The organism is Arthrobacter sp. Soil_C_49 (assembly GCF_057656635.1).
In genome coordinates this window covers 669,811-716,937 of sequence record NZ_JBDGJZ010000001.1, presented here as the reverse complement: position 1 = coordinate 716,937, position 47,127 = coordinate 669,811, and the positions used below count along the sequence as shown (strand labels likewise).

The 47,127-nt window shown below is 65.4% G+C and carries 48 protein-coding genes and 1 riboswitch (1 of these 49 only partly in view); of the genes, 33 read left to right on the top strand and 15 right to left on the bottom strand.

Annotated features, from left to right (window positions below; genetic code table 11):
• Nucleotides 1-330: 330 nt before the first annotated feature.
• Complete coding sequence (locus AC3A4Z_RS03325) at nucleotides 331-1,611, top strand: hypothetical protein (protein ID WP_498710028.1); 1,281 nt, start codon at nucleotides 331-333, stop codon at nucleotides 1,609-1,611.
• Here the strand turns inward: AC3A4Z_RS03325 and AC3A4Z_RS03320 are convergent.
• From AC3A4Z_RS03320 to AC3A4Z_RS03305, 4 genes are all read right to left on the bottom strand, one after another.
• Nucleotides 1,608-3,476 carry a vWA domain-containing protein gene (locus tag AC3A4Z_RS03320; RefSeq protein WP_498710027.1) on the bottom strand — a complete coding sequence of 623 codons (1,869 nt, stop codon included), beginning with the start codon at nucleotides 3,474-3,476 and terminating at the stop codon, nucleotides 1,608-1,610. The two genes, AC3A4Z_RS03325 and AC3A4Z_RS03320, sit on opposite strands and share 4 nt — an antisense overlap.
• Before the next feature lie 466 nt (nucleotides 3,477-3,942).
• Nucleotides 3,943-4,461, bottom strand: coding sequence for a DUF2087 domain-containing protein (locus tag AC3A4Z_RS03315; protein WP_498710024.1), 519 nt, complete (start codon nucleotides 4,459-4,461; stop codon nucleotides 3,943-3,945).
• Between the two features lie 10 nt (nucleotides 4,462-4,471).
• Nucleotides 4,472-5,359, bottom strand: coding sequence for an HNH endonuclease (locus AC3A4Z_RS03310; protein WP_498710023.1), 888 nt, complete (start codon nucleotides 5,357-5,359; stop codon nucleotides 4,472-4,474).
• 172 nt (nucleotides 5,360-5,531) lie between these two features.
• The gene (locus tag AC3A4Z_RS03305; RefSeq protein ID WP_498710022.1) at nucleotides 5,532-7,145 is read right to left on the bottom strand and encodes a DUF4389 domain-containing protein; all 1,614 of its coding nucleotides are present in this window, start codon (nucleotides 7,143-7,145) and stop codon (nucleotides 5,532-5,534) included.
• Nucleotides 7,146-7,411: 266 nt separating this feature from the next.
• Between AC3A4Z_RS03305 and AC3A4Z_RS03300 the strand changes: the two genes are divergently transcribed.
• From AC3A4Z_RS03300 to AC3A4Z_RS03275, 6 genes are all read left to right on the top strand, one after another.
• Nucleotides 7,412-7,630 carry a hypothetical protein gene (locus AC3A4Z_RS03300; protein ID WP_498710020.1) on the top strand — a complete coding sequence of 73 codons (219 nt, stop codon included), beginning with the start codon at nucleotides 7,412-7,414 and terminating at the stop codon, nucleotides 7,628-7,630.
• A gap of 88 nt (nucleotides 7,631-7,718) precedes the next feature.
• Nucleotides 7,719-8,150: a hypothetical protein gene (locus AC3A4Z_RS03295; RefSeq protein ID WP_498710018.1), complete on the top strand. Its 432-nt coding sequence runs from the start codon at nucleotides 7,719-7,721 to the stop codon at nucleotides 8,148-8,150.
• 145 nt (nucleotides 8,151-8,295) lie between these two features.
• Nucleotides 8,296-8,478 (top strand): hypothetical protein, encoded by a 183-nt coding sequence (locus tag AC3A4Z_RS03290; RefSeq protein ID WP_493968920.1) that lies wholly within the window; start codon nucleotides 8,296-8,298, stop codon nucleotides 8,476-8,478.
• A 68-nt stretch (nucleotides 8,479-8,546) separates the two neighbouring features.
• Nucleotides 8,547-9,497 carry a ribonuclease Z gene (locus AC3A4Z_RS03285; protein ID WP_498710016.1) on the top strand — a complete coding sequence of 317 codons (951 nt, stop codon included), beginning with the start codon at nucleotides 8,547-8,549 and terminating at the stop codon, nucleotides 9,495-9,497.
• A 62-nt stretch (nucleotides 9,498-9,559) separates the two neighbouring features.
• The gene (locus AC3A4Z_RS03280) at nucleotides 9,560-11,002 is read left to right on the top strand and encodes an APC family permease (protein ID WP_498710014.1); all 1,443 of its coding nucleotides are present in this window, start codon (nucleotides 9,560-9,562) and stop codon (nucleotides 11,000-11,002) included.
• Complete coding sequence (locus tag AC3A4Z_RS03275) at nucleotides 10,999-12,474, top strand: protein adenylyltransferase SelO (RefSeq protein ID WP_498710011.1); 1,476 nt, start codon at nucleotides 10,999-11,001, stop codon at nucleotides 12,472-12,474. The genes AC3A4Z_RS03280 and AC3A4Z_RS03275 overlap by 4 nt, the downstream gene beginning before the upstream one ends.
• A gap of 71 nt (nucleotides 12,475-12,545) precedes the next feature.
• On the opposite strand, the gene AC3A4Z_RS03270 is transcribed toward AC3A4Z_RS03275, so the two are convergent.
• Both AC3A4Z_RS03270 and AC3A4Z_RS03265 read right to left on the bottom strand, forming a co-directional pair.
• Nucleotides 12,546-13,373 carry a LysM peptidoglycan-binding domain-containing protein gene (locus AC3A4Z_RS03270; RefSeq protein WP_498710009.1) on the bottom strand — a complete coding sequence of 276 codons (828 nt, stop codon included), beginning with the start codon at nucleotides 13,371-13,373 and terminating at the stop codon, nucleotides 12,546-12,548.
• Nucleotides 13,374-13,376: 3 nt separating this feature from the next.
• Nucleotides 13,377-13,549, bottom strand: a riboswitch (cyclic di-AMP (ydaO/yuaA leader).
• Nucleotides 13,550-13,731: 182 nt separating this feature from the next.
• Nucleotides 13,732-14,661 carry a hypothetical protein gene (locus AC3A4Z_RS03265; protein WP_498710008.1) on the bottom strand — a complete coding sequence of 310 codons (930 nt, stop codon included), beginning with the start codon at nucleotides 14,659-14,661 and terminating at the stop codon, nucleotides 13,732-13,734.
• 140 nt (nucleotides 14,662-14,801) lie between these two features.
• On the opposite strand from AC3A4Z_RS03265, the gene AC3A4Z_RS03260 reads away from it, so the two are divergent.
• The 4 genes from AC3A4Z_RS03260 to AC3A4Z_RS03245 are packed head-to-tail and all read left to right on the top strand — an operon-like array spanning nucleotide 14,802 to nucleotide 17,521.
• Entirely contained in the window at nucleotides 14,802-16,148 is a 1,347-nt protein-coding gene (locus AC3A4Z_RS03260) for a coiled-coil domain-containing protein (protein WP_498710006.1), read from the top strand.
• Nucleotides 16,149-16,168: 20 nt separating this feature from the next.
• Nucleotides 16,169-16,528 carry a TraR/DksA family transcriptional regulator gene (locus AC3A4Z_RS03255; RefSeq protein WP_498710004.1) on the top strand — a complete coding sequence of 120 codons (360 nt, stop codon included), beginning with the start codon at nucleotides 16,169-16,171 and terminating at the stop codon, nucleotides 16,526-16,528.
• On the top strand, nucleotides 16,525-17,094 hold the full coding sequence (locus tag AC3A4Z_RS03250; protein ID WP_498710003.1) for a DNA alkylation repair protein: 570 nt from the start codon (nucleotides 16,525-16,527) through the stop codon (nucleotides 17,092-17,094). The genes AC3A4Z_RS03255 and AC3A4Z_RS03250 overlap by 4 nt, the downstream gene beginning before the upstream one ends.
• Nucleotides 17,078-17,521, top strand: a complete 444-nt coding sequence (locus AC3A4Z_RS03245) for a DUF1810 domain-containing protein (RefSeq protein ID WP_498710001.1) — start codon at nucleotides 17,078-17,080, stop codon at nucleotides 17,519-17,521. The genes AC3A4Z_RS03250 and AC3A4Z_RS03245 overlap by 17 nt, the downstream gene beginning before the upstream one ends.
• Before the next feature lie 65 nt (nucleotides 17,522-17,586).
• On the opposite strand, the gene AC3A4Z_RS03240 is transcribed toward AC3A4Z_RS03245, so the two are convergent.
• Both AC3A4Z_RS03240 and AC3A4Z_RS03235 read right to left on the bottom strand, forming a co-directional pair.
• Complete coding sequence (locus AC3A4Z_RS03240) at nucleotides 17,587-18,480, bottom strand: glucose 1-dehydrogenase (protein WP_493968930.1); 894 nt, start codon at nucleotides 18,478-18,480, stop codon at nucleotides 17,587-17,589.
• 150 nt (nucleotides 18,481-18,630) lie between these two features.
• Nucleotides 18,631-19,140 carry a metallophosphoesterase family protein gene (locus AC3A4Z_RS03235; protein ID WP_498709999.1) on the bottom strand — a complete coding sequence of 170 codons (510 nt, stop codon included), beginning with the start codon at nucleotides 19,138-19,140 and terminating at the stop codon, nucleotides 18,631-18,633.
• 82 nt (nucleotides 19,141-19,222) lie between these two features.
• Here AC3A4Z_RS03235 and AC3A4Z_RS03230 point away from each other — a divergent pair, with 82 nt between their 5' ends.
• Both AC3A4Z_RS03230 and AC3A4Z_RS03225 read left to right on the top strand, forming a co-directional pair.
• Entirely contained in the window at nucleotides 19,223-19,414 is a 192-nt protein-coding gene (locus tag AC3A4Z_RS03230) for a DUF1918 domain-containing protein (protein ID WP_498709997.1), read from the top strand.
• A gap of 50 nt (nucleotides 19,415-19,464) precedes the next feature.
• Nucleotides 19,465-19,974, top strand: coding sequence for an NUDIX domain-containing protein (locus tag AC3A4Z_RS03225; RefSeq protein ID WP_498709996.1), 510 nt, complete (start codon nucleotides 19,465-19,467; stop codon nucleotides 19,972-19,974).
• Between the two features lie 25 nt (nucleotides 19,975-19,999).
• On the opposite strand, the gene AC3A4Z_RS03220 is transcribed toward AC3A4Z_RS03225, so the two are convergent.
• Nucleotides 20,000-20,677 (bottom strand): endonuclease/exonuclease/phosphatase family protein, encoded by a 678-nt coding sequence (locus AC3A4Z_RS03220; protein WP_498709995.1) that lies wholly within the window; start codon nucleotides 20,675-20,677, stop codon nucleotides 20,000-20,002.
• Between the two features lie 167 nt (nucleotides 20,678-20,844).
• Between AC3A4Z_RS03220 and AC3A4Z_RS03215 the strand changes: the two genes are divergently transcribed.
• From AC3A4Z_RS03215 to AC3A4Z_RS03200, 4 genes are all read left to right on the top strand, one after another.
• Nucleotides 20,845-21,648, top strand: coding sequence for a thioesterase family protein (locus tag AC3A4Z_RS03215; RefSeq protein ID WP_498709994.1), 804 nt, complete (start codon nucleotides 20,845-20,847; stop codon nucleotides 21,646-21,648).
• A gap of 71 nt (nucleotides 21,649-21,719) precedes the next feature.
• Nucleotides 21,720-22,262 carry a PadR family transcriptional regulator gene (locus tag AC3A4Z_RS03210; RefSeq protein ID WP_498709993.1) on the top strand — a complete coding sequence of 181 codons (543 nt, stop codon included), beginning with the start codon at nucleotides 21,720-21,722 and terminating at the stop codon, nucleotides 22,260-22,262.
• 5 nt (nucleotides 22,263-22,267) lie between these two features.
• Nucleotides 22,268-23,992 (top strand): ABC1 kinase family protein, encoded by a 1,725-nt coding sequence (locus AC3A4Z_RS03205; protein ID WP_498709991.1) that lies wholly within the window; start codon nucleotides 22,268-22,270, stop codon nucleotides 23,990-23,992.
• A gap of 176 nt (nucleotides 23,993-24,168) precedes the next feature.
• Complete coding sequence (locus AC3A4Z_RS03200) at nucleotides 24,169-24,915, top strand: lipoate--protein ligase family protein (RefSeq protein WP_498710075.1); 747 nt, start codon at nucleotides 24,169-24,171, stop codon at nucleotides 24,913-24,915.
• Nucleotides 24,916-25,004: 89 nt separating this feature from the next.
• On the opposite strand, the gene AC3A4Z_RS03195 is transcribed toward AC3A4Z_RS03200, so the two are convergent.
• A complete protein-coding gene (locus tag AC3A4Z_RS03195) occupies nucleotides 25,005-25,262 on the bottom strand; it encodes a mycoredoxin (protein ID WP_050054887.1) in 258 nt (85 codons plus the stop codon).
• 137 nt (nucleotides 25,263-25,399) lie between these two features.
• Here AC3A4Z_RS03195 and AC3A4Z_RS03190 point away from each other — a divergent pair, with 137 nt between their 5' ends.
• Nucleotides 25,400-26,143 (top strand): SOS response-associated peptidase, encoded by a 744-nt coding sequence (locus AC3A4Z_RS03190; RefSeq protein ID WP_498710072.1) that lies wholly within the window; start codon nucleotides 25,400-25,402, stop codon nucleotides 26,141-26,143.
• Nucleotides 26,144-26,164: 21 nt separating this feature from the next.
• Here AC3A4Z_RS03190 and AC3A4Z_RS03185 read toward each other — a convergent pair whose 3' ends face one another.
• Nucleotides 26,165-26,587: a VOC family protein gene (locus tag AC3A4Z_RS03185; protein ID WP_498709989.1), complete on the bottom strand. Its 423-nt coding sequence runs from the start codon at nucleotides 26,585-26,587 to the stop codon at nucleotides 26,165-26,167.
• 19 nt (nucleotides 26,588-26,606) lie between these two features.
• On the opposite strand from AC3A4Z_RS03185, the gene AC3A4Z_RS03180 reads away from it, so the two are divergent.
• Nucleotides 26,607-26,927: a chorismate mutase gene (locus AC3A4Z_RS03180; protein ID WP_050054890.1), complete on the top strand. Its 321-nt coding sequence runs from the start codon at nucleotides 26,607-26,609 to the stop codon at nucleotides 26,925-26,927.
• 18 nt (nucleotides 26,928-26,945) lie between these two features.
• On the opposite strand, the gene AC3A4Z_RS03175 is transcribed toward AC3A4Z_RS03180, so the two are convergent.
• On the bottom strand, nucleotides 26,946-27,335 hold the full coding sequence (locus AC3A4Z_RS03175; protein WP_455834575.1) for a hypothetical protein: 390 nt from the start codon (nucleotides 27,333-27,335) through the stop codon (nucleotides 26,946-26,948).
• A gap of 207 nt (nucleotides 27,336-27,542) precedes the next feature.
• Here AC3A4Z_RS03175 and AC3A4Z_RS03170 point away from each other — a divergent pair, with 207 nt between their 5' ends.
• From AC3A4Z_RS03170 to pdxS, 6 genes are all read left to right on the top strand, one after another.
• Nucleotides 27,543-27,890 carry a hypothetical protein gene (locus tag AC3A4Z_RS03170; protein ID WP_498709988.1) on the top strand — a complete coding sequence of 116 codons (348 nt, stop codon included), beginning with the start codon at nucleotides 27,543-27,545 and terminating at the stop codon, nucleotides 27,888-27,890.
• Nucleotides 27,887-31,375, top strand: coding sequence for a DNA polymerase III subunit alpha (locus AC3A4Z_RS03165; protein ID WP_498709986.1), 3,489 nt, complete (start codon nucleotides 27,887-27,889; stop codon nucleotides 31,373-31,375). The genes AC3A4Z_RS03170 and AC3A4Z_RS03165 overlap by 4 nt, the downstream gene beginning before the upstream one ends.
• Nucleotides 31,376-31,491: 116 nt before the next feature.
• On the top strand, nucleotides 31,492-33,501 hold the full coding sequence (thrS, locus tag AC3A4Z_RS03160) for a threonine--tRNA ligase (RefSeq protein ID WP_493968941.1): 2,010 nt from the start codon (nucleotides 31,492-31,494) through the stop codon (nucleotides 33,499-33,501).
• 17 nt (nucleotides 33,502-33,518) lie between these two features.
• Nucleotides 33,519-34,106, top strand: a complete 588-nt coding sequence (locus AC3A4Z_RS03155; protein WP_091419818.1) for an HIT family protein — start codon at nucleotides 33,519-33,521, stop codon at nucleotides 34,104-34,106.
• Entirely contained in the window at nucleotides 34,096-34,719 is a 624-nt protein-coding gene (gene pgsA / locus AC3A4Z_RS03150) for a phosphatidylinositol phosphate synthase (protein ID WP_498709984.1), read from the top strand. The genes AC3A4Z_RS03155 and pgsA overlap by 11 nt, the downstream gene beginning before the upstream one ends.
• A gap of 145 nt (nucleotides 34,720-34,864) precedes the next feature.
• Nucleotides 34,865-35,791: a pyridoxal 5'-phosphate synthase lyase subunit PdxS gene (gene pdxS / locus AC3A4Z_RS03145; protein WP_498709982.1), complete on the top strand. Its 927-nt coding sequence runs from the start codon at nucleotides 34,865-34,867 to the stop codon at nucleotides 35,789-35,791.
• A 223-nt stretch (nucleotides 35,792-36,014) separates the two neighbouring features.
• Here the strand turns inward: pdxS and AC3A4Z_RS03140 are convergent, their stop codons facing one another.
• On the bottom strand, nucleotides 36,015-38,027 hold the full coding sequence (locus AC3A4Z_RS03140) for a M3 family metallopeptidase (RefSeq protein ID WP_498709981.1): 2,013 nt from the start codon (nucleotides 38,025-38,027) through the stop codon (nucleotides 36,015-36,017).
• A 75-nt stretch (nucleotides 38,028-38,102) separates the two neighbouring features.
• Between AC3A4Z_RS03140 and AC3A4Z_RS03135 the strand changes: the two genes are divergently transcribed.
• Nucleotides 38,103-39,380: a CapA family protein gene (locus AC3A4Z_RS03135; RefSeq protein WP_498709979.1), complete on the top strand. Its 1,278-nt coding sequence runs from the start codon at nucleotides 38,103-38,105 to the stop codon at nucleotides 39,378-39,380.
• Nucleotides 39,381-39,449: 69 nt separating this feature from the next.
• Here AC3A4Z_RS03135 and AC3A4Z_RS03130 read toward each other — a convergent pair whose 3' ends face one another.
• Nucleotides 39,450-40,202 carry a type 1 glutamine amidotransferase gene (locus tag AC3A4Z_RS03130; protein WP_498709977.1) on the bottom strand — a complete coding sequence of 251 codons (753 nt, stop codon included), beginning with the start codon at nucleotides 40,200-40,202 and terminating at the stop codon, nucleotides 39,450-39,452.
• The gene (locus AC3A4Z_RS03125) at nucleotides 40,199-41,491 is read right to left on the bottom strand and encodes a MurT ligase domain-containing protein (RefSeq protein ID WP_498709976.1); all 1,293 of its coding nucleotides are present in this window, start codon (nucleotides 41,489-41,491) and stop codon (nucleotides 40,199-40,201) included. The genes AC3A4Z_RS03130 and AC3A4Z_RS03125 overlap by 4 nt, the downstream gene beginning before the upstream one ends.
• A gap of 90 nt (nucleotides 41,492-41,581) precedes the next feature.
• On the opposite strand from AC3A4Z_RS03125, the gene pdxT reads away from it, so the two are divergent.
• The 7 genes from pdxT to secD form a co-directional block, all read left to right on the top strand.
• Complete coding sequence (gene pdxT, locus AC3A4Z_RS03120; RefSeq protein WP_498709974.1) at nucleotides 41,582-42,292, top strand: pyridoxal 5'-phosphate synthase glutaminase subunit PdxT; 711 nt, start codon at nucleotides 41,582-41,584, stop codon at nucleotides 42,290-42,292.
• 3 nt (nucleotides 42,293-42,295) lie between these two features.
• On the top strand, nucleotides 42,296-43,051 hold the full coding sequence (locus AC3A4Z_RS03115; protein ID WP_498709972.1) for a YebC/PmpR family DNA-binding transcriptional regulator: 756 nt from the start codon (nucleotides 42,296-42,298) through the stop codon (nucleotides 43,049-43,051).
• A 32-nt stretch (nucleotides 43,052-43,083) separates the two neighbouring features.
• On the top strand, nucleotides 43,084-43,662 hold the full coding sequence (gene ruvC / locus AC3A4Z_RS03110; protein ID WP_498709970.1) for a crossover junction endodeoxyribonuclease RuvC: 579 nt from the start codon (nucleotides 43,084-43,086) through the stop codon (nucleotides 43,660-43,662).
• Between the two features lie 98 nt (nucleotides 43,663-43,760).
• Nucleotides 43,761-44,405 carry a Holliday junction branch migration protein RuvA gene (gene ruvA / locus AC3A4Z_RS03105; RefSeq protein ID WP_498709969.1) on the top strand — a complete coding sequence of 215 codons (645 nt, stop codon included), beginning with the start codon at nucleotides 43,761-43,763 and terminating at the stop codon, nucleotides 44,403-44,405.
• A complete protein-coding gene (ruvB, locus tag AC3A4Z_RS03100) occupies nucleotides 44,398-45,486 on the top strand; it encodes a Holliday junction branch migration DNA helicase RuvB (RefSeq protein WP_498709967.1) in 1,089 nt (362 codons plus the stop codon). Before ruvA ends, ruvB begins: the two co-directional genes overlap by 8 nt.
• A gap of 209 nt (nucleotides 45,487-45,695) precedes the next feature.
• Nucleotides 45,696-46,106 (top strand): preprotein translocase subunit YajC, encoded by a 411-nt coding sequence (yajC, locus tag AC3A4Z_RS03095; protein ID WP_493968953.1) that lies wholly within the window; start codon nucleotides 45,696-45,698, stop codon nucleotides 46,104-46,106.
• Nucleotides 46,107-46,208: 102 nt separating this feature from the next.
• A protein-coding gene (gene secD, locus AC3A4Z_RS03090) for a protein translocase subunit SecD (RefSeq protein WP_498709965.1) crosses the window boundary here: on the top strand, nucleotides 46,209-47,127 show its 5' portion. The gene runs 842 nt beyond the window's last position; only the first 919 of its 1,761 coding nucleotides appear in the window; it begins with the start codon at nucleotides 46,209-46,211; its stop codon lies off the right edge, out of view.

Here is a 47,127-nt window from a genome sequence, read left to right as displayed (position 1 = left end):
ATTTCCAGGCACCCATCTCCCAGCCCGGCCAGTGGATCCGCATCCGAGAACGGCTCCGCACCACACCCCTCCGCCTCGGCATTGAGCACGGCAAGGGCGGCATTGATGTCCTCAAATGCCTTCACTACCGCCGCTTTCCCCATAGACCCATCATGACAAGGGGGTACGACATTTTGCCTCGACGTTCGCGACGCTTGTGGTCGTCCCAAAAGACCGGCAGGGATCTGCATGGATCTCGAACAGCCGAGCAAAAAGCCCCCGAAAGTGGCATGCCGCCGTCGAAATCAGTAGCGTCGTTCGAGCAACATTTCTCCAGCAGTTAGGTACCCCTTGGGCAAGAACAGTAAGAACCGGCGCGCGGGCAAGACTTCGGCGGACAAGCGACGCCAGGCTCCGGTCTCGCTCAGTTCTTTCCGTGCCGGCCGGGCCCTGGACGCCCTGGCGCCGGCCTACGTCCAGTGGTTCGACGACGGGACGCCCGGGGCAGGGGCTGCGGCCCTGCAGTACCTGAAGCTGATGGAGCCCACGATGAGCCGCTACTTGGAGATGACGGCCGCGCCGGACATGACGAGCCTCGACCCGGCTGCCCTGGCCAACGCCGTAGCGGAGGAAGTCTCGGCCGCCGCACGCGCACAAGCGCCCGACGTCGTGGACCCAGAACAGGTCGCTCTGATCGTTGACTCGGTCCACAGCTACGTCGAGTTCCTTTCGGAAACCGGCCGCTGGACCGGGACCGCGGACCTCCTGGCCGAGGTGCTGGAGTTTTTCGACGGCCTGGCCGGCGGTGAAGACGGACAGGAGACCATCCAGGTTCCGGACATTCCCGAGGACCAGGCCCTGGCAGTTTTCAGCGGCCTGCCACTGATCCAGAAAGCCACAGCCTTGCTGGAGTGGATCGGTGACGGGAAGCCTGTTACCGGAACGGGCGCCCTCCGCCTGCGGGACATTGAAGAAGCGGCCGCCTGCGTCGGTGTATCAGCCAAGGGCGGTACCAAGAAAGAGGATCCGGCCGGCGATGTCCTCACGGTACGAAGCATGTACGAGGTGCCCCTGCTTGCCGACATTTGGGCGACACTCCAGGCGGCCGAGCTGATAAGGGTCAAGCCCACGAAAGTGGTGCCGTTCGAGGATCCCGCGCACTTCCTGGACGGCAGTGTGGCCGAGCAGTTGGACGAGTTCATCGTGTTCACCTCGTGCTTCCTGGAGCAGGCCGTGCTCCGGCTCGATCCTGAAGAGCCTTGGGAGCGCACCATCGCAGCCGTACAGGTATCCGTCCTGCTGGCGGCGGCCACCGCGGAACCGCTGCTGGTGGAACGCGTCCTGGCGGCACCCGATTACGCTCCCGACGAAGAAAAGAAGGCGGCCGAACTGCTGACCCAGGTAGCCATGGAACGGTTGGAGGAGCTCGCGGAACTGGGGCTGCTGACCATCGACACCCATTTCCGGGTGCCGCCGGCGCTGATCCGCTGTGTTGCGGATGCCTTCGACGATCCCTCGCTGCTGGCAGAGCTGGGCCTGGCAGAAACGTCGCTGGCAGAAACGCCCGACGACAGGGAAACGCCCAACGAAGCGGACGCGCCGAAGGCAGCAGGAAGCCTCGTGCTTACCTAGAAGCTGGTCACCAGTTCGCCGAGCACCTCTTCGAGCCTGGTCGGATCGGTGGCGTCGTAGTAGTGCGCACCGCTGGCCCTGGCGATTTGCAGCAGAGTGGGGACGTCGGCGTCGGGTCCGTAGGCGAGCGTAAAGACAAGCACCGGCGTCGAGTGGTTCTGATGGCTCAGCTGTTCTGATAGCCCGCCCAGGTCCCCCGGGTGGCGGGTGTCGTTTTTGCCGTCACTCAGAAGCACGATGGTGTTGATGAAGGTGTCCTTGTAGTCCTTGGCCTGATCTCCCGCAAAGCGGCTCACGGCTTCGAACAGAGGCGTAGCTTCCACTGCCTGGAGCTCGCCAAGTTTGGCGACGATATCTGCTTTGTTGGTCTTGAAGGGGGCCACGGGGCTGACGATGCCCGGTTGCAGGGGGCCGTCACCTTCATGGGAGAAAGCGGCGAGACCAATCTCGTCATCACCCGTGAAATGGTCCAGTGCCTTCAGCACGGCGTCCTTGGCCCGCTGCAGCTTGGTCACTCCGGGTTCCTGCACCATGGAGTCCGAGACATCCAGCAGGAACAAGGCCCTGGCCCGTTTACGCACCTCGGGGAAGCTGTCCTGCATGGCAACCAAAGCATCCGCCTTGGGCAGTGGCAGCGGCTGGAGCGTCTGGGCGTACCGTCCGGTTTCTGCCACCCCGGCATCCAGGTTGCCCTGGATGCTCCGGTACCCAGAGGCCTGGACAACGTGTTGGCCCTGCTCTGTCACCGCGAAGGCAAGGAAGTCCCGGGCTGCCAGGCGCTGCTGGTTCCCCACCCAGTCTCCCTCAAGGATTGCCGCCGGGTTGTCCGCTACGTACACGCCGTCCTGCGGGTAGATTGCCCTGAGGGGCTCCTTGGGAGCGGCGCCGGATTTTTTCGTTTTTCCGTCCTCGCTGACTACGCCCCGGTTGTAGTCCCAAACAGATTTTTCGTCCACGATGACGGCAGAGAGGAACTCGGAAACGTTCCCCGCGTTGTCTGCCTCCCTGGCGTGCCACAGGAAATGCTCCGGGGTGGCCATGTAGTGGCTGGTTCCCAGTTCCACCGCGCGCACCTTGTCCACCAGGGACGGCGCGTCCAGGTCCGTACCGTCCAGGCCGCCCACGCTGCCGCCGGCTGCGCCGTAGGACGCAGCAAGGGCCATGAGGCCCGAGGTCGAGACGAGCGGGCTGGCTTTGCCAAACTTGAATTTCCCCCAGTCGCCATGTCCGAGGCGCTCCCAGACGTCCTGCTCTCCAGCCATCTTGAAGACGTCAGACCATGACGGCGGGCTGGTATCCCAGCCGAGGGCACGTGTCATGGTCTCCGGCATCGCGAGGACGATCGCACTGCGGGCGATGCTGGTTCCTTCCTCCGGGACAGGGCTGCCGCCGGCATCTTTCCTTGCGATATGTAACCAGGCGGAGGAGTCGGGCAGCCAGATGGAGGGTTTGTCAGCGGACGCAGTGCCCGGGAAGCCAGCGGCCACTTTGCGGGCGGCGGCTCCCGATGTTTCCTGCGTCACCGCCGGCGTCACACATTTGCCGTCCACGCTGCGGGGCTTCGCCGCGTACTCGGATGCAAGCGCCCGGACCATGTCGGCGTTCTCCAGCGACGTAAGGATGTTCAAGGGAATGCAGGGTGAGGCTCCGGCGACGGCGGCAGGAGAGTCCTGTTCCAAGGGTTCGCCTGCCGGGGGTGTGTTGCCATTTCCGGCCGATTTGCCGCCCTCACCTGAGCCGCCGGGAAAGATCACCGCCCGCAGCAGGAATCCGCCGCCCACAATGAGGAGCGCCACGGCGGTCGCCGCGGCCACCCAGATCCAGCGCGGATAACTCACGTCAGATGCTGCGTGCCGGCGGCCCATGCTCGTTTCCTTTGAAATCCGCCCGGTTTCCCGGGATGAACGCAAATGATGAAACTCGCCCGCGGCTCTCACACCGCGGGTGCGCCTAGCCCCCCCGCCCGGATGCCCCCGCAACTGGATACGCATTTTGAGGATAACCCCGGCGGGGTCGATGTGAGTGTTGAGTTACAGATATTTGATGGAATTTTGTGGGTCCCGGAAGACTTCACCCGCGGACCTTCCTGACGCTGAGTCTGCGCCGGCCTGCCGGCGTGCTGCCCGTTTTCCTGGGTGCGGACTAAGCAGTCAGTACCGTACTGAGTCGTGGGTACCCGCGTCGGGCCCCATGTTTCCCAAGCAGCCGACGACGGCGCGCGCCGTCAGGTGCGCGCCCCCACCTTCGGGGAATACGGCAAGAGCCGTGCTCGCCTTAGGGGGAACACAAGGCCGGTGATGGTGGCGAGCGTCGGGGGCAGCGCCCGCTCGTTCACTCCGGCCTGGAATAGGAGGATCCCGAGGCTGTACGTTCCAGCAGGCCAAAGTCCACCAGGTAGCGGCGCAGCAGGACAACGTCGCCGGTATAGCTGAGGAGCCGTTCGTTGACCTGCTTTTCGGTCAGGTTTTCGCCGGGCTGGATGGCCTCGCGGGCAATCCAGGCCAGGAGTTCCCGCCGCTCGGCCATGTTCGCCGGATATCGCTCGATCCTCCCCAGCCGCATGAAGCGGTCCACTCCGCTCTTCGCCTGCCGCCGGGGCTGCCGGGCAAGAAGATCGCGGAAAATGGCTTCCGGTGCCACCAGTTCGCCGGCGGCATCCCGTTCCACGAGCCCGGCGTCAAGCAGGGCGGCAACGGCCCGGTTTCGCCGCTGATCCTTCAACCCGGCAAGCACTGCCGGAAACTCTGTGCCGAGGACTATTTGCGCATAGGCGGTCCGTGCGTCACTGTTGGCGAGAGCCGCCACAACCCGCCGCCAGTGCGGACCGCCGTATTCCGTACTCCGCGTCATGCCGCCTGCCTCAGTCCGGGTCTTTTATAGCGTGCGGCCCCTCAAGGATCCGCCGGGCATCATCCTGCGCCTCAAGGGCAAGGTCACTGACCACTTCGCCCCGCAGGTGTCCGGCGGCGGCGATGATGTTCCGGAGTTCCGATAGTGTCTGGGGCGAGGCAACACCGAGGTGGGCCATGGCGTGGCAGTTGGGGCACAGCGGCACCAGGTCAGCTACGGGGTCCAGTGTGTACCCGTCTCCCAGCATTACGGGCGGCACTGCATGGTGCACCTCAATGGCATCTGTGCCGGCCTCGCCGTAGGAAGCCTCGAAGGAGAAACCGCAGGCTGCGCAGGAGGTTCCGTGGAATGCCAAGCACACACGGCGTGCATCAGGATCCTGCTCGTAGCGGTTCACCTCGATCCTGATAACTGCCGCCGGCGGGTGGGTACCCGGAACGAGTCCGGTATGCCTGGTGGCCGCCGGCCCCTGTTCCTGCCACAGCTTCCGGAGTCCTGCCTCCACCGGAGGCGGGACAGCAATGGGGTCCTCTGTCGGGCCGTCCCAACGTAAGCCGGGAACGGCTGCGCGAAGGACGTCGGGACGTATTTGTTCTCCTAGGGGGAGCAGTGCATCGAAAGCGATGCTGACATACCCGCCAACGGCGCCGCCGTCTTCAAGCTTGCGGTCGTCCGCGTGCACGGACATCACCACCCCATGGCCAATCAGGCCGCTGCCAGCTTCAGTGGTGCCCTGAAGCAGGAGCCAGACCTCCGTTTCCGGGAAAATGTCCAAGCTGTGGCTAACGTTCCACCGCTCGAGGAACCGCCCGGCCTCCGCTACGTGTTCGACGACGGCGCGGTAGTCCCAGCGACTTTCTTCCTTTGGGTTCCACCCCAGAATTACTGCAGCCACCACTTACCCAGCGTACGGCCTCCGCAGCTTCAGCCGAACCGTGACGGCCGGCTCCGAAATCTGGAAGTACCTGACCTCGTGCCAACCGGTTCCCCGCGTTGGCGTGGACTCTCAGACCTATGGCTAACCCCCGCATCGGGTGCGCGGCAATCCATGCGGACTTGAAACCATTCTTTCACTGCGGACGGACCGGCTGGAAGGGCGGCCCGGTTGCCGGTGCTGTCGCGGCCGCGATGTCACGGGGGCCCTGGTCCAGCCGGAACGGCGGGTACTCATCGCGCATCAGCGCCGTGTAGGCCAGCACCCGGTAAACCCAGCGGTTGATGCCCAGAATCAGATCGAACAGCGGGCGCAGGTACCGGCCGGTAAAGAGCAAGGCTACGGCGGCGATCAGGACCAGCAATCCCAGCAGGGACAGGCCCCTTCCCCTTTCGTACGTTGCCCCGATATCTCCCGTTTCTGCGCCCCAGGTCCACGTGGCTCCGGCCAGCAGGGCAACAACGATGAGATGCGGGATTGCCAGGAGCCACCACTTGATGAGGACCAGTCCGCGGGAGAGCCGTTCCGGATAGTCCACGTCGAAGTCCGCGGGGTAGTTGGTGCGGGCCAGGGTGAAGGGCGGGTACAGGTCTGTACCCACGGCAGCATAAGCGTAAAAGGCCACCCGCCAGTTCCAGCGCAGAACGCCGACGTTGAAGTTGAACAGGGCCCGGGGGTACCGGCCAGTGAACAAGATCGCGAAGCCGGCAAAAATCGTCGTCACGGCGAACGCGAACCAGAGGAAGAACAGGATGATGAAGTGAGGGATGGCCAGGAACCACTTCACCAGCCACATCCACCGCGAGAGGGCGGGATCGATCTCACCCGTAAGCCGGGCAGGGTAGGGGCCCCAGTCAGCTACTGCTGCGGACACATCCCGAACCGGAGACTGAACGCCCGGAGACTGAACGCCCGGCGACTGGGCCCCCGGGGGCTGGCCTCCTCCGGAAGGTGCCCATCCCGCGGTGGCTGCCCCCGGAATGGCACCGCCTGGTGTTGCCGTCATTTCCGGGCCGCCCGGGGGCATTGGGCCGACCGCTGGTCCGCCGCCGCCAGGGGATCCGTAAGAAGGCGGCGCGGCATGCCGGCCGAGGCCGGCAGCCCCGAAAATCAGCAAGGGAATTCCGATCACGAGGGTGATAATTCCGCCGATGAGCAACCCGGCGGCGGCCGGCCGAAACAGGTCAGACCGGAACGCCGGCTGCACCTGGACGTCAATTCCAGGACTGGCGTCAGCGTTCATCACCACTATGGCCCAACTCCCTGCGGAAATGTTCCAGGTCAGCTCCTGCTCCCCGGAGCCCGATGCGGAAGCCTGCCAGAAGGTCTCGCCGCTTGGAGGCGCAGGAGCGGTGGAGCCGGGAATGTCACGGTACTCGGCGCGGAAGGGCGAGCGCTCAACATCGAGCAGCTCGGAGCGGTGAACGCCCGAAAGGTAACTGTCAACGTCAGACTGCGGGGCGATGCCGATAAATACAGCTTTGCCGGGATCGACGGAGGTTACGCGCAGTCGAAGCGTGCCGACGTCGAACGGAACGCGGCCGGGAACGTCCTCGCCCATGGCATCCAGCCGCGGTGAGGTCAAGGCGACAGAGGCCACGGAAAGCCGGGCTGTGCCGGCCGTGAGGTAGCCATCGCGCTGCGCGGATCCCACGGCCAGGGCCACGGTGCCTCCAGCTACGGCAGCAAGGCCAGTGAGGGACAGGAGGATCCCGAGGATGAGCATTATCAGTGCAAGGGTCTTTTTCATGGGCTCGGACCTGGAATGGGGTAGTGGACAGTTTGGGACGAAGTGAACGGTGTGTGCGGCAGGGTCACCCACAAGACTGACGCCCGGACGCCGCGGTTTGTAGGGCCAAAGGTCACGCTCATGGGCGCTAAGTACTAAGGGCATCACGTGGGCAGCTTCTTCCGCCGGTAGGGGCGGGGGAGTAGGCTTGAACGACCGTTAGGAAGTAGGCGGCCACCTTTTCGCCGGGTGTTGAGTTCCCCGGCAAATCTTTCGAGGGATGCCCTGTGGCACTGGACGCTTCAACGGTTCTGGCGCTCATTGGCGGATACATCGCAACCGCCGTTGGAGTCTTTCTGCTTTATTCACCGGTGATTGTCCTGATCATCGGCCTGTTGTTGACCGCGGGCCTGCTCCAGCTGCTCGCCTGGCCCTTCATTGTCCTGGTCCGCAAACTGCGGCGGAAGCCCGAAGGTCCGCAGGACAGTTCCTGGCTCCTGCACTAAACCGGCACATGCGGCGGGTTCACACGACACCCCATTCGTCAGTATGCTTACTATTGTTGGCAAAGCCGGTCACGAGAAAGGCATCATCATGACGGAACAGAACTTGCCTGACGACGAGCTTGAGGTTGTCGAGGAAAACGACGTGCTCCTGGACGAAACTCCCGGCGCGGCCTCCTCCCTGGAGCTTGACCCAGTCACCAGCGGCGAGCCGGACAGCTACCCCGGCGCGGCCGAGAACAATCCCGACCGCTGGCAGGAGGATCCGCTGCTGCAGGACGAAGTCTCCCGCGAGGAGGAGGATTTCCTGAGCGACCAAACGCTGCGTGACGACATGGCGGCCACCCGCGACGGCGCCGGGAATGAGCAGGTCCCGGCAGTTACTCCCACCTTGGGCGAGGCGGTGGCGGACGTCGACTTCGGCGAGGATCCCACCGGCCGGGAAGCGGACGCCAGCGATGACCAGGAAAACTTCGGCGGATCCCCGCTCAGCGAGTTTGAGCCGGACGACCTGGAGCGCTAGGACCGGGAGCACCTGGCGGGAGCGCCCAAGGCCCCATATCTCATGATTGGGGGCACCGGTCTCTGGCCCATACATGAAACCGGGCTAAACTAATAAGCACACTGATGAATATCGGTTGGCAGGATCAAGACTGAAGGAGTTTCATATGAACTTGGGAAGCATGATCAGGAACGCCGCTGGACGATTCGCAGGCAGGACCGGCACGGGCGGGACGGTCCGGGGCCGCGGGATGAACACCACGGGCCGGACGCCGAACACTGCCGGTGCCATGGGTGCCAGGTCCGGCAGCATGGCCCACCGCATCATGGGCATGCTTAAGCGGCACTAGCAACCAGCACGAACCAGGAAGCAGGTCCCGGGCTCTCCCGGAACCTGCTTTTTGGTTCTGCAGACGCCATGCGTGAACTCGTTGTCCTGGGCACCGCATCCCAGGTTCCCACCCGGACCCGCAACCATAACGGCTATCTCCTGCGTTGGGACGGTGAAGGGCTGCTCTTCGATCCCGGCGAGGGAACGCAACGCCAGATGATCCACGCCGGCGTTTCAGCCACGTCGATCACCCGTATCTGCCTCACCCACGTCCACGGTGACCACTGCTACGGTCTGCCCGGCGTGCTGTCCCGCATGGCACTGGACGGCGTGCAACACCCGGTGCATCTCCACTACCCGGCATCAGGCGGAGATGTGGTCCACGCCCTCGTGTCCATCAGCTCTCCGGGCATCGACCTGCGGCTTCACCCGCACGGCGGAGGCGGAACGGTGGCCGACGGACTGGACATCCGGCCCCTCAAGCACCGCATCGAAACCTACGGCTACCGGCTGACGGAACCGGACGGCCGCACCCTGCTGCCCGACCGCCTGGCGGCAGCCGGCGTCCACGGTGCAGATGTTGGCCGGCTGCAGCGCGACGGCACCCTCGCCGGCGTCCGGCTGGAAGACGTGAGCATTCCCCGGCGCGGCCAGCGTTTCGCCTTCGTGATGGACACTGCACCCTGCGAGGGGGCAGAGGACCTGGCGGACGGCGTCGACCTCCTCGTCGCGGAGTCAACCTTCAGCGACGACGACGCCGCGCTCGCCGGCCAGTACCGCCACCTCACCGCGGGGCAGGCCGGGGAACTGGCCGGCCGTGCCGGCGCCAACACCCTGGTACTGACCCACTTTTCGTCACGGTACGACGACGTCACCCCCCTGGCTGCCCAGGCCGGCGTCCGTGCCGCGCAAGTAAGTGTTGTGGCCGCTCACGACCTCCAACGGGTGGCTCTTCCGGAACGGCGCCGCTGGCAGGACCCGGCGCCGGAAGACGGGAAGAGCCGAGTGGGCTCATTGCCAAACCCAACCACGGGGTAGAGAGTGAATTATCCGGTAGGCACGCCATGGCCCAGAGGCCCAATGCGTTGTGGAGGTAGACAATGAGCACAACTTCCGAAGAAGTCTATGACGTCACCCCTGAAGGCCAGGAACCAGAACTCAAGCGGGTCCTGGGACCCAAGCTCCTCCTGCTCTTCATTGTCGGTGACATCCTGGGCGCAGGGGTTTACGCCGTGACAGGGACCATGGCCGGAACAGTGGGCGGCATTGTGTGGCTGCCGTTCCTGCTGGCCTTTGTGGTGGCAACGCTGACGGCTTTCTCCTACCTCGAACTCGTCACGCAGTATCCCCAGGCCGCCGGCGCCGCCCTGTATACCCACAAGGCCTTCGGTATCCACTTCGTCACCTTCCTGGTGGCATTCGCCGTGGTCTGTTCAGGCATCACCAGCGCCTCCACCTCCGCCAACGTCCTGGCCCAGAACCTGTTTGGCGGCCTGGACATCAACGGGTGGATGGGAATGCCCGGGCAGGGCGTCATCACCGCCGTCGCCATGGCCTTTATGCTGCTCCTGGCCCTCATCAACCTGCGCGGCGTGGGGGAGAGCGTGAAGTTCAATGTCGTCCTCACCATGGTGGAGATGCTGGCCCTGTGCATAGTGATCGGCGTCGGCTTTTTTGTGATGTTCCAGGGAACGGGAAACGCCGGCGAGATTTTTGTCTTCAACGACTACCAGGACAAGGGCCTGTTCCTTGCGGTCACCGCAGCCACCTCCATTGCCTTCTTCGCCATGGTGGGTTTCGAGGACTCCGTGAACATGGTGGAAGAAACCCAGCACCCGGAAAAGATCTTCCCGCGGACCATGCTGACCGGCCTGGGCATCGCCGTCCTGTTGTACATGCTTGTTGCCGTCTCTGTGGTCAGCGTGCTCACGCCCACGGAGCTGGAAGGCATCAGGGAGGCCGAAGGCGCCGCCCTGCTGGAAGTGGTGCACAAAGGCTCGCCGGATTTCCCGATCGACAGGATCTTTCCTTTCCTCGCGGTCTTTGCCGTAGCCAACACTGCGCTGATCAACATGCTTATGGCCAGCCGCCTGATTTACGGGATGGCCCGGCAGCACGTCCTGCCGCGGCCCCTGGGCAAGGTCCTGCGCGGCCGGCGCACGCCCTGGGCCGGCATTCTCTTCTCCACGGTCCTGGCGCTCGGACTCATCCTCTACGTCACCAGTGACCCCGAAAGCAACATCGTGGCCAACCTCTCAGGCACCACGGCGTTCCTGCTGCTGTGCGTGTTTACGGTGGTCAACGTGGCCTGCGTGGTGCTGCGGCGCAAGCGGGACCCCAACCGCAAGGTATTCTTCACTTCGCCGGGGCAGATGCCGCTCGTGGCCGCATTGCTGTGCGCCTTCCTGGCCGGCCCGTGGGTGGGCAGGAACGTCATCCAGTACCAGATTGCCGGCGGCCTGATGGCCATCGGCGTTGTCCTTTGGTTCGTCACGTGGCTGATCAACCGGAAAACAAACCAGGAGGGAAGGCTTGAAGAATGACAGCTGCTGCTGAATCAACAATTACCTTTGACGGGCGGTTTGCCCGGGAACTGTCGGAGCTGGCTGTTCCCTGGCAGGCAGAGGAAGCACCCGACCCCAACCTCCTTGTCCTCAATGAGGAACTGGCGCGCGAACTGGGGCTGCATCCGGAATACCTCCAGTCGCCGGAGGGCGTCCGGCTCCTTCTGGGCAACCACATACCGGCGGGCGCGACGCCCGTAGCCCAGGCCTATGCCGGCCACCAGTTCGGCGGGTACTCACCCCTGCTCGGCGACGGCCGTGCCCTTCTCCTCGGAGAAGTGGCGGATGTGCACGGGAGGCTGCGGGATCTCCACCTGAAAGGTTCCGGCCGCACGCCCTTCGCCCGCGCCGGCGACGGCCGCGCCGTCGTCGGGCCCATGCTGCGGGAGTACGTGGTGAGTGAGGCGATGTACGCACTGGGCATCCCCACCACCCGTTCCCTGGCCGTGACGGCCACCGGCCGTCCGGTCCGCCGTGAGACCATGCTTCCCGGCGCGGTCCTGGCGCGGGTGGCAAGCAGCCACCTGCGGGTTGGGAGCTTCCAGTACGCGCGGGCCACCGAGAATATGGACCTCCTGCGGCGCCTCGCCGATCACGCCATCAGCCGGCACCACCCGTCTGCCGCCCAGGCGGACAACCCCTACCTTGCCCTCTTCGAGGCGGTGGTAGCCGCCCAGGCGTCACTGGTGGCCCGATGGATGCTGGTGGGCTTCGTCCACGGCGTGATGAACACAGACAACATGACCATCTCCGGGGAAACCATCGACTACGGCCCCTGCGCCTTTATGGACGCCTTCAACCCGGCGGCGGTCTACAGCTCCATCGACGTCGGCGGACGCTACGCCTACGCGAACCAGCCGGTGGTGGCGGAATGGAACCTCGCCCGCCTTGCCGAGGCAATGCTGCCGCTCATCAACGAAGACCAGGAACAGGCCGTGGCGCCGGCGGTGGAAGCATTGGGAGCGTTCCGCCGCCAGTACAGTGACGCCTGGTTCACCGGGATGAAAAAGAAACTCGGTTTGAAGGAACGCCCGGCGGGGAGCCCCGAGGCAGAAGAAGCCTCTGAGCTGGTGGACGGCGTAATTGCCATCCTCAAGGACGGGCCCGTGGACTACACGCGGTTTTTCCGGAGCCTCGGGCAGGCAGCGCGTGGAAACCATCGGCCCGTCCGGGGCATGGTCCTGGATCTGGCCGCATTCGACGCCTGGGCCGCGCGGTGGCAGGCCCTGCAGCCCGACGCGGGCCTGATGGACCGGGTCAACCCCGCGTATATACCGCGCAACCACCTGGTGGAGGAAGCGCTCGCCGCAGCAACTGACGGCGACCTTGGCCCGTTCAACCGGCTCGTGGACGTTGTCCGTGCGCCGTACGAGGAGCGCCCGGGCCTGGAGCGCTACGCCGAGGGAGCCCCGGAAGACTTCGGCAGCTACCAGACCTTCTGCGGCACGTAAGGGATCCACCAACAACGAAACAGGGGCGGCAGGCGGGAATCCCGCCTGCCGCCCCTGTTTGGGTTGCGTGACTACGCTACGCGGACGAAGGAAGCGCCGCTGAGCCAGCTGATGGAGTGGACCTCGGTCTTGAAACCGTCCACGCCGCCGCTGACAACCTGGCCGTTGCCGGCGTACACACCGACGTGGCCGGCAGTGATCACCAGGTCACCGGCAGCGGGGGTTCCCACCACGGAGCCGTACTGGAAGAACTGGCCGGGAGCCAGGTCGCCAACGCTCTTACCCACGGACCGCAGGGCTTTCTCCACCATGGCGGTGCAGTCCTGCTGGACGCCCACCTGGCCGTAAGCCGACGCCAGGATGGCGGCGCCGGCGCCCGAACCGGTGGCAGCCGGAGCTGACGCGTAGGAGACGTTCACCCCGGTGTTGGCCGGAGCCGCGGCAACAGCTGCCTGGACGGGAGCAGGAGCAGGAGCAGCGGCCGGAGCGGCTGCAACTTGACCGGCACCCGGAATCTGGATCTGGTCGCCGGGGTAGATGATCGCGGTGATCGCCAGGCCATTGGCGGACAGGACGTCATTGAGGCTGACGCCGTAGGCGGCTGAGATGCCGCCCAGGGTGTCGCCCGAAACAACGGTGTGCGCGTTGGCTGCAGCTGCTGCCGGAGCAGCCACGGCAGCGGCAGGCGCTGCGGAAGCCTGGGTGTTAGTGGTCCCGGTGGTGTCCGGTCCGGTTACGCCTGCGTGGGCCGGGGCGCCCACACCGAACGCAATGCCGGAGGCTGCTGCTACGGCGAGCGCCGGGCGGCCAAGCGACTTGGCTGATACAGCCAAGCCCTGGAGCGCGATTGAGCGGGCCGGAGTCGCGCGGTGACGGGCGGTAATGGAATTTTTTGACACGTTTGATCGCCTCTCCCATGCCTGCGGGGTGAGCTGTCGGGTTCGGGTTGGAGATACCCGGCCGGAAGCGGCTCCGAAACGGAACGGAGGCGCTAGCGACTTAACCCCAAGGCCTCTGATGAGGCCGCGGAAAGGTGGTTCCCCCGTCCCTGCCAGCTGGAAAGCGATTGAATCCCGGATCAGTGGCAGGGCTCGGCATACTGATGGGAATGTCCCGTTTGGGAGGGACACCTGAAGACCATAACCCGCCCTCCAGTCAATTGTCACATTTGGATAACATACGAGCGGCTTCTCTCGTATTTAGCCATTGACTGGATTTCGGCGGCGATCTTTTGCTGACCTCGGCTGATGCGCCTGGTTACTCCTCGGCGCACGCGCGCGTAACAAAGTCATAAAGTTGCGCACGTAACACCGCGTCTGCGGCAACTTTCAGCTGCCCCTCGCGTCCGTCCGCTTGAACGTGGAGGGGAAGCAGGGTGCCCACCTTGTCCTCTGCCACGGCGTGCGGATCGCAGCGCGCAGGCCTGATCCACAAGCGCCATTCAGCGGGCGGTCCGCCCTGCTCGATACTGATGCCCGCAGGCCAGGGATGCCCGGGCACCTCAGTCAGGAGAGTTGTCCCCTGGATGTGGTCCAGCAGCAGGGACTTCGCCACGCCGTTCACCCGGGCTTTTGGAATGGCAACCAGCCGGACGACGGCGGTGCGGGAGTCCGCGGCCACGTCAAGGGAGGAGTCCAAGGCGATGTCCGCAACGGCAGCAGCGCCGGCGGCAAGGCAGAGCTCGGCGTTGTTCCGGCTGAGGACGCCGAACGGATCGTCGGCTCCGCGCGTCAGCTCCTGCGGTTCTGAGTGCGCCGGGCCGGTGAACAGCACCGAAGCCAGTGTCTCCGTCGCGGGGGCTGGCCCGTCAGTGCATTCGGCTGCGGGAAGCTGGACCGGGAGGCTCTTGGGCTGTCCGGGAGGCAACTCAAGTCCTGCGCCGTCACGCTGCCACCGAAGTTCGCCTCGGAACAGCGGCGTGGACACCCGGACTTCTTCGACGGCCAGGGGTCCGCCGGTGGTATTGGTGAGCTGCAGCAGCACGGCCTGCTTGCCGTATTGGTCCCGCGACTGGTTGATTTCCACGGAAATCGGCTGCGGCTTAGTCGCCGGCGGTTGCTCCGGTCCCGTGCACGCGCTGACGCCGGCTGCTGCCGCGGCAAGTGCCGTCGGGGCGGCCATCCACTGCAGCCGGGTCCGAAAATGCTGCCCGCCCATACCGCCGCCGAGTGCACTGTCCCCGTACATGCCAACAGTTTAGGGGGCGCTTCCCTGCGGCCGCCGGGCGCCCACGCTGGCGGGCGGGATGGTCTAAGGACTTCCGGCAATGTAACGATGTGGAAACTTCGGCCGTCCGGCCCGGGTTGCCGCCGGTATGCTTCGGGACTATGCCCCTGTTCGTTACAAAACCCAGGCCTGTCGCGCTCGCAGGGCTGTTGGCGGTTGCCTTGGCCGGAACGCTGTGGAATGGCCCGGCCGCCGGGGCGGAGCAGGACCCGGCCGGTGACTATCCCTCCTGGGAGGATGTCCAGCAGGCGAAGTTGACCGAAGCCGGTAAGGCAACGGAGATCACCAGGATCAACGACTTGCTGGGTGGCCTGCAGGCCCAGTCGGAGTCCCTGGGAGCAGCGGCCGTCCGGTCGGCGGCCGAGTATGCCGTTACGGACTCTGCCCTTCAGGCGGCCGGCGCAAAAGTGGAGGCCCTCACCGCACAGGTTTCGCAGGCGAACGCCGAGCTGTCCAGGCACCGGAAGGAACTGGGTGCCCTCGCGGCCCAGTCCTATAAAACCGGCGGCACCACCATGGGATTCTTCGTTGCCCTCGATGCGATCCAGACCAACAGCGTCCAGGGGCTCAACGTGGTGCGGATTGTCGGCGATAAAACGGCAGGGCTGGTGGCCAGGGCAGAGCAGACCGGCCGGATCGCATCCTCGTTGGCCGCCCAGGAAAGCGCCGCCAAAGCCGAACGGGAGCGGTTGTCCCTTGAAGCCAAGGCGAAACTGGACGCCGCCCGGTCCGCGCAGGATGCGATGGCACGCCAGGTCGCGGAAAGCCGCCAGCGCAGCGAGGAGCTGACAGCGCAACTGGCCTCGCTCAAGGGCACGACGGCGGCAGTTGAGGGCGCATACCGGCAGGGCCAGGCCGCGCAGGCCGCCTATGAGGCCGCGCAGGCCGCAAAGCGCGCCGCAGCTGCTGAGCAGGCCCGCCAGCAGGCAGAAGCGGCAGCCAGGGCGGCCGCAGCAACTGCCGTCCGCCCGCAGGCTCCAGCCGGCCCTGCACCGGCAAATCCTGCACCGGCAAATCCTGCACCCGCCAATCCGGCCCCGGCAAAGCCCGCGCCGGCAAATCCTGCCCCCGCCCCTGCGCAGCCCGTGGCACCCGGCCCGCCGCCCGTCGTCGTGCCTTCCGTTCCCGGCGGCGCCGTCAATGACCCGGCAGGAGCCAAGAGCTACGCCGCGGGCAGGCTGGGCGCCTACGGCTGGGGCCAGGACCAGTTCCTGTGCCTCGCCCAGCTCTGGACCAAGGAATCCAACTGGCTGACCACGGCCACCAACCCCTACTCCGGGGCCTACGGCATTGCCCAGGCGTTGCCGCCCGGGAAATACTCCAGCGCCGGCAGCGACTGGCTCACCAGCTACCGGACGCAGGTCGAATGGGGGCTGGGCTACATCAGCGGCCGGTACGGCTCGCCGTGCGGGGCCTGGAACCACTCGGTGTCCAACAACTGGTACTGACCGGGCGTTAGGCTTTTCCCATGCCTGATTTCGAACGGTTCCGGATCCTGCTCGAGGCGGAGCGGGCCCGAAAGCTGGCGTTGCTTCCGGCCCTCCGCGCGGACATCACCGCTGCGAACTCCGCCCGCCAGGATTCCAACGTGGACGACGAACATGATCCGGAAGGCTCCACTATCGCCTTCGAACTGTCCCAGGCCTCGGCACTCCTGAAGCAAAGCAGCGCCGGGCTGGACCAGGTTGAGGCCGCCCTGGCCAGGATCGCCGACTGCACCTACGGGTCCTGCGCCGTCTGCGGCGAAACCATCGCCGAAGGAAGGCTGGAGGCGCGCCCCTGGACGCCATTCTGCATCCGCCATGCGTCGGCAGGCCGCACTCGATGAGCACTGCCGCAGACGTTGTAGGAGCCGCTGCCGGCTTTGTTGACCGCACCCTGCAAAACGAGGGTGCCTGGTACCGGGCGGACGACGTTGAGGGCAGGCTGGGCGGTGAGCTCGCCTCCTACGGGTCCTCGGTGGGCGCCGTCCGCGGAACCGTCCGCGACACGCTGCGGAAGTACAAAGACCTTGATCACGACGCCGTGGTGCAGCTGGCGTCCGCGCTCTGGGGACAGCCGGGGCCGGGTGCGCGCGCCGTCTATGAGCGCCGGCTCGCCGCCATTGTGCTGCTGCAAACCAAGGCGGCGCTGCTGCGGCATTCGGACCTGACCCGGATGGAGGGCTTCCTGAGGTCCGCCGGAAGCCGGGAACTGGTTGACCCGCTGCTGGCGGACGTGCTGGCCCCTTTCCTGGCCCGGCTCCATGGCCGCGACCGCCAGCGGGCCGCCGTCGTCCTTGCCCGGTGGCGGACGGACCCGGATACGCAGCTACGCAACGCAGCCGCCTTCCTCGAACAGCACCCAATACCCGAAGCCACACCACAAGGAGACATCCGTGAACGATCGTTATGACCTGGACCGCTTTGTTGCCGCACAGAACAGCGGCGGTATTTATGACCAGGCGCTGGCCGAACTGCAGGTGGGCAACAAGTCCGGACACTGGATGTGGTTCGTTTTTCCCCAGCTGGCAGGGCTGGGGCACAGCGAGACATCCCGCCGGTACGCCATCAGCTCCCTCGAGGAAGCCCGGGAGTACCTGGACCACCCGGTATTGGGCCCGCGGTTGCTGGAGTGCGCGCAAGTACTGGGCAACCATAAGGACCGCACCGCTGAGGAGATTTTTGGCAGTGTGGACGCCCGGAAACTGTGCTCGTCCATGACGCTGTTCCTGCGCGCAGCTCCCGGGGAAACCGTCTTCAAAACCGTCCTCGCGCAGTTCTTCGACGGCCAGCCGGACCCCGCCACCGACGATCTCCTCGCCGGCCGCGACGACGTCTAATGCCGACGGCGGTGCCGTGCGCATCCCGCGCAAGGCACCGCCGTCGGGCGTACTTTTTGGGGCCGCTAGGGCGAGGGGCTTCCGCCGTTAACGTTCAGGGTTTCGCCCAGCACATAACTGGACTCCGGCGAGGCCAGGAACACGTACGCGGGCGCGAGTTCGGCCGGCTGGCCTGCCCGGCCGAGTGGCGTGGACTGGCCGAACTCCGGCAGTTCCTCCTTTGGCTGGCCGCTGCTGACCTGCAGCGGCGTCCAGATGGGCCCGGGCGCCACCGCGTTCACGCGGATGCCCTTGGGTGCCAGCTGCTGCGCCAAACCCTTGGTGAAGTTGTTGATGCTCGCCTTGGTGGTGGCGTAGTCCAGCAGCGTCGGGGACGGGTTGTACGCCTGGATGGAGGTGGTGTTGATGATGGTGGACCCGGCCGGCATGTGCGGAACGGCAGCCTTGGTCACCCGGAACATCGCATAGACGTTCGTCTTCTGGGTGTGGTCGAACTGTTCGTCCGTGATCTGGCTGATGTCCTCCTGCGCCACCTGCTTGCCCGCGTTGTTGACCAGGATGTCCACTCCGCCCAGCACGGCCACGGCTGTGTCCACCAGCTCCTGGCAGGCGGCGGGGTCCTTCAGGTCGCCGGGCACCTTGACGGCTTTGCGTCCCGCGGCTTCGATGATGCCGGCAATGCGGGCTGCGTCCTCTTCTTCCTCCGGCAGGTAGGAAAGCACAACGTCGGCCCCCTCGCGGGCAAAGGCGATGGCCGTAGCCGCACCGATCCCGGAATCGGCTCCCGTTACGATCGCCTTCCGGCCCTCCAGCCGCCCGGTACCGCGGTAGGTGTCCTCGCCAAGATCCGCTTTCGGCGCCAGATCCGCATCCAGGCCGGGTTCGGGCTGGTGCTGCTCGGGCGGCGAGATCTTTTCGTAGGCGGTGACGGGGTTGCGGAAGGTGTACTGGTCGGTCATGGTGGTCCTCCTGGTGCTTAGGGGTGGAACACTAAAAGCTAAGTATGCTTACCGTTCCAGCCTAGGCAATGAGGCGGGCCGCTGCCAACCCGGAATTGCTTCCGAATCCGCCATCGGTCCGGACGCGGCCCGGTTCTCCCTGCCACTCGTTTAACTGTCCCGGCGTACTTCCACCAGTCGGACGTCTTTCAAGGCGCCCGCGTCCACCACTGCCGTCATGTAGGTGCAGGCAGGCTGGCGGCGGCGGTCGGTGGGGGAGCCGGGGTTGAGCAGCCGCAGCCCGCCTTCCGAAGTGGTGTCCCAGGGGATGTGGCTGTGCCCGAAAACCAGCACGTCGGCATCGGGGAAGAGTGCTTCACACCGTGCTTCCCGGCCCTTGGCCTGCCCGGTTTCGTGCACCATGGCAAACCGCACACCCTCCAGCGTGACTGCTGCCGTCTCCGGCAGCCGGGACCGCAGGTCGGGGCCGTCGTTGTTTCCGTAGACCCCCACCAGCGAGCGGCTTCGCCGCCCAAGCTCATCGAGCAGTTTCGCGCTCACCCAGTCGCCGGCGTGGAACACCACGTCGGCGCTTTCGACGGCGGCCCACACCTGCGCCGGAAGTACTTTGGCGCGCTTTGGCAGGTGGGTGTCGGCGAGCAGGAGGAGATTCAGCGGCATACGGAAATCCTGCCATGCCGGCTTCGGTCCGCCCTTTCCGCTCCCCGTCCGGAGTCGTAATCTGGGGCTGGAGGTGATTACCATGGAGGCAGCGCAGGGCGACCGGATCATCGTGCATGGCAGGAATGTAGGTTCCTCGGACCGGCACGGGGTGATTCTCGAAGTCCGCGGCCAGGGCGGAACGCCGCCCTACCTGGTCCGCTTTGATGACGGACACGAAACGATCATGTACCCCGGCGGTGATTTCGCCGTCGAACGCGGCAACGGGCACTAGCGCCGGCGGGGCGGGTGCGCCTGCCCCCGGGCACCTGTCAGACTGGACCGATGGATCACACTATGGCTTCCGCCGCGTCCTCCACCCCGCCTGTCCGCACCGGTCCCCGCGATCCCGGTGACGCCTGGGTTGAGGGTGACCGGGGCCGGTTCTGGGGCAGGTTTGGTGCCGCCGGTGTCCTCGCTTACGATCCCGCTAAGGGGGTGCTCCTGCAGCACCGCGCCGTCTGGAGCCATAACGGCGGGACTTGGGGCCTGCCTGGCGGGGCGCTGCATGAGGGCGAGGATGCGGTGGCGGGCGCGTTGCGCGAAGCCTGGGAAGAGGCCGCCGTTCCCGCCGGAAATGTCGAGGTGCTTTTCACCTCCGTGCTGGACCTGGACTACTGGTCCTACACCACGGTGGTGGCACTGGTGACGGAACCGTTCGAGCCCGTTATCAGCGATCCCGAGAGCATAGAACTTTTGTGGATACCGCTGGCTAATGTGGACGGCAAGGACCTGCATCCCGGTTTCGCGGCTTCCTGGCCGGAGCTGCGGGAACGTATCGGCACTGCGCCGTAGGGTTCGCCTTCCCCGGCGCTCCTGCTCAGTAGTCGCTGCCGTATTCTGCGTGCACCAGGATGGGCAGGTGGTCCGAGTTGCCGCGGGGCAGCGTCTCAACACTCTCGATGTCCAGTCCCAGGGACGTGGCGAAGTCGAAGTGGCCCTTGAAAACCTTGTATCGGGTGTAGGTCCGCCGGTTGCTGAGCGAGAGCGCGTAGCCGGAGTTTTTCATGTGAAGGTGCAGGTTCTTGGTGAAGAACGGGTAGTTGAAATCGCCCACCATCAGCGTCATCAGGCCCTGGCCCATGCTGAGCAGCTCGGCGTGGGCGGCGTGTATCTGCTTCCGCCGCAGTGAATTCGAGGCGGTGAGGGGCGCGGCATGGAAAGAGCCGATGACCAGCTCATGCTGGGTTTCGTTGTCCACTACCCGCGTTCCGATGAGCCGCTCGTGTGCCGGAGCGAGGACCCTGTCATGCATCGACTTCTTGAGCGCGAAGGACTGGGTGTCCAGCGCAGTGAAACGGCTGGTGCGGTAGTAGATGGCCAGCCCAAGCCGGTTTCCCTTGGTGGCGTCCGCAAGGTGGAGTGGGCCCAGCGTCTCGGGGAGGTCGCTGGCATCCACCTCCTGGAGGCAGAGCGCATCGATGTTATGGTTCCGTGCCAGGGCAAGGAGCTCGCCGCTCGCTTTGTGCTTGCGGAGGTTGTAGCTGATAACTCGCATGGAACACCTCTTCCGAGGGTTGCTGACAGGACCGATCAAGAGTCTAGTCCGCGCACAGCCGTCAGGCGCCACCATTTGTCCGCGTCCTCCAACAACCTGTGCGGGTTGCGTGCCGGCACAGCGATAGAGTTAGTCCGAATTCACTGAAATCTCCGGGAGGGCCACCGTTGACCACCGATATGCCTGAACTGGCCGAAGGAAATTACTACTACCAGTCCCTGGGTGACGGACGTTTCCGCTCCACGATCCATGCCCAGGGTGCCTGGAATGTCCACGAGCAGCACATGGCCCCTGCATCCGGCCTGATGGCAGACTGCCTGGAGCGGCACCAGCCGCGGACCGGGCTGCGGATGGCCAGGCTCAGCTACGAGATCCTCGGCCTGATTCCCGGCGGCGAATTCCACATCGAGACCAGCACCCTCCGGCCCGGAAAAACCATCGAACTGCTGCAGGCGGAACTGAAGGCCGGCGGCCGGACCGCCATCCGGGCCACCGCCTGGCGGATGGTCACCAGTGATACGTCGGAAGTGGCAGCCGTCGAGGACGCCGGGATTCCGGGCCCGGACGAATGCAAGCCCTACGACGGCGCGGCAGTCTGGCCCGGCGGCTACATCCGCTCGCTTGAAATGCGCGTGGCGGAAGGGCACCGGCCCGGGGCCGGAAAAGTATGGCTGCGGACAGACCACTCCCTCACGGACAAGGCGGACAGCGGTGACCTTGCCCGCCTGATGGGACTCGTGGACACCGCCAACGGCATCGCCGCCCGGGTGCCGCCGGGCAAGGACAGCTACGCCTTCCCCAATGTGGACCTCCAGGTCCACATGTACCGGCGCCCGGAAGGGGAGTGGCTGGGGCTGGACAACGCCGTCTCCTTCGGCCGGGACGGGATCGGGCTCACCTCAACAGTGCTGCACGATCTGCAGGGCCCCTTCGGGCGAGCGGAACAGATTCTGACCCTCCGCAAAAGCTGACCCCGGGGCAGTCGCCGGATGTATCGTTAAGTGTCGTTGTATATCGTTGGCGATTTACAGAGGAGACCCCAGTGCGCGATTCATATCCGGCAGGCGGCTTCGGCGGGAACAGCATCGACGGCCTCTGGCAGGCCGTCGAGGAGCTCCGTTCGCGGTTCGAAAAGCGCGGGGGTACCCGCGCCGGCAAGGGCGAGGTGCGGGCTGCCGTGCTGGCCCTGCTCGCGGAGCGTCCCATGCACGGGTACCAGATCATCCGTGAAATCGAGGAGCGCAGCGGCGGAAGCTGGAAACCGAGTGCCGGCTCCGTGTACCCCACCCTGCAGTTGCTGGCCGACGAGGGTGTCATCAGCGCCGAGGAATCCAACGGCCGCAAGATCTACTCCCTGACCGAAGCCGGCCGCGAGGAGGTGGCAGGCGCGCCCGGCGCTGCGCCGTGGGGCGCCGGAGGTCCGACGGCCGGCGCGGGTACCGGGTCCCTGCCCAAGGCCGGGATTGAGCTGGCGCAGGCTGCAGCGCAGGTTGGCCGCACGGGTTCACCTGACCAGGTGCAGCAGGCCGTGACGGTACTCGAAGAGGCCCGTCGCCGGATTTACGCCATCCTCGCCCAGGGCTGACCCGGGTGGCTTCAGTCCGCCTCCGCCGGGCCGATCAGGTCCCCGGTTCCGGAAACACCCGCGCCCGGTACCGCCGCATCCTCCGCTTCGCGGCCTGGAACCTCGCGGTGACCTGGTGGTTCGAGCTGCTCCTCCCGCGGATCGGGCTGGCGTTCGTGGCCGAACGGTCGCGCCCTGCCCGGATGCAGCGCTTTGCCCGGCGGTTCCACGGGCTCGCGGTGGACCTGGGCGGCCTGATGATCAAGGTGGGCCAGTTCCTCTCGTCCAGGCTTGACGTGCTTCCGCCGGAAATCACCAATGAGCTTGCGGGCCTTCAGGACGAGGTGCCGCCGGTCCCGTTTCCGGCCATCCGGGCCCTTGCGGAGAAGGAACTGGGGGTTCCGCTCGAACGGGCTTTCGCCTGGGTGGAGGAGACCACCATCGCCGCGGCCTCGCTCGGGCAGGCACACCGGGCGCGCCTGCTTCCTGCCGATGCTGCCGAGACCGGCCTGAAGGATGTGGTGCTCAAGGTGCAGCGTCCGGGCATCGACGCAATTGTCGACGTCGACCTGGCGGCATTGCGCAAGGTGGGCGGATGGCTGAGCCATTTCCGCGTGGTCTCCAGCCGCGCTGACGTTGCGGCCTTAGTGAAGGAATTCGCCCAGACCAGCTTCGAAGAAATCGACTACCTGCACGAAGCCGCCAATTCCGAGCGTTTCGCCGTTGAATTCGCCGACGACGGGCGGACGGCAGTGCCCCGCGTCGCATGGGAGCGGTGCACCCGCCGCGTGCTGACCCTTGAGGACGTCACGGCCATCAAAATCACGGACGTCGATGCGCTCAGGGCGGCAGGTATTGATCCCGCCTTGGTGGCGCCGGTGTTTGCGTCCGTGATGTTCGACCAACTGTTCACCAACGGGTTTTTCCATGCCGACCCGCACCCCGGCAATATCTTCGTCACTCCGGCCCCTGCCGGCATCGGGGAACAGCCATGGAAGCTGACATTCATCGACTTCGGCATGATGGGCGAGGTTCCGGACTCCACCCGCAGCGGGCTGCGCAAGCTCCTGATCGCCGCCGCCGCGCGCGACGGCAAAGGCCTGGTGGCCGCTATCCGCGATGTGGGCGTCCTGATGCCGTCGGCGGACGTTCCCGGGCTGGAGCGGGCCATGACACAGCTGTTCGGCCGCTTCGGCGGCATGGGTTTCGCCGAGCTCCGCGAGGTGGATCCGCGCGAGTTCCGCGACTTCGCTGTGGAATTCGGCGATGTGGTCCGCTCCCTGCCGTTCCAGCTGCCCGAGAACTTCCTGCTCATCATCCGTGCGATGTCGCTGACCTCGGGAGTGTGCAGTTCCCTGGACCCCCGCTTTAACCTGTGGGACTCGGTGGAGCCCTACGCCGCGCAGCTCCTCCGGGACGAACGCGGCAACCTTCTGCAGGATGCAGCCCGGGAGGCGCTCGATGCCGCGGGACTCGCGCTTCGCCTGCCCCGGCGCCTGGACAGCCTCATCGGACGGATCGAGGAAGGCAACCTCACCGTCGCCAACCCGCGGCTTGATAGGCAGGTGGCCAGGCTGGACCGCACGGTACGGCGCGCGGCGTCAGCCCTGGTCTTCGGCGCGGTGTTGATCGCCGGGGCCCTGGTGCGTGCCGACGATCCGGCCCTGGGCAGCGGGCTGATGATTTCGTCCGTAGTCCCGCTGCTGCACGGCCTGTGGGTGGGACGGCGCGGACGCAACCCAAGGCTGTGAGCGGCTGCCGCCGTCGGACGCTGTGCGCAGGGCAACAAACACAATCCTGCGGTGTCAATGAGGTGGGAGGCCACGGCGTAACCTAGGTTTGGCCGTCCGGCCGAGGCTTGCGTCTCCTGAGGGTGCGGCCGCAACGAAAATGAACTGCACGAATGACCACAGGGGAGCCCAGCCACATGCACCACGCCGATCCGGGAAGCCGCCCACTGACAGTGGTGCGGCAGGAAGTGTCGCTGGGTGCCGGGCGGGACCTGGAATTCGGCCTGGAGCTGCTCGCCAGGGCAAGGAACGGCGGGATCGGCCCCACGCTGCGCCTGTACAGGCCTGCCCCCACGGTGGCGTTCGGCCAGCGGGACACCCGCCTGCCCGGTTTTGAAGCAGCAGCGCAGGCCTGCCGCGACAACGGCTTTGAACCCCTGGTCCGCCGTGCCGGTGGCCGGGCGGCGGCCTACCATGAGGGGACTTTGGTGGTGGACCACATCGAACCGGACACTGACGCCATCGCCGGATCAAAAAGCCGCTTCGGCTACTTCGGGGAGCTGTTCGCCGATGCCCTGAGAAGCGTTGGCGTACACGCAGCCGTCGGAGAGATCCCCGGCGAGTACTGCCCCGGGGAGTTCAGCGTTCACGGCAACGAACAAGGCAGCCCCCGCCAGGTCAAACTGGTAGGCACAGCCCAGCGCGTGGTGGCCGGCGGCTGGCTGTTCAGTTCCGTCATCGTCGTGGAAAATTCCGCGCCTATCCGCAAAGTCCTCACCGACACTTACGCAGCCCTGGGGCTGGACTGGGACCCCGCCACGGCCGGGGCAGTGAATGATCTGGTACCCGGCGTGGACGTGGCAGCGGTGGAGGACGCACTCCTGGCAACCTACGCCGGCCACGCCGCCCTCGAAACCGCGCCCTTCAGCAGCCTGGGGGCATAGGAAAAACGGGCGCAGGGCAACAAAAGCGGGACCAACCGAAGTTGGTCCCGTTTCGCTTGTCCGGGCTGCCGCCGGGGCTGCCTTGCCGCTTAGGCTGCGAGGCGGGTCTTGACCTCGGCAGCGGACGGGTTGGTGGCAGCGGTGCCGTCCGGGAAGAGGACGGTGGGTACCGTGCGGTTGCCGCCGTTAAGCTGCTCCACGAGTTCAGCGGTACCTTCCACTTCCTCAATGTTGATCTCGTTGTAGCCGATGCCCTGCGCGTCCAGCTGCTTCTTCAGCCGGTTGCAGTAGCCGCACCAGGTGGTGGAGAACATGGTGATGGTGCCGGATTCGGGAGTGAAGTCCATAAGTTTCTCCTATGCGTGATTCGTTGTTTCCTTCCTTTCAACGGTAGCGTGCGGGCCCGTATTCCCCGGTTCCCGGCGCTTCACATGACAGCATGGAGGGCCGGTGGCATGCTGGAGCCATGTGTGGACGTTATGTGATGGCACGTGCTGTGGGGGACCTCCTGGCTGAGTTCGACGCCGAGCTGGAGGAGGAGGTGCACATCCCGCCGTCGTGGAATGTTGCGCCAACGGATGCCGTGCCCATCGTCCTGGAGCGGCTGATTGATGAAGGGCCTGTGCCCAAGCAGGTGCGCCAGCTCCACGTGGCGCGTTGGGGGCTTGTTCCGTCCTGGGCCAAGGACCCCGGCATCGGTTCGCGGATGATCAACGCCAGGAGCGAATCGGTGCTGGAAAAACCCGCCTTCCGCAAGGCCGTCCAGTCACGCCGGTGCGCGGTTCCCGCGGATGGCTACTACGAGTGGAAGCAGGGGCCGGGGAAGTCCAAGCAGCCCTACTATGTGCATCCGGGGGAAGGCCATGGCCTGGTTTTCGCCGGACTCTATGAATGGTGGAAGGACCCGGCCTGGCCCGCGGGAGAGCCGGGCGGATGGATGCTTTCCACGTCCATCCTCACAACTGACACGCCGCCGCCCGGCAGCGAGGACACGGTGTTCGGCAAGCTGACGGCGCTGCACGACCGCGTGCCGCTGCCGATGGACAAATCCACCATGGAAGGATGGCTGGACCCGCAGGCCGACGACGCGGCCGGGCTCGTGGACCTGGTCCGGTCCGGGGTCAAGGATGTGGCGGCAGACTGGCACGTCGATTCCGTGGGCAAGGACGTGGGGAACGTGCGCAACAACGGGCCGGAGCTCATCCGGCCCGTAGAGGCCCTTTTCTAGAAGCCCGTGCCCGGCCGGGGGCTAAACGGTGACAGTGCCGGCGTCGTCCACTGTCCAGGTGGGGTTGTATGCCACCTCCCAGCGGAAGCCGTCCGGGTCCGCAAAGTAGCCGCTGTACCCGCCCCACGGCTGGGTGACAGGCTCGGCAATGATCTCGGCGCCGGCCGCGGCGGCTTCTGCCATGACCCGGTCCACGTCCTCGGTGCCCGGCAGGTTGTGGCTGAGGGTAATGCAGGGGACGGGGCCGGGAGCACCGACGCCGGCATCGGCCTGCATCTGACGCACATCCCAGAGGGACAGCACCAGGCCGTGGTTGGCCTGGATGAACACCACGTCCCCCGGAACCTCGCGGTGGACCGGCCAGCCCAGGCCGTCAACGTAGAACGCGCGGGAGGCGGGAACGCTGCGGACGCCCAGTGAAATGAAGTCGACTCTTGGCTGCATGGTTCGATACTGTCAGAGGATGGCGACAATTCAAGGGAACGATCGAGATGCTTTGGCCGACAAGGAACAGCTCGCTGCCGTCCGGGTCGCCGTTGATGAAGTGGATGACCAGATTGTCACGCTGATCGCCCGCCGGGAGCGCCTGATCCGGATCGCCGGAACGCTCAAGGGCGACGACGCCGAGGTCCGCGCCCCGGGCCGCGTGGAGCGGGTCATCGAACATGTCCGCTCCGCAGCCGAGAAGAAGGACATCGACCCGGACATCGTCGAGTCCACCTACCGGGCCATGATCTCCGGCTTCATCGAACTCGAAATGCGGGTCCACAAAGAAAACAGCTGAGCCGCACCGGCCCAGCTGTTACAGGTTTTCCTCCACGGGAACACCGGACTGGAATTCCCGTCCGTCAGCCTCGCTGAAGCCGGTCATCACGTGCCCCTCGCCGAGGCCATTGATCGCTGCCATGGGGAAGTGGCCGGTGATGGTGCTGTCCGAGTGGCTGACGCCTGAAAGATCGTAGTTTTCCTCGCAGCTCTGGTCATGGTTGAACGAGAAAAAGGAAATCGGCTTCCCGTTCATGAATTCAATGCCCAGCCGCCGCTGCGATGAGTAGTCCGGACTGGCGGCCACAAGCCCCACCACGTAGGCGCCGGAACCGGGGATTGTGCCGTCCAGATCGAAGGTTGCCACGAGTGTGGAGTCCTGGGCTTTGATGCTGACCTGTTTGAGGAGTGCGTCATGGGTGCTCATGGCACAATCCTGCTCCCTGCCGTTCGCTCCGTCCACCCCTGAGGGGTGACAGGAAAGGAAGCCGGAGGCGCTTCCGTCAGAGTACCTTTCCTGACAGGGCTGCCGGTTGTCCCTTGTCTATGCGGCAGCTGACGGGAGGCGTAGACTGGAACTGTTCGAATATATATTCGAACACTTTCCGTTCCATTTTTACGTCAGGGAGGCGCCATGGGCATGTTCAGCGAATCCGTTGACGTCTCCTGCGGCGCTGACGGCCAGCCGGTTGCCCTTATCCGGGCCGGGCGTTCCTACTCTGTATGCGCCGAACCTGTCCGCTGGTACGAGCGCCGCCAGTGGTGGGCCGAAGAAACCCGTGCGCCGCTGGGAAGCGGTCCCGGTTTGGTTGACCACGAAATCTGGCGTGTGCAGGTGCTTCCTTCCGGTCCAGGTGCTCCAGGTTCCGGCGCGTCCAATGAACAGCATGAGCCGCTCACCCTTGACCTCACCCGCCATATCCGCAGCGGCCGCTGGCGGCTCCTGCGGATCCACGACGCCCTACATCCCAGAACAGCATGAGCTTCACCCACCTTCACGTATCCACAGCTTTCAGCGCACACTATGGAGTGTCCTGGCCCGAGGAACTGGCGCAGTCCGCCGCCGCTGACGGTGCCAGCGCGCTCGCCTGCACCGACCGGGACGGACTCTACGGGACCATCAAGCACCTGAAGGCCTGCATGGGTGCCGGCCTTGACCCCATCGTCGGGGTGGACCTTGCCGTTTATGACGACGACGGCGATCACCGAACCCAGTTGGCCGGCCGGGTGGTGGTGCTCGCCCGCGGCCACAACAACGGGGCCGGCTACCGCGCACTGTGCCGGCTCGTGTCCGATGCCCACGCCCGCACCTCGGGAAAATCCGGCGGGGTTGTGCCGGTCGCCGTGACCAGGGCGGAACTGGCCTCCCGCACCCTCGATCCCCATACCCTGAAACCGGTGTTGATGGTCCTGATCGGGCCGGATTCCGACGTGGGACGTGCCATGGGCGGGCGGCGTTACCTGCGGCCCCGCACACTCTTCAAGCAGTGGCTGGACGCCATGCCCGGGGGAACTGTGGTGGCCGAGATCGTTTCCCAGCTCAGCGCACCGGGAACACCCTTGAGCACTGCACACGCCGTCCGGATGCTCAAACTCGCGGAAGAACACAGCGTCCCGGCAATCCTCAGCAATGCCGTCAGGTACTGCGCGGAGGACGGGGCAGCAACCGCGGACGTGCTGGATTCAGCACGGACCCTGAAATCCCTTCCGGAACTGGCCCAGGAACCACTGCTGCAGCCCAACGGCCAGGGCTGGCTGAAATCCTCCCGCCAGATGCTGCAGCTGGGCAAGGAAATCATCTCCGCGGCCGGCTACGGCGCAGAAGACCTCAACAGGCTCATGGCACAAACAGAGGCGCTCGCCGATGTCTGCAGGATTGATCCCGTCACTGACATGGGGTGGAAGCAGCCGGTGGTGCCGGAAGCCGCGGTCATCGGGATCAGCCAGGATCCGCACACGGAACTGATGCAGCGCTGCCAGGCCGGAATCGGCAGGAGGTTCCCCGGAATCGCCGGCAACAGCGAAAAGGAAATGCTCGGCCGGCTTGACCATGAGCTGGGCATCATCCGGAACCTGGGGTTCTCCTCCTACTTCCTCACCGTGGCGGAGGTTTCACGCATGATCCAGGACATGGGGGTGCGGGCAGCCGCCAGAGGCTCCGGAGCCTCCAGCCTCGTCAACTACCTCATTGACGTCAGCCAGGTAAACCCGCTGCAGCACGACCTCATCTTCGAACGGTTCCTCTCCCGGGACCGGGCCACCTTGCCGGATATTGATATCGACGTCGAGAGTGCCGAACGGCATAACGTTTACCACCGGATTTTTGAGCGCTTCGGCAAAGAGCGCGTCACGCTCATGAGCATGCAGAACGGATACCGGGCACGCGGGGCTGTGCGGGATGCCGGCCTTGCCCTGGGAATGGATGACGGCGACGTGGGGGACATCGCCAAGCAGTTGTGGCGGTTCTCAGCTTCAAAGTTCCGGGAGGCGCTGCAGGAGAAGCCCGAGTTGAGGGAATTTGCCGGCCGGGTGGAACAGAGGGATTCGCACGGCAACCAGCAACTGGACCTGCTGGTGGACCTGACCGAACGCCTGGACCGGTTGCCGCGGCACATCTCCATGCATCCGTGCGGGGTGATCCTGGGGGACGCCACGCTGCTGGACCGCACTCCGGTGCAGCCCAGCGGTTTGGGACTTCCCATGAGCCAGTTCGATAAGCACGACATGGATCCCATGGGCATGCTCAAGCTCGATGTCCTGGGCGTCAGGATGCAAAGCGCGATGGCATTTGCCGTGCGGGAGATCATCCGCATCCATCCCTCCAAAAAGGATGTGGTGGCAGCAGGAAGCCATCCCCCGGGCCCAGACGGGTCCGGGCCCGATTTCATTGCAGACAACGGCCACATCGACCTCAATGCCATTCCGCTTGATGATGAACCCACCTTTGAACTCATCCGGAGCACCCACACCCTGGGCTGCTTCCAGATCGAGTCCCCGGGGCAGCGCGAGCTGATCGGCAAAATGGCGCCGAGTGAGTTCAATGACCTCATCATCGATATTTCGCTTTTCCGTCCGGGCCCCATGAAATCGGACATGGTCCGGCCGTTCCTTGAGCACCGCCATGGGTTTGCCCCCGAGGTCTACCCGCACCCCCTCCTGAAGCCGGTACTTCAGGAAACCCACGGGGTGACTGTTTTCCACGAGCAAATATTGCGGACCCTGGACGTGATGACCGGGTGCGGCCTGGCGAAAGCCGATGAATTCCGCCGCGCCCTCAGCAACGAAGCCGGGGAATCCCAGGTGGAGGAATATTTCCGCAAGCATGCCAAGGCCAAGATATTCTCACCGGACGTCATCGACACGGTGTGGCACACCCTGAAGTCCTTTGCCAGCTTTGGTTTTTGCAAAGCCCATGGAGCAGCCTTCGCGGTGCCCACCTACCAGTCAGCCTGGCTGAAGGCGCACCACCCTGAAGCCTTCCTGGCGGGCCTGTGGGAACACGATCCTGGCATGTACCCCAAGCGGCTGCTGGTTGCAGAGGCCAGGCGCCTCGGGATCCCCATCCTTCCTTTGGACATCAACCTCAGCAAAGGGGAGTACCGGGTGGAACGGATCCGGCAGGGCCCGGACGCCGGGAAGCTGGGAATCCGGCTGAGCCTGAAGGGAATCTACGGACTCTCCGCCACAGAACTGAAAAGGATTGTTGCCGGCCAGCCGTACGACTCACTGGCAGACCTGCGCGCGCGCTCGCGGTTGAGCAAGCCAAGCATCAAGCGCCTGGCCCAACTGGGTGCTTTTGATTCCCTCCACCGCGAAGCGGGCGGAATGGCCAACCGGGCAGACCTGGTCCAGCACCTGCAGCACTTGCAAAGTGCCGGCAGCGGGCGGAAAGGGGTGGAAGTGCTGGAGGGGCAATTGTCCCTTCCCCTGGGGGATGTGGAACTGCGCAACGTCAAACCCGGGCTGCCTGCGCCCACCCTGGTCGAAAATGTCCGGGCGGAGCTGGACCTGATGGCCGTAGACGTCAGCAGCCACCTGATGGAAAGCCACCGCCCCACCCTGGACAGGCTTGGGGTGACCACCGCAGACAAACTCCTCAGCCTGCGCAACGGGACCGAGGTCCTGGTGGCCGGGGTGCGCGTGGCCACCCAGACTCCACCCATGCGGGGCGGGAGGAGGGTGGTATTCATCAGCATTGACGACGGCACCGGCTGCATCGATTCGGTCTTCTTCCACGAAGCCCAGGAAAACGCCGGAATGCTCCTGTTCGGAACCCGGCTGCTGCTCATCCGCGGCACCACCAGGAGGACGGGCCCGCGGGGCATCAGCATCAGCGCGAGCATGGCCTGGGACCTCAGCCGCACGGAGACCTTGCCCTTCCCAACTCCTGCTGACCAGGCCAGCGACGGCCCGCATCCCCTTGACGGGATCAGCAGGACCCTGGCAATTACCGGTTTTAGCGGTTGACGCTGCCGTGCGCCGCTTTGGCCGGCCCTCTGCCGAACCGATAGCATTGACGATGGCTGGCTGTGGTCCCCGTATGCCACAAGCTATGAAGCCTTAACTTTGAATAGGAGACACCCGTGTCAGATGCCCAGCAGATCACCCTTCTCGTCGATGGCGAAGAGACCAAGGTGACTACCGGGACAACCGGTGCGGAACTCTTCTTTGAGCGCCGTGATGTTGTAGTGGCCCGCGTCAATGGCGAGCTGAAGGACCTGGACCAGGAACTGCCGGAAGGCGCCGAGGTTGAGGGCGTCACCATCGATTCCCCGGACGGGCTGAATGTCCTCCGCCACTCCACGGCCCACGTTATGGCCCAGGCTGTCCAGCAGTTGCGCCCCGATGCCAAGCTGGGCATCGGCCCGTACATCGCTGACGGGTTCTACTTCGACTTCGATGTCGCTGAACCCTTCACCCCCGAGGACCTCAAAACCCTCGAAAAGATGATGCTCAAGATCGTCAACCAGAACCAGAAGTTCGTCCGCCGTGTGGTCTCCGAGGACGAAGCGCGCGAAGCGATGAAAAACGAGCCGTACAAGCTCGAGCTCCTGGGCAAGAAGAACGAGGCCGCCGAGGCCGGCGAGGGCGTCAACGTCGAGGTCGGCGCCGGCGACATCACCATCTACGACAACGTAGAGCGCAAGGAAGGGACCACCGTCTGGTGCGATCTGTGCCGCGGCCCGCATTTGCCCAACACCAAGATGATCTCCAACGCCTTCGCCCTCACCCGGTCGTCGTCGGCCTACTGGCTGGGCAACCAGAAGAACCAGCAGCTGCAGCGGATCTACGGCACCGCCTGGCCCACCAAGGAGGCCCTCAAGGCCTACCAGGAACGCCTTGCCGAAGCTGAGCGCCGCGACCACCGCAAGCTCGGCTCCGAACTGGACCTGTTCTCCTTCCCGGATGAACTCGGTTCAGGCCTTCCCGTCTTCCACCCCAAGGGCGGCATCATCCGCAAGGAGATGGAGGACTACTCGCGGCAGCGCCACGTTGAAGCAGGCTACGAGTTCGTCTACACGCCGCACATCACCAAGGGCCACCTCTACGAAGTGTCCGGCCACCTCGACTGGTACAAGGACGGCATGTTCCCCGCGATGCGGGTGGATGAGGAACTCAACGAGGACGGCAGCATCCGCAAGCCGGCGCAGGACTATTACCTGAAGCCGATGAACTGCCCCATGCACAACCTCATCTTCCGGTCGCGCGGGCGCTCCTACCGTGAACTGCCGCTGCGCCTGTTCGAATTCGGCTCGGTCTACCGGTACGAGAAGTCCGGCGTGGTGCATGGCCTGACGCGTGTCCGCGGCATGACGCAGGACGACGCCCACATCTACTGCACCCGCGAGCAGATGAAGGACGAACTTACCAAGACCCTGACCTTCGTCCTGGACCTGCTCAAGGACTACGGGCTGAATGACTTCTACCTGGAACTGTCCACCAAGGACCCGGAAAAGTACGTCGGCGAGGACGCCGCCTGGGAGGAAGCCACCAGGACCCTGGCCGAGGTTGCACAGGAATCCGGGCTGGAACTCGTTCCGGATCCGGGCGGAGCGGCCTTCTACGGCCCCAAGATCTCCGTCCAGGCCAAGGACGCGCTGGGCCGCACCTGGCAGATGTCCACCATCCAGCTGGACTTCAACCTGCCTGAACGCTTCGAGCTGGAATTCCAGGCCGCCGACGGCACCCGCCAGCGTCCCGTGATGATCCACCGTGCGCTGTTCGGTTCGGTGGAGCGGTTCATGGGTGTGCTCACCGAGCACTATGCCGGAGCCTTCCCCGCATGGCTTGCACCCGTTCAGGTGGTCGGAATTCCGGTGGCGGAGACGTTCAACGAGTACATGTTCGACGTCGTCGATCAGCTTAAGGCGGCAGGCATCCGTGCGGAGGTGGACACCTCCTCGGACCGGTTCCCCAAGAAGATCCGCACAGCCAGCAAGGACAAGATCCCGTTTGTGCTCATCGCCGGCGGCGATGACGCCGAGGCGGGTGCGGTCTCCTTCCGCTTCCGCGATGGAAGCCAGGACAACGGCGTGCCCGTGGCCGAGGCAGTCAAGCGGATCACGGAAGCCGTCCGGAACCGGACCAGCTAGCGAAACGGAACAATACGGTGCAGGAGAACACAGGCGCAGGGTATCCGGGGGATGCCGGCGTTACCGACGACTTTGACCTCGCCGGTGTCCCGGACGCCTTCCAGCGCCTGTGGACTCCGCACCGGATGGCCTACATCAAAGGCGGCCAGCACCAGTTCAAAAACGAAAACGACTGCCCGTTCTGCGTTGGGCCGGCACGTACCGATGAGGAAGCACTCATCGTCTACCGGGGAAAGACCTGCTACGTAGTACTGAACCTTTTTCCGTACAACCCCGGGCATCTCCTGGTCTGCCCGTACCGCCACGTCCCGGACTACACGGACCTGACGGTGGAGGAGACGGCCGAGTTTGCCGAGCTGACCCAGACCGCCATGCGGGTCCTGCGGAAAGTGTCGAATCCAGGCGGTTTCAACCTGGGGATGAACCAGGGCGTGGTGGGCGGGGCCGGTATAGCCGCGCACCTCCACCAGCACATCGTTCCCCGATGGGGCGGCGACGGGAACTTCTTCCCCATCATCGCCCAGACCAAGGCGATAACGCAGACCCTCGATGAGGTCCGCCAGCAGGTCGCTGACGCCTGGCCCGGGGAGACGGATGCTGAATAAGCACGCGCGCGGGTTCTTCACGGCCCTGTTCACCCCGTTTGCCCGCTGGCTCCTTCGCATAGGCGTTTCACCCGACGCCGTCACGATCATCGGCACGGCCGGTGTAGTGGTGGGGGCCCTGGTCTTCTACCCCTTGGGCCAGCTCTGGTGGGGCACCCTGTTCATCACCGCGTTTATCTTCTCCGACGTCCTGGACGGCATCATGGCCAGGATGCAGGCGGTGGGCGGCCGCTGGGGCAACTTCCTCGACTCCACCCTGGACAGGATCGCCGACGGAGCCCTGTTCGCTGGGCTCGCCGTATGGTTCTTCACCGGCGGAGCCAACGTCCCCATCGCGATGATGGCCACCGTCTGCCTTGTCCTGGGCATGGTGGTCTCCTACGCCCGGGCAAAAGCCGAGTCCCTGGGTTTCACCGCGAACGTCGGCATCGCCGAACGTGCGGAGCGCCTGGTTTCGGTTCTGGTGGTCACCGGATTTACCGGTCTGGGGCTGCCGAGCGTGGTCTTGCTGGTGACGCTTTCGCTGCTCGCCCTCGCCAGCCTCATCACGGTGGTCCAGCGCGTGGCTTCGGTGCGCCGCCAGGCTCTTGCGGAACCGTCCCCGGCGGATTAACACGAATTGAGCCGGCCGGCCGCGGTGAGACTAGTATTAGGACTGCCCGGTCAATGGATCCGGCAACCCGGTGTGTGTAAACATGGCATCTCCTTGCCGCCCTGCACGCCCGGCGAAGGTCATCTATCTACCCATAGGGGTTTTTGTGTCTACACCTGATGTAAGCAACGAGGCCGGTTCGTCCGCGAACAGCGTCACGGGCAGCAGCCGCGTGAAGCGGGGCATGGCTGAGATGCTCAAGGGCGGCGTCATCATGGACGTCGTCAACGTCGAGCAGGCCCGCATCGCCGAAGATGCCGGTGCCGTTGCTGTGATGGCGCTGGAACGCGTTCCGGCCGATATCCGTGCCCAGGGCGGCGTGTCCCGCATGTCCGATCCGGACATGATCGACCAGATCATCGACGCCGTGTCCATCCCGGTCATGGCCAAGGCCCGCATCGGCCACTTCGTCGAAGCCCAGGTCCTGCAGTCCCTCGGCGTGGACTACATCGACGAGTCCGAGGTCCTCACCCCGGCCGACTACGTCAATCACATCGACAAATGGAAGTTCAAGGTCCCGTTCGTCTGTGGCGCCACCAACCTAGGTGAGGCGCTGCGCCGCATCAACGAGGGCGCGGCGATGATCCGCTCCAAGGGCGAGGCCGGCACCGGCGACGTCTCCAACGCCACCGGGCACATGCGCCAGATCCGCTCCGAGATCGCCAAGCTCGCGGCCCTGCCCGAGGACGAGCTCTACGTCGCGGCCAAGGAACTGCAGGCCCCGTACGAACTGGTCAAGGAAGTCGCCGCTGCCGGCAAGCTTCCGGTGGTGCTGTTCACCGCCGGCGGCATCGCCACCCCGTCCGACGCCGCCATGATGATGCAGCTCGGCGCGGACGGCGTATTCGTCGGCTCCGGCATCTTCAAGTCCGGCAACCCCGCCCAGCGCGCCGCCGCCGTCGTGAAGGCCACCACCTTCTTCGACGACCCGGACGTCATCGCCAAGGCCTCCCGCGGCCTGGGCGAAGCCATGGTGGGCATCAACGTCGACGAGATCCCCCAGCCGCACCGCCTCGCCGAGCGCGGCTGGTAGTCTCTCTCCGTTGTGGCGCCGGACGGAGCGATCCTCTGCGTGCTATTCCCCGCCTCCCGCTGCCGCCATACTGGCGCTAGTTGGGGGCGGGGCCCCTTTTACGCACGCTGCCGGACCGCACCGCCCGTCGCCTTGCTTTCAGTAGTAACGACGCCGGTTCCTCACCTCTTTCTGGTGGGGGACCGCGTCGTACGTCTTTAAGGGGGTGCGGGGTGTGGGGCGGCTACTCCAGGCCGCGGCGTTTTAGGAGGGGTTCCAGTTTGGCTTCGCGGCCCCGGAGGGCTCGGAAGGAGTCGAGGGGGTCCCGGCTGTTTCCGCGGGACAGGAGCTCCTGCCGGAATCGTTCGCCATTGGCCCGGGACAAGCCGCCGTTCTCGGTGAACCAGTCCACGGTTTCGGCGTCAAGTACCTCGCTCCAGATGTAGGAGTAGTAGCCGGCCGCGTAGCCCGCGCCGGCAAAAACGTGCTGGAAGTATCCGGTGCGGTAGCGCGGCGGAATCAGTGCATGGGCGATGCCGGCGGCCGCCAGGGATTTGTCCTCGAAAGCCACGGCGTCCTCAGGAACCTCGGCGGCTCCCAGGACGTGCCAGGCCAGGTCCAGCAGGGCGGCGCCCAGATACTCGGTGGTAGCAAAGCCTTCACCCCACAGCCGCGATTCGTTGAGTTTGTCCACGATGTCCTGCGGGAGCGGCTCCCCGGTTTTGTAGTGTTTCGCGTAGTTGGCGAGCACCTCCGGCCACATGATCCACATCTCGTTGACCTGGGACGGGTACTCCACAAAGTCGCGGGGGACAGCAGTGCCGGAGAACCTCGGATAGGTCACGTTGGAGAACAGTCCGTGCAGGGCATGGCCGAACTCGTGGAACGTGGTCCGCAGCTCGTCGAGGGTCAGCAGCGTGGGTTCGCCTGCCGGCGGCTTGGAGATGTTCAGGTTGTTGATGACCACGGGTGCGGTTCCGAGCAGCTCCGATTGTTCCACCAGGGAATTCATCCAGGCACCGCCGCGCTTGGACTCGCGCGTGTAGTAGTCGCCCAGGAACAGTCCCAAAACACTGCCGTCCGCGTTCCGTACCTCCCAGGCGCGGACATCCGGGTGGTAGCCAACAAGGTCTGTCCGCTCGTGGAAGGTGATGCCGTACAGGGACGTTGCGGCGAAGAAGACGCCGTCCGTGAGGACCCGTTCCAACTCGAAATACGGGCGGAGTGCCTGCTCGTCCACTTCGAATTTTTCCCGTCGGACTTTTGCGGAGCAGTAGGCCCAGTCCCAGGCCTCCAGAGGGTGGCCTGCTGCCTCGGCAAGGGCTGCCGCCTCGCGGTCGGCATTGCGGACAGCGGCCGGCGCCATCCGGTTCAGCATCGACTGGACCGCCGCGAAATCGGGCGCGGTTTGGCGGTCCACCACCAGTTCCGCGTAGTTGGCGAAGCCCAGCAGGGCGGCCTTTTCGGCGCGGAGGCCCGCCATGGATCTCGCGAGATCCAGGACGTCAAGGGGGCCGCCGCTGCTTCCGCGCGCCACCGAAGCTTCAAAGAGCCGACGCCGGATGTCCCGGTTTTCGAGGACGGCCAGGGCAGGCTGGTTTGTGGGCTGGATCAGCGTCAGGAGGAACCTCCCATCCTGCCCTGCAGTACGCGCAGCTTCTGCGGCCCGTGCCACGTCGTCGGCAGGCATGCCGGCCAGGTCCCCGGCGTCATCCAGCAGGAGGGCCGCCGACTTCATCCCTTCCTTGACCCGCTGGCCGAATTCGGTGCCCATCCGGGAGAGTTCCGCGTTGAGCTCCCTGAGCCGCTCCTGCCCGGCCTCGTCCAGCTGGATGCCGGACTGCCGGAATTCCTTCACATACTCTTCCACCAGGCGTTCGGACTCCGCATCCAGGCCGGACGTGTCGATGGCAGCGAAGCGTTCGTACAGCGCCCGGTTCAGGAACACTTCGTCCTGGTGGGCTGAAAAGCGCGGGGACAGTTCTGTTTCAAGATCCCGGATCTCATCCGTCGCGTCCGCGGAAACCAGGGTGAAGAACGCGGCAGATACCCTCTGCAGCAGCTGGCCGGACCGCTCCATCGCCACCGCCGTGTTCTCGAAGCCGGCCGGTTCCGGGTTTTCCGTAATGGCCCGGATTTCGGCAAGGTGCTCCGCGAATCCGGCCTCGGCTGCCTCGGCATAGTGCGAGACCTGGATTTCGCCGAACGGCGGCAGGCCGAACGGAAGCGGGCTGGGTTGAAGCAGGGGGTTTGTCATGCGGTAAATCTTCCACACGGGGCACACCTTCTCAACGACCCAAAATGCCCGTGGCGCGTGGTGACAGTACCTACAATGACCGCTATGGGGATTAGTTGGGGTGGCGCCGCCGTGCGCGCCCGCGCCACCGCCTGCGCAGTGTTCGCAGCTGCCGCCCTGGCGGGCTGCGGTTTGGTGGCTGAGCAGGCCGGGCAAACACCCCGGCCCGCTGTGTCCGGTTCCCACCTACCCGGTTCAGGAACGTCAACTGCCGCAGCTCCGGCCCCCAGCCCGACGCCCACGCCCACTCCCACACCTGGCAAGGGCCCGGCCTGCCCCATGTTGCGGTGCACCTCGGTGCTGGTTACGGGCGACATGCTGGTCAACACCCAGCTCTGGCAGCAGGCGCAGCAGGATGCGGCGGCAGCAGGCAAACCCGGCTTCGACTTTGTGCCCCTGCTCGAAGGCCAACGGCGGTACATCAACCACAGCGACCTTGCCATCTGCCACCAGGAAACACCTGTGGCCGGTCCGGAAGGTCCGTTCTCGGCGTATCCGTCCTTCAACGTCCCGCCGCAGATCATCGCCGCCTCGAAGGACGTGGGCTACCATGCATGCACCACCGCGAGCAATCACACCATCGACCGCGGCACCGATGGTCTGCTGCGCACGCTTGATTCCCTCGATGCCGCCGGCCTTAAGCACACTGGCTCATACCGGACGGAAACTGAGTCCCAGGGGATCCTGATCATGCAGACGCCGGCCGCGAAAGTCGCCATCATCGAGGCTGCGTACGGACTCAACGGACTGGTCCCCGACTACCCATGGCAAGTTGACATGCTGGACGCCCCGGCCATGATCGCCAAGGCCGTGAAGGCCCGGGAACTCGGGGCGGACATCGTCCTGGGCGGGATGCATGCCGGTGAAGAGTACGCGGGTGAACCGAATGCGCAGCAGCAGGAGGTTGCGCACGCGCTGGTGGACAGCGGGCAGTTCAACCTGATCTACGGACACCACACCCACTCGGTGCTGCCGATCGAAAACTACAAAGGCACCTGGATCGTCTACGGCCTCGGCAACGGCATCACCGAACTTTCACCCTGGTACGTAGTCAACAACGAGGGACTGCTGGTCAGGGTGCAGTTTGGCCAGGACGCCGCCGGGAAATGGTCATCCACGGACCTCGCGTGGGCGCCGTCGGTCATGGTCCGCGATCCGTACCGCTGGTGTTCGGTCGCTGCAGACGCGCCGCAGGGGCCCTGTGCCGGGCCGGAAGCCGACGCCGCCACCAGGCAGCGGACCAGCAGCGTGGTGGAGTCGCGCGGAGCAGCAGCGGCAGGCGCCCACGAGCTCCTGATCAGCCGCGAACCCTAAGCTTCTCCGGGGAGGGCAAGCGCCGCCGTCGGCTGCTCGATAACGGGGTAACGCGGGACGGCAGGGTCATCAGCGCGGGCGGCGCGCCGCGTGCTCCCTGGCCAGTTCGGCGAAATGGTCGTCCGGGTGGCCCGGCTCGAACGTCCCGAATTTCCGCTCGGCGGCGGTGCGGATCAGGAAATCGGCAATCGCCGGGTTCTTGGGCAGCAGCGAGCCGTGCAGGTAGCTCGCCACGATGTTCCGGTAGCGGGCGCCTTCGTGGCCGTCGCTGCTGTTGTTGCCGGTGCCCTTGGCAACGGTGCCCAGGGGCCGTACTCCGCTGCCAAGCCGGGTCTGGCCACTGTGGTTCTCATATCCAAGCACTTCGCCGAACTCCGGGGTGGCCACCTTGACGTTGCCGATCAGCCGTTCGTCGGTTCCGTGGGTTTCCACGTCCAGGACGCCGATGCCGGGGATGACTGCGCCGGTACGCGTTTTGAAAAAGTGTCCGAAAAGTTGGTAAAGCCCGCAGATCACCAGCATCGGGGCGCCGTCCTCGGCGAGGTCCTTCAACGTTCCGGCCCGCGCCTGGAGGTCGTCCTGGATGACCAGTTGTCCGCTGTCCTGGCCGCCGCCACCCACAATGATGTCCACGTCCGCTGGGAACGGATCGCCCACGTTGTATTCGAGCAGTTCGGGGGTGTAGCCGTGCCAGTGGAGCCGCTGCTGCAGCACCAGCGCGTTGCCCCAGTCACCGTAAATGTTCATGTCCCGCGGATACAGCTGCACCACCCGGAGGGTGCCCTTGCTCGCGTTCGCGGAATCCGCGCCTGCCTGGCTCAAGAGACAACCTCCACGGTGGTGATTTTGGACAGCTCGCGCCGGATCGCCAGCATGGCGGTGTAGGTGCAGAACACGCGCTTGGGTTTGCCCTTGGCTTCCCTGATGAAGGCGGCGAGGGCCGGCGCGATCTCCGTTTCGACGGCGCCGATCGGGACGTCGTCGTACTGCAGCCGCAGCGCCATATCATAGGCGCGCGATCCGGTCACCTGGTCCACTCCGCCTTCGCGCAGGGAATCGAATTCCACGTCCCACAGCCAGGACATGTCCCGGCCATCGGCGTAGTTGTCATTGATGGCGATCATCGTGGCGTAGCCGCCGGCCGGAAAGGACTTCAGTCCCAATCGGAAGCCACTCGGGTTCTTCACCAGGACGAGGTCCAGCGGCTGCCCGTCCACAGTGAGGCTCTCGCCGCGGCCGAACGCCGGCTCAACCTTGGACAGTGCCTCCAGCAGGGTGGCATGGTCAGCGGTGGCTGCCCCGCCGCCGCAAATGCTGCGCGCAAGCGTCAGCGCCGCCGCCGCATTAAAGATGTTGTACACCCCGCGCAGCTTCATGCCCGTGGTGACAGTGCCGCCGTCGTACTCGAACTCGGCGCTGTGCGCGCCTACCTTGCGGAGTACGACGTCGGCTGCGGGCTTCTCCGGCAGGTTCGCCGGGGCGGGACTTCCGGGAGCGGCGCGCATGTCGTCGTCGTTGGGGAAGGTTCCCAGCAGCGAATCGTCCAGGCCGAAGTACTTGACGTCCTGCCCGGTCAGCGTCGCCGCGATCCGGGCAACGCGGGGATCCTCACGGTTCAGGACCACGGTCCCTGTGGTTTTTGCGGCGATGTGCTGGAGCAGCTGTGCGGTTTTGTCGATCTCGCCGAACCGGTCCAGCTGGTCGCGCAGGACGTTCAGGAGGAGGCAGTAGCGCGGGGGGACGCTGTTAACGAAATGCACGGCGTGGGCCTCGTCCAGTTCCAGGACCGCGACGTCGGCGTCGAGCCGGCCGCGCCAGTCCACCTCGCCGAGCAGGGCCGCCGCCACGCCCCGGGTGAAATTGCTGCCGGTGCGGTTGGTGAAAACCTTCAACCCCTGGCTCTCCAGCAGTTCCACCACCATCTTGGTGGTTGTGGTTTTGCCGTTCGTGCCGCTGACGACGGCGACGCCGTGGGGGAGGGTGGTGAGTGTGCGCCGCATAAAGCCGGGATCGATTTTTTCGACCACCAGCCCTGGAAAGGCAGACCCGCCACCCCGGAGCCGGGAGGCCCGGCGGACAAGCTTGCCGAGCGGAACGCTGAAGGAGAACATGGTTCGAATATATCCCAGCAACGGCATACAGCTGCTGCCGGGGACGTGCTTGCGGACGGCCGGAAAGCCTCGGAGCCGTATGCTGGATGGATGACAAATTCCCTTTCAGCTGCTTCCGCGCGCATTGGATCCGGTCTGCGGATCGGCGTGCTGGCGCTCCAAGGTGACTTCCGCGAACACCTCCGGGCCATCGAAGCGACCGGCGCGGAGGCCATGGGTATCCGCCGCCCCAAGGAGCTGGACGGCCTGGACGGCCTGGTTATTCCTGGGGGCGAATCCACCGCCATTGACAAGCTCGCCCGCGCTTTCGACCTGGCCGAACCGCTCAAGGAACGCATTGCCGGCGGCCTGCCGGTGTACGGGTCCTGCGCCGGCATGATCCTGCTGGCCTCTGATATCGCCGATCCGGCCACGGACCTTTCCGGCGCTCCGCAGCAGACGTTCGGTGGACTGGACATCACCGTGCGCCGCAACGCGTTCGGCCGGCAGCGCGAGTCATTCGAGACGGACCTGGACTTCAAGGGACTGGACTTCAGTGCCACGGAATCCGGCGTTCCACCCGTCCACGCCGTCTTCATCCGCGGACCGTGGGTAGAGCGCACGGGGCCGGACGTGGAAATCCTTGCCCAGGTGGAGCCGGCTGATCCGGAGCACGCGTCCCACGCCGTCCCGCTGCCCGGGACGGCTAGAATTGTTGCAGTGCGTTCAGGCCGGCTGCTGGCCACCTCCTTCCACCCGGAAGTGACGGGGGAGAAACGCGTACACGAACTTTTTATCCGCATGATCAGAGGAGAAGCGTAAAGCATGTCAGGCCACTCCAAATGGGCGACGACCAAGCACAAGAAGGCGATCATTGACAGCCGCCGCGCAAAGTCGTTCGCCAAGCTGATCAAGAACATCGAAGTTGCCGCGCGGATGGGCGGCCCGGACCTCGCCGGCAACCCCGGCCTGGAACTGGCCGTGACCAAGGCGAAGAAGACCTCGGTTCCCAACGACAACATCGACCGTGCCATCAAGCGCGGCGCCGGCCTCACCGGCGAAGTGGTGGACTACACCGAAATCATGTACGAAGCCCGCGGCCCCCAGGGCTCCGCGCTGCTGATCGAGTGCCTCACGGACAACAAGAACCGTGCCGCCTCCGAGGTGCGCCTGGCCATTTCGCGCAACGGCGGCACCATCGCCGATCCCGGCTCGGTGAGCTACCTCTTCGCCCGCAAGGGCGTTGTCACGCTGCCCAAGAACGGCCTCAGCGAGGACGACGTCCTGATGGCAGTGCTCGACGCCGGCGCTGAGGAAGTCAAGGACAACGGCGATACCTTCGAGATCCACTCCGAACCCGGTGACCTGCAAGCTATCCGTGAAGCCCTCAAGGAAGCCGGCATCGAGTACGACACCGACGAGGTGGAGTTCGTCCCATCCATGCAGGTGGAGCTCGACGTCGACGGCGCCCGCAAATTCCTCAAGCTGGCCGACGCGCTCGAAGACCTCGACGACGTCCAGAACGTCTACAGCAACGCCGACCTCAGCGACGAAGTCCAGGCTGCCCTGGAAGCAGAGTGACGCCCGGCGGTGCCTGCTGAAACCGCACGCCCGTGACGCTGCGCGTACTCGGGGTTGACCCGGGGCTGACCCGTTGCGGCATCGGCGTGGTGGACGTCGAGCGGAACAGGCGGGCCACCATGGTGGCCGTGGGCGTGGTGGGTACTTCGCCGGAGGAGACGCTGGACCAGCGGCTCCTGGTGATTGCCTTGGCCATCGACGAGTGGCTGGACCGCTACGAGCCCCAGGTGCTCGCCGTCGAACGTGTCTTCTCCCAGCTCAACGTCAGCACGGTGATGGGCGTGGCCCAGGCGTCGGGCGTGGTGATTGCCGCCGCCGCCCGCCGGGGAATCCCCGTGGCGCTGCACACGCCGTCGGAAGTTAAAGCGGCGGTGACCGGCAGCGGTTCCTCCAACAAGGATGCGGTGACCAAACTGGTCACCAAGATCCTTCGGCTGGATGCGCCGCCGCGCCCGGCCGACGCCGCAGACGCTTTGGCCCTGGCCATCACCCACGCATGGCGGGCAGGCAGCGGCGCTTCTGTCGCCACCACGGGACCCGGCAGTTCCTCACTGACGCCTGCCCAGCGTGCGTGGGCCGAAGCGGAGGCGAAGGTGCGGCGTGGCCGCTGATTGTCCCGGCCGCTTGCTAGGGTATTCGTAGATATGTTCGGATAACCGGTCCTGCCCTCATTCCAGGTGCAGCCCGGCAGTACACCAGGAGCCCGGCCTTGATCAGTTTCCTCCGCGGAACCGTAGCGCACGTAGGCCTGTCCACGGCCGTGATTGACCTCAACGGCGCGGGAATGAGCGTTAACGCCACGCCCCAGACCCTCAGTAAGCTCCGCACCGGGGAGGAGGGCCAGCTCTTCACGTCCCTGATCGTGCGGGAGGACTCGCTCACGCTTTTCGGCTTCGCGTCCGACGACGAGCGGGAAGTTTTCGACATCCTGCTCAGTGTCAGCGGGGTTGGCCCCCGGCTGGCGCTGGCCGTCCTTGCTGTCCATGATCCGGAGGCCATCCGGGTGGCGGCACACACCGGCGACAGCAAGACCTTCACCAAAGTGCCCGGCATCGGTCCCAAGGTGGCCGGCCGGATCGTCCTGGAGCTCGCAGGCAAGCTGGTGCCGCACGGCACTGCCGCTGCACCGGGGGCACCTACAGCCGCTGAGGCCGCCTGGAAACCCCAGGTGGTGGCCGCGCTGACAAGCCTCGGCTGGTCCGAAAAGGACGCCTCCTCCAGCATCGACAAGGCACTGGCGGATGACCCCGAGGTGTCTTTCCGCGGCAATGTGCCGGAAATTCTGCGGACCACCCTGCGCTGGCTCGGCCAGGACGGGGCGCGCGCCGGCAACCGTGTAGGCAGCCGTGGCTGAACCGTCCCTGGTGGCCGCGGGGGAGGAGCCGGAAGAGCGGGCCATCGAGGCCGCCCTCCGGCCCAAGAACCTCGATGACTTTGTGGGCCAGCACCGGGTGCGGAAGCAATTGTCGCTGGTGCTGCAGGCCTCCCGCATGCGCGGCCGGAGCGCAGACCACGTGCTCTTCTCGGGCCCGCCAGGGCTCGGTAAAACAACACTGGCCATGATTGTGGCATCGGAGATGAACGCGCCGCTGCGGATCAGCAGCGGCCCCGCCATCCAGCACGCCGGAGACCTCGCTGCCATCCTTTCCTCCCTCTCCGAGGGGGAGGTCCTGTTCCTGGACGAAATCCACCGGATGTCCCGGCCGGCCGAAGAAATGCTCTACATGGCCATGGAGGACTTCCGGGTGGACATCGTGGTGGGCAAGGGCGCCGGCGCCACTGCCATTCCGCTTGAACTCCCGCCGTTCACCCTCGTCGGCGCCACCACCCGCGCAGGCCTGCTGCCCGGGCCGCTGCGCGACCGGTTCGGCTTCACCGGGCACCTGGAGTTCTATTCCGTTGCCGAGCTCGAGCTTGTCCTGCGGCGCTCCGCCGGGCTGCTGGACCTGAAGGTCAACTCCGCCGGGTTCAGCGAGATCGCCGGCCGCTCCCGCGGCACACCCCGTATCGCCAACAGGCTGCTGCGGCGCGTCCGGGACTGGGCTTTGGTCCACGGAATCGAACAAATTGACGCCCGCGCCGCGTCCGCGGCGCTGGACATGTATGAGGTGGATAAGAAGGGGCTCGACCGGCTGGACCGGTCAGTCCTGGAAGCCCTGATCACCAAGTTCGGCGGCGGCCCCGTGGGCCTGTCCACCCTGGCCATCGCCGTCGGTGAAGAAACCGAGACCGTGGAGACGGTGGCGGAGCCTTTCTTGGTGCGCGAGGGGCTGCTGGGCCGCACGCCACGGGGAAGGATCGCGATGGCCCCGGCTTGGACCCACCTCGGCTACGCGATCCCGTCCGGCGTTTTCGGGCAGGAGCCGCTGGACCTTTTTGATACCGCGGGAGATGACTCCGACGGCACTGACAACTGGGTCCAGCAAAGCCAGTAGCAGGCTCCCTTCAGCTTTTCCCTTTAGACTGGTATGACGCTCGGCACGTTCGGGTCTTTGCTTCGCGGGCTGCACACGCCGCCTGCGTCGCTGGGGAAGGAACCCGTCAGGCCTCTGCCTGCCTGACAGTTCTGCCCCGGCCGGAGCGAAGCCGATGTTGCTGGAAAATCAGCTAGGCAAATAAAAGGACGGAATTCCCCTTGGATCCAATGTCAATTCTCCTGTTCGTCATGCTCGGTGTGTTCATCTTTATGATGTTCCGCCGCAACAAGAAGACGCAGCAGCAGCAGGCGGAACTCCAGTCGAAGTTCGGCCCGGGCGTCGACGTGATGACCAGTTTCGGCCTCTTCGGCCGGATCGTGGACATCGACGAGGCCGAGAACAAGGTCACCCTTGAGCTTTCCCCCGGCAACACCGCCACCGTGCACCGCCAGGCCGTCACCAAGATCGTTGAACCGGCTGTTGTTCCCGAAGCCGCTTCCCCTGCAGTCCCGGATGATGCATCCTCCATCACGGGCCAGGAAATCACCGCGCCGGAAACCGGCGCCACGGCACAGCCGGCCGAGACGCCGGACGAGACCCTGAAGCGCCTCAACGATGAGGGCAAGAAGGACAGCTAGTCCCCGTTAGCGCTTTTCCACACCTCTACGGCTGCGGAACACCGCCGGTGCCTGTAACACCTGGCACCGGCGGTTCGTCCGTGAATAAGAGAAAGATCAACAATGGCACGAACTGGCCCTAAGAAACCAGGCCTCAGGGTCCTGGTCTGGCTCGGCGTAATCATCGTCGCGCTGACCGCCGTCCTGGCCGGCGGCACCATGGCCGGGAAGGCAAGCTGGGCGCCCAAGCTGGCCCTGGACCTCGAAGGCGGCACCCAGATGATCCTGGCGCCCAAGGTTGAGGGCGGTTCGGACATCAATGAAGAACAGCTCAACCAGGCTGTGGCGATCATCCGCCAGCGCGTGGACGGTTCCGGTGTTGCCGAAGCCGAGATCAGCACCCAGTCGGGGCGCAATGTGGTGGTCAGCCTTCCGGGCACCCCGTCAAGCCAGACCCGCGACCTGATCCAGGCCTCCGCCGACATGAACTTCCGCCCTGTCCTGCTCAACGGGGCAGGCGCTCCCGTTCCGGAGGAGTCGCGGGCACCTGAGGACCAGCTGCCCAAGCCGACGGCGGAACCCGCCAACAGCAGCGACATCAACTGGATCACGCCGGAAATCTACCGCCAGTTCGAAGCCCTTGACTGCGACAACCCGTCCCAGGACGAGCAGGAACGTTCCGACCCGGCCAAGCCGCTGGTCACCTGTGAACCTGCGTCGGGAACCAACCCCGCAATCAAGTACATCCTGGGTCCCGTGGAGGTCAAGGGCAGCAACATCGTCACCTCCTCCTTCCAGCTCCAGCAGGGCGCACAGGGTGCCGTCACCAACGAGTGGGCCGTCAACATCCAGTTCGACGACGAAGGCACGGCCAAGTTCAAAGAGGTCACCGAACGCCTGAACCAGTTCTATGTCGCTGCCGGCGGGGAGTCGGGCAACGACCCCAAGGCCCAGTTCGCGATCGTGTTGGATGACCAGGTCATCTCAGCTCCGCGTTCGCTTGCCGTGATCACCGACGGCCGCCCGCAGATCACCGGCGGCT

What these genes read in the sequence shown, in the direction of transcription:
- AC3A4Z_RS03320 (WP_498710027.1), bottom strand. Translation starts at nt 3,476, where the DNA reads ATGGGCCGCCGGCACGCAGCATCTGACGTGAGTTATCCGCGCTGGATC.
- AC3A4Z_RS03315 (WP_498710024.1), bottom strand. Translation starts at nt 4,461, where the DNA reads ATGACGCGGAGTACGGAATACGGCGGTCCGCACTGGCGGCGGGTTGTG.
- AC3A4Z_RS03305 (WP_498710022.1), bottom strand. Translation starts at nt 7,145, where the DNA reads ATGAAAAAGACCCTTGCACTGATAATGCTCATCCTCGGGATCCTCCTG.
- AC3A4Z_RS03295 (WP_498710018.1), top strand. Translation starts at nt 7,719, where the DNA reads ATGACGGAACAGAACTTGCCTGACGACGAGCTTGAGGTTGTCGAGGAA.
- AC3A4Z_RS03290 (WP_493968920.1), top strand. Translation starts at nt 8,296, where the DNA reads ATGAACTTGGGAAGCATGATCAGGAACGCCGCTGGACGATTCGCAGGC.
- AC3A4Z_RS03285 (WP_498710016.1), top strand. Translation starts at nt 8,547, where the DNA reads ATGCGTGAACTCGTTGTCCTGGGCACCGCATCCCAGGTTCCCACCCGG.
- AC3A4Z_RS03280 (WP_498710014.1), top strand. Translation starts at nt 9,560, where the DNA reads ATGAGCACAACTTCCGAAGAAGTCTATGACGTCACCCCTGAAGGCCAG.
- AC3A4Z_RS03275 (WP_498710011.1), top strand. Translation starts at nt 10,999, where the DNA reads ATGACAGCTGCTGCTGAATCAACAATTACCTTTGACGGGCGGTTTGCC.
- AC3A4Z_RS03265 (WP_498710008.1), bottom strand. Translation starts at nt 14,661, where the DNA reads ATGTACGGGGACAGTGCACTCGGCGGCGGTATGGGCGGGCAGCATTTT.
- AC3A4Z_RS03260 (WP_498710006.1), top strand. Translation starts at nt 14,802, where the DNA reads ATGCCCCTGTTCGTTACAAAACCCAGGCCTGTCGCGCTCGCAGGGCTG.
- AC3A4Z_RS03255 (WP_498710004.1), top strand. Translation starts at nt 16,169, where the DNA reads ATGCCTGATTTCGAACGGTTCCGGATCCTGCTCGAGGCGGAGCGGGCC.
- AC3A4Z_RS03250 (WP_498710003.1), top strand. Translation starts at nt 16,525, where the DNA reads ATGAGCACTGCCGCAGACGTTGTAGGAGCCGCTGCCGGCTTTGTTGAC.
- AC3A4Z_RS03240 (WP_493968930.1), bottom strand. Translation starts at nt 18,480, where the DNA reads ATGACCGACCAGTACACCTTCCGCAACCCCGTCACCGCCTACGAAAAG.
- AC3A4Z_RS03235 (WP_498709999.1), bottom strand. Translation starts at nt 19,140, where the DNA reads ATGCCGCTGAATCTCCTCCTGCTCGCCGACACCCACCTGCCAAAGCGC.
- AC3A4Z_RS03230 (WP_498709997.1), top strand. Translation starts at nt 19,223, where the DNA reads ATGGAGGCAGCGCAGGGCGACCGGATCATCGTGCATGGCAGGAATGTA.
- AC3A4Z_RS03225 (WP_498709996.1), top strand. Translation starts at nt 19,465, where the DNA reads ATGGATCACACTATGGCTTCCGCCGCGTCCTCCACCCCGCCTGTCCGC.
- AC3A4Z_RS03220 (WP_498709995.1), bottom strand. Translation starts at nt 20,677, where the DNA reads ATGCGAGTTATCAGCTACAACCTCCGCAAGCACAAAGCGAGCGGCGAG.
- AC3A4Z_RS03200 (WP_498710075.1), top strand. Translation starts at nt 24,169, where the DNA reads ATGCACCACGCCGATCCGGGAAGCCGCCCACTGACAGTGGTGCGGCAG.
- AC3A4Z_RS03195 (WP_050054887.1), bottom strand. Translation starts at nt 25,262, where the DNA reads ATGGACTTCACTCCCGAATCCGGCACCATCACCATGTTCTCCACCACC.
- AC3A4Z_RS03190 (WP_498710072.1), top strand. Translation starts at nt 25,400, where the DNA reads ATGGCACGTGCTGTGGGGGACCTCCTGGCTGAGTTCGACGCCGAGCTG.
- AC3A4Z_RS03185 (WP_498709989.1), bottom strand. Translation starts at nt 26,587, where the DNA reads ATGCAGCCAAGAGTCGACTTCATTTCACTGGGCGTCCGCAGCGTTCCC.
- AC3A4Z_RS03180 (WP_050054890.1), top strand. Translation starts at nt 26,607, where the DNA reads ATGGCGACAATTCAAGGGAACGATCGAGATGCTTTGGCCGACAAGGAA.
- AC3A4Z_RS03175 (WP_455834575.1), bottom strand. Translation starts at nt 27,335, where the DNA reads ATGAGCACCCATGACGCACTCCTCAAACAGGTCAGCATCAAAGCCCAG.
- AC3A4Z_RS03170 (WP_498709988.1), top strand. Translation starts at nt 27,543, where the DNA reads ATGGGCATGTTCAGCGAATCCGTTGACGTCTCCTGCGGCGCTGACGGC.
- AC3A4Z_RS03165 (WP_498709986.1), top strand. Translation starts at nt 27,887, where the DNA reads ATGAGCTTCACCCACCTTCACGTATCCACAGCTTTCAGCGCACACTAT.
- pgsA (WP_498709984.1), top strand. Translation starts at nt 34,096, where the DNA reads ATGCTGAATAAGCACGCGCGCGGGTTCTTCACGGCCCTGTTCACCCCG.
- AC3A4Z_RS03140 (WP_498709981.1), bottom strand. Translation starts at nt 38,027, where the DNA reads ATGACAAACCCCCTGCTTCAACCCAGCCCGCTTCCGTTCGGCCTGCCG.
- AC3A4Z_RS03135 (WP_498709979.1), top strand. Translation starts at nt 38,103, where the DNA reads ATGACCGCTATGGGGATTAGTTGGGGTGGCGCCGCCGTGCGCGCCCGC.
- AC3A4Z_RS03125 (WP_498709976.1), bottom strand. Translation starts at nt 41,491, where the DNA reads ATGTTCTCCTTCAGCGTTCCGCTCGGCAAGCTTGTCCGCCGGGCCTCC.
- pdxT (WP_498709974.1), top strand. Translation starts at nt 41,582, where the DNA reads ATGACAAATTCCCTTTCAGCTGCTTCCGCGCGCATTGGATCCGGTCTG.
- AC3A4Z_RS03115 (WP_498709972.1), top strand. Translation starts at nt 42,296, where the DNA reads ATGTCAGGCCACTCCAAATGGGCGACGACCAAGCACAAGAAGGCGATC.
- yajC (WP_493968953.1), top strand. Translation starts at nt 45,696, where the DNA reads ATGTCAATTCTCCTGTTCGTCATGCTCGGTGTGTTCATCTTTATGATG.